General features: G+C 71.2%; 48 protein-coding genes. 8 read left to right on the top strand and 40 right to left on the bottom strand.

What is annotated here, in order from left to right; all coding sequences use genetic code 11:
• Positions 1 to 97 precede the first annotated feature (97 nt).
• On the bottom strand, positions 98 to 787 hold the full coding sequence (locus QM595_RS15010) for a demethylmenaquinone methyltransferase (RefSeq protein WP_415172380.1): 690 nt from the start codon (positions 785 to 787) through the stop codon (positions 98 to 100).
• Positions 788 to 800: 13 nt separating this feature from the next.
• Positions 801 to 1,415: a hypothetical protein gene (locus QM595_RS15005; protein WP_415172379.1), complete on the bottom strand. Its 615-nt coding sequence runs from the start codon at positions 1,413 to 1,415 to the stop codon at positions 801 to 803.
• 62 nt (positions 1,416 to 1,477) lie between these two features.
• Between QM595_RS15005 and QM595_RS15000 the strand changes: the two genes are divergently transcribed.
• The gene (locus QM595_RS15000; RefSeq protein ID WP_415172378.1) at positions 1,478 to 2,707 is read left to right on the top strand and encodes an isochorismate synthase; all 1,230 of its coding nucleotides are present in this window, start codon (positions 1,478 to 1,480) and stop codon (positions 2,705 to 2,707) included.
• An 8-nt stretch (positions 2,708 to 2,715) separates the two neighbouring features.
• On the opposite strand, the gene QM595_RS14995 is transcribed toward QM595_RS15000, so the two are convergent.
• Positions 2,716 to 2,994 carry a YciI family protein gene (locus QM595_RS14995; protein ID WP_415172377.1) on the bottom strand — a complete coding sequence of 93 codons (279 nt, stop codon included), beginning with the start codon at positions 2,992 to 2,994 and terminating at the stop codon, positions 2,716 to 2,718.
• Positions 2,991 to 3,626, bottom strand: coding sequence for an MBL fold metallo-hydrolase (locus QM595_RS14990; RefSeq protein WP_415172376.1), 636 nt, complete (start codon positions 3,624 to 3,626; stop codon positions 2,991 to 2,993). Before QM595_RS14990 ends, QM595_RS14995 begins: the two co-directional genes overlap by 4 nt.
• A 73-nt stretch (positions 3,627 to 3,699) precedes the next feature.
• On the opposite strand from QM595_RS14990, the gene QM595_RS14985 reads away from it, so the two are divergent.
• Positions 3,700 to 4,020 carry a hypothetical protein gene (locus QM595_RS14985; protein ID WP_415172375.1) on the top strand — a complete coding sequence of 107 codons (321 nt, stop codon included), beginning with the start codon at positions 3,700 to 3,702 and terminating at the stop codon, positions 4,018 to 4,020.
• 81 nt (positions 4,021 to 4,101) lie between these two features.
• Here the strand turns inward: QM595_RS14985 and QM595_RS14980 are convergent, their stop codons facing one another.
• The 12 genes from QM595_RS14980 to QM595_RS14925 all read right to left on the bottom strand — a co-directional run bounded on the left by QM595_RS14980 (position 4,102) and on the right by QM595_RS14925 (position 17,916).
• Positions 4,102 to 5,193, bottom strand: a complete 1,092-nt coding sequence (locus QM595_RS14980; RefSeq protein WP_415172374.1) for a hypothetical protein — start codon at positions 5,191 to 5,193, stop codon at positions 4,102 to 4,104.
• 121 nt (positions 5,194 to 5,314) lie between these two features.
• A complete protein-coding gene (locus QM595_RS14975) occupies positions 5,315 to 6,031 on the bottom strand; it encodes a GntR family transcriptional regulator (RefSeq protein WP_415172373.1) in 717 nt (238 codons plus the stop codon).
• A gap of 27 nt (positions 6,032 to 6,058) precedes the next feature.
• Entirely contained in the window at positions 6,059 to 7,996 is a 1,938-nt protein-coding gene (locus QM595_RS14970; RefSeq protein WP_415172372.1) for an acetoacetate--CoA ligase, read from the bottom strand.
• Entirely contained in the window at positions 7,993 to 9,453 is a 1,461-nt protein-coding gene (locus QM595_RS14965; RefSeq protein ID WP_415172371.1) for an NAD-dependent succinate-semialdehyde dehydrogenase, read from the bottom strand. Before QM595_RS14965 ends, QM595_RS14970 begins: the two co-directional genes overlap by 4 nt.
• A 25-nt stretch (positions 9,454 to 9,478) precedes the next feature.
• Entirely contained in the window at positions 9,479 to 10,498 is a 1,020-nt protein-coding gene (locus tag QM595_RS14960; protein WP_415172370.1) for a dihydrodipicolinate synthase family protein, read from the bottom strand.
• Between the two features lie 10 nt (positions 10,499 to 10,508).
• Positions 10,509 to 11,627 carry an FAD-dependent monooxygenase gene (locus QM595_RS14955; protein WP_415172369.1) on the bottom strand — a complete coding sequence of 373 codons (1,119 nt, stop codon included), beginning with the start codon at positions 11,625 to 11,627 and terminating at the stop codon, positions 10,509 to 10,511.
• Positions 11,628 to 11,668: 41 nt separating this feature from the next.
• Positions 11,669 to 12,469, bottom strand: coding sequence for an SDR family oxidoreductase (locus QM595_RS14950; RefSeq protein WP_415172368.1), 801 nt, complete (start codon positions 12,467 to 12,469; stop codon positions 11,669 to 11,671).
• Between the two features lie 53 nt (positions 12,470 to 12,522).
• A complete protein-coding gene (locus QM595_RS14945) occupies positions 12,523 to 13,146 on the bottom strand; it encodes an EthD family reductase (protein WP_415172367.1) in 624 nt (207 codons plus the stop codon).
• Between the two features lie 16 nt (positions 13,147 to 13,162).
• Complete coding sequence (locus QM595_RS14940; protein WP_415172366.1) at positions 13,163 to 14,176, bottom strand: ornithine cyclodeaminase family protein; 1,014 nt, start codon at positions 14,174 to 14,176, stop codon at positions 13,163 to 13,165.
• Position 14,177: 1 nt separating this feature from the next.
• Positions 14,178 to 15,194, bottom strand: coding sequence for an ABC transporter permease (locus tag QM595_RS14935; protein WP_415172365.1), 1,017 nt, complete (start codon positions 15,192 to 15,194; stop codon positions 14,178 to 14,180).
• Positions 15,191 to 16,741, bottom strand: a complete 1,551-nt coding sequence (locus QM595_RS14930; protein WP_415172364.1) for a sugar ABC transporter ATP-binding protein — start codon at positions 16,739 to 16,741, stop codon at positions 15,191 to 15,193. The genes QM595_RS14935 and QM595_RS14930 overlap by 4 nt, the downstream gene beginning before the upstream one ends.
• On the bottom strand, positions 16,738 to 17,916 hold the full coding sequence (locus QM595_RS14925) for a sugar ABC transporter substrate-binding protein (RefSeq protein WP_415172363.1): 1,179 nt from the start codon (positions 17,914 to 17,916) through the stop codon (positions 16,738 to 16,740). The genes QM595_RS14930 and QM595_RS14925 overlap by 4 nt, the downstream gene beginning before the upstream one ends.
• A gap of 184 nt (positions 17,917 to 18,100) precedes the next feature.
• Here QM595_RS14925 and QM595_RS14920 point away from each other — a divergent pair, with 184 nt between their 5' ends.
• Positions 18,101 to 19,069, top strand: a complete 969-nt coding sequence (locus QM595_RS14920) for a cyclase family protein (RefSeq protein ID WP_415172362.1) — start codon at positions 18,101 to 18,103, stop codon at positions 19,067 to 19,069.
• 11 nt (positions 19,070 to 19,080) lie between these two features.
• Complete coding sequence (locus tag QM595_RS14915) at positions 19,081 to 20,226, top strand: alpha/beta hydrolase family protein (protein WP_415172361.1); 1,146 nt, start codon at positions 19,081 to 19,083, stop codon at positions 20,224 to 20,226.
• Here the strand turns inward: QM595_RS14915 and QM595_RS14910 are convergent.
• A complete protein-coding gene (locus QM595_RS14910) occupies positions 20,223 to 21,161 on the bottom strand; it encodes a LysR family transcriptional regulator (protein ID WP_415172360.1) in 939 nt (312 codons plus the stop codon). The two genes, QM595_RS14915 and QM595_RS14910, sit on opposite strands and share 4 nt — an antisense overlap.
• 118 nt (positions 21,162 to 21,279) lie before the next feature.
• On the opposite strand from QM595_RS14910, the gene QM595_RS14905 reads away from it, so the two are divergent.
• Complete coding sequence (locus tag QM595_RS14905) at positions 21,280 to 22,218, top strand: VOC family protein (protein WP_415172359.1); 939 nt, start codon at positions 21,280 to 21,282, stop codon at positions 22,216 to 22,218.
• A gap of 22 nt (positions 22,219 to 22,240) precedes the next feature.
• On the opposite strand, the gene QM595_RS14900 is transcribed toward QM595_RS14905, so the two are convergent.
• From QM595_RS14900 to QM595_RS14825, 16 genes are all read right to left on the bottom strand, one after another.
• Positions 22,241 to 23,281 (bottom strand): VWA domain-containing protein, encoded by a 1,041-nt coding sequence (locus QM595_RS14900; RefSeq protein WP_415172358.1) that lies wholly within the window; start codon positions 23,279 to 23,281, stop codon positions 22,241 to 22,243.
• Entirely contained in the window at positions 23,278 to 24,231 is a 954-nt protein-coding gene (locus QM595_RS14895; RefSeq protein WP_415172357.1) for a VWA domain-containing protein, read from the bottom strand. The genes QM595_RS14900 and QM595_RS14895 overlap by 4 nt, the downstream gene beginning before the upstream one ends.
• Complete coding sequence (locus tag QM595_RS14890; protein WP_415172356.1) at positions 24,228 to 25,103, bottom strand: DUF58 domain-containing protein; 876 nt, start codon at positions 25,101 to 25,103, stop codon at positions 24,228 to 24,230. Before QM595_RS14890 ends, QM595_RS14895 begins: the two co-directional genes overlap by 4 nt.
• 1 nt (position 25,104) lies before the next feature.
• Positions 25,105 to 26,076 carry an AAA family ATPase gene (locus QM595_RS14885; protein WP_415172355.1) on the bottom strand — a complete coding sequence of 324 codons (972 nt, stop codon included), beginning with the start codon at positions 26,074 to 26,076 and terminating at the stop codon, positions 25,105 to 25,107.
• A 16-nt stretch (positions 26,077 to 26,092) separates the two neighbouring features.
• The gene (locus QM595_RS14880; RefSeq protein WP_415172354.1) at positions 26,093 to 26,917 is read right to left on the bottom strand and encodes a S1C family serine protease; all 825 of its coding nucleotides are present in this window, start codon (positions 26,915 to 26,917) and stop codon (positions 26,093 to 26,095) included.
• Positions 26,918 to 27,253: 336 nt separating this feature from the next.
• Complete coding sequence (locus tag QM595_RS14875) at positions 27,254 to 28,606, bottom strand: amidohydrolase family protein (RefSeq protein WP_415172353.1); 1,353 nt, start codon at positions 28,604 to 28,606, stop codon at positions 27,254 to 27,256.
• Positions 28,603 to 29,991 carry an amidohydrolase family protein gene (locus tag QM595_RS14870; RefSeq protein ID WP_415172352.1) on the bottom strand — a complete coding sequence of 463 codons (1,389 nt, stop codon included), beginning with the start codon at positions 29,989 to 29,991 and terminating at the stop codon, positions 28,603 to 28,605. Before QM595_RS14870 ends, QM595_RS14875 begins: the two co-directional genes overlap by 4 nt.
• On the bottom strand, positions 29,988 to 31,328 hold the full coding sequence (locus tag QM595_RS14865; RefSeq protein ID WP_415172351.1) for an amidase family protein: 1,341 nt from the start codon (positions 31,326 to 31,328) through the stop codon (positions 29,988 to 29,990). The genes QM595_RS14870 and QM595_RS14865 overlap by 4 nt, the downstream gene beginning before the upstream one ends.
• Entirely contained in the window at positions 31,325 to 32,416 is a 1,092-nt protein-coding gene (gene add / locus QM595_RS14860; RefSeq protein ID WP_415172350.1) for an adenosine deaminase, read from the bottom strand. Before add (QM595_RS14860) ends, QM595_RS14865 begins: the two co-directional genes overlap by 4 nt.
• Entirely contained in the window at positions 32,416 to 33,468 is a 1,053-nt protein-coding gene (locus tag QM595_RS14855; RefSeq protein WP_415172349.1) for an ABC transporter substrate-binding protein, read from the bottom strand. Before QM595_RS14855 ends, add (QM595_RS14860) begins: the two co-directional genes overlap by 1 nt.
• 81 nt (positions 33,469 to 33,549) lie before the next feature.
• Positions 33,550 to 35,154 (bottom strand): ABC transporter permease, encoded by a 1,605-nt coding sequence (locus QM595_RS14850; protein WP_415172348.1) that lies wholly within the window; start codon positions 35,152 to 35,154, stop codon positions 33,550 to 33,552.
• Between the two features lies 1 nt (position 35,155).
• On the bottom strand, positions 35,156 to 36,214 hold the full coding sequence (add, locus tag QM595_RS14845; protein ID WP_415172347.1) for an adenosine deaminase: 1,059 nt from the start codon (positions 36,212 to 36,214) through the stop codon (positions 35,156 to 35,158).
• Positions 36,211 to 37,029 (bottom strand): ABC transporter ATP-binding protein, encoded by an 819-nt coding sequence (locus QM595_RS14840; protein ID WP_415172346.1) that lies wholly within the window; start codon positions 37,027 to 37,029, stop codon positions 36,211 to 36,213. Before QM595_RS14840 ends, add (QM595_RS14845) begins: the two co-directional genes overlap by 4 nt.
• A gap of 81 nt (positions 37,030 to 37,110) precedes the next feature.
• A complete protein-coding gene (locus tag QM595_RS14835) occupies positions 37,111 to 37,785 on the bottom strand; it encodes a TetR/AcrR family transcriptional regulator (RefSeq protein WP_415172345.1) in 675 nt (224 codons plus the stop codon).
• Between the two features lie 236 nt (positions 37,786 to 38,021).
• Complete coding sequence (locus QM595_RS14830) at positions 38,022 to 39,311, bottom strand: aspartate aminotransferase family protein (RefSeq protein WP_415172344.1); 1,290 nt, start codon at positions 39,309 to 39,311, stop codon at positions 38,022 to 38,024.
• Between the two features lie 816 nt (positions 39,312 to 40,127).
• Complete coding sequence (locus QM595_RS14825) at positions 40,128 to 41,465, bottom strand: family 16 glycosylhydrolase (protein WP_415172343.1); 1,338 nt, start codon at positions 41,463 to 41,465, stop codon at positions 40,128 to 40,130.
• A gap of 231 nt (positions 41,466 to 41,696) precedes the next feature.
• Here QM595_RS14825 and QM595_RS14820 point away from each other — a divergent pair, with 231 nt between their 5' ends.
• From QM595_RS14820 to QM595_RS14810, 3 genes are read left to right on the top strand one after another with little or no spacing between them, the layout of a single operon-like run.
• Entirely contained in the window at positions 41,697 to 43,073 is a 1,377-nt protein-coding gene (locus tag QM595_RS14820) for a Wzz/FepE/Etk N-terminal domain-containing protein (RefSeq protein WP_415172342.1), read from the top strand.
• A 1-nt stretch (position 43,074) separates the two neighbouring features.
• Complete coding sequence (gene pssD, locus QM595_RS14815; RefSeq protein WP_415172341.1) at positions 43,075 to 43,524, top strand: PssD/Cps14F family polysaccharide biosynthesis glycosyltransferase; 450 nt, start codon at positions 43,075 to 43,077, stop codon at positions 43,522 to 43,524.
• Positions 43,521 to 44,108: a glycosyltransferase gene (locus QM595_RS14810; protein ID WP_415172340.1), complete on the top strand. Its 588-nt coding sequence runs from the start codon at positions 43,521 to 43,523 to the stop codon at positions 44,106 to 44,108. The genes pssD and QM595_RS14810 overlap by 4 nt, the downstream gene beginning before the upstream one ends.
• A 103-nt stretch (positions 44,109 to 44,211) precedes the next feature.
• On the opposite strand, the gene QM595_RS14805 is transcribed toward QM595_RS14810, so the two are convergent.
• The 7 genes from QM595_RS14805 to QM595_RS14775 form a co-directional block, all read right to left on the bottom strand.
• Positions 44,212 to 45,867 (bottom strand): sigma-70 family RNA polymerase sigma factor, encoded by a 1,656-nt coding sequence (locus QM595_RS14805; protein ID WP_415172339.1) that lies wholly within the window; start codon positions 45,865 to 45,867, stop codon positions 44,212 to 44,214.
• A 135-nt stretch (positions 45,868 to 46,002) separates the two neighbouring features.
• On the bottom strand, positions 46,003 to 47,583 hold the full coding sequence (locus QM595_RS14800) for a lipopolysaccharide biosynthesis protein (RefSeq protein ID WP_415172338.1): 1,581 nt from the start codon (positions 47,581 to 47,583) through the stop codon (positions 46,003 to 46,005).
• Positions 47,584 to 47,609: 26 nt separating this feature from the next.
• Positions 47,610 to 48,920 (bottom strand): O-antigen ligase family protein, encoded by a 1,311-nt coding sequence (locus QM595_RS14795; RefSeq protein ID WP_415172337.1) that lies wholly within the window; start codon positions 48,918 to 48,920, stop codon positions 47,610 to 47,612.
• Positions 48,904 to 49,863 (bottom strand): glycosyltransferase family 2 protein, encoded by a 960-nt coding sequence (locus QM595_RS14790; RefSeq protein WP_415172336.1) that lies wholly within the window; start codon positions 49,861 to 49,863, stop codon positions 48,904 to 48,906. Before QM595_RS14790 ends, QM595_RS14795 begins: the two co-directional genes overlap by 17 nt.
• Complete coding sequence (locus QM595_RS14785; RefSeq protein WP_415172335.1) at positions 49,860 to 50,549, bottom strand: CDP-alcohol phosphatidyltransferase family protein; 690 nt, start codon at positions 50,547 to 50,549, stop codon at positions 49,860 to 49,862. Before QM595_RS14785 ends, QM595_RS14790 begins: the two co-directional genes overlap by 4 nt.
• 184 nt (positions 50,550 to 50,733) lie before the next feature.
• Positions 50,734 to 53,574, bottom strand: a complete 2,841-nt coding sequence (locus QM595_RS14780) for a hypothetical protein (protein ID WP_415172334.1) — start codon at positions 53,572 to 53,574, stop codon at positions 50,734 to 50,736.
• 148 nt (positions 53,575 to 53,722) lie between these two features.
• Entirely contained in the window at positions 53,723 to 56,563 is a 2,841-nt protein-coding gene (locus QM595_RS14775) for a fibrinogen-like YCDxxxxGGGW domain-containing protein (protein WP_415172333.1), read from the bottom strand.
• Positions 56,564 to 57,055: the final 492 nt, after the last annotated feature.

Here is a 57,055-nt window from a genome sequence, read left to right as displayed (position 1 = left end):
CTCAGTCGCCGTGGCTCCGCCACGGCTCCCTCGTCGGCGGCACTCAGCCACGCCCTGGAACGACGCCTCACTCGACAGCCCCTACCTGCGGAATCTCTTAAGCGGTGGCGCGGTGGAGGGCGACGATGCCGCCGGAGAGGTTGCGCCATTGCGGGCGGGTCCAGCCGGCCTCGCGGATCAGCTCGGCCAGGCCGCGCTGGTCGGGCCAGACGCGGATCGACTCGGCCAGGTAGACATAGGCGTCCGGCGAGGAGGAGACGGCGCGGGCGACCCGTGGCAGCGCCCGCATGAGGTACTCGATGTAGACCTTGCGGAAGCCGGCATTGACCGGATGGCTGAACTCGCAGACCACCAGCCGACCGCCCGGCTTGGTGACCCGGCGCATCTCGGCGAGGCCGGCCGCCGGGTCGACGATATTGCGCAGCCCGAAGGAGATGGTGACGGCGTCGAAGGTGCCGTCGGCGAAGGGCAGCCGAGTGCCGTCACCGGCCGTGAAGGGCAGCGCCGGCCGGGCGCGCTTGCCGACCTTGAGCATGCCGAGCGAGAAGTCGCAGGGGACCACCGTGGCGCCGGCCTCGGCGAAGGGGACCGAGGAGGTGCCGGTGCCGGCCGCGAGGTCGAGCACCAGCTCGCCGGCGGTTGCGGCGACGGCGTCGAGGACCTCGCGCCGCCAGCGGCGGTCCTGGCCGAGCGAGAGGACGTCGTTGGTCAGGTCGTAGCGGCGTGCGACCGCGTCGAACATGCGACGTACGTCGCCCGGCTGCTTGTCGAGGTCGGCGCGCGTCACGGTGGCCCGGGCCTCAGGCGATCTCGGCCCAGACCGACTCGACGAGGTCGACCGCGTCCTCGATCGTCGTCGAGGCGGAGGTGACCTGGATGGTGAAGCCGTCGGCGGACTTCTGGCACTCGAAGTAGCTGGCCTGGACGCCGCCGGCGCCGTCGGCGGTGCCCGCTTGGATGCAGGTGACGCCGTGGCTGGTGACCAGGCTGTCGACGGAGTCGCCGGCCTCGGCGGTCGAGGCGTCGATGATCTGCAGCGGCGAGAAGGCGCCGCCGTCGGCACGGAAGGCCTGCACGATCACCGGGCTGCTGAGGTCCTCGGAGATGTAGCTCCGGGTCGCCGCGACGACTCCCGTCTCGGCGAGCACCTTGTCGGCGTAGGTCCGGGCGACGGCCTCGTTGCGCGCGTAGGCGCTGGCCTGCTCGGCCTGGTCGGCCGGCGCACTGGCCCACGCCTCCTCGAGGTCGGTCGCGGTGTAGCCACCGGGAAGCGTGTCGGGCAGGACGATCGGCTCGCTCGAGCCGTGCCCGTCCGAGTCGCCGACCGCCTTCGGCAGGCCGATGCCGATAGCGGCGAAGAGGGCGAGGACCACGACCCCCAGCACGACGCCGGGGAGGACAACACGGGAAGTCACGGGACGCGACGCTACCGCCCGTCCCTGAGCGGCCCCGAATCGGGACCGCCTAGGGTTGAGGCGTGGACTCCGTGGTGGCGCGAACCGTGGCGGTGCCGGTCTCGACGGCGGCCGATCTGGTCGCGCTGCTGCCCGCCGACTCCCCCGTCTCGTGGGTTCGGCGCGGCGAGGGGCTGGTCGGCTGGGGCGTCGCCGCCCGGGTCCGTACGACGGGCCCGACTCGGTTCGCCGACGCGGCCAAGTGGTGGTCGGAGCTGGTGGCCCGAGCCACGGTGACCGACGAGGTCGGCGAGCCCGGCACCGGGCTGGTGTCGTTCGGCTCCTTCGCCTTCGCCGACGAGCCCGGCGACTCGGTGCTCGTGCTGCCCTCGGTCGTCGTCGGCCGGCGGGGCGAGGCGGCCTGGGTGACGACCATCGGCGGCGCCTCCGCCGAGGGGGCCGTCGAGCCGGTCCAGCCGCTCGGCGAGGTGGCCTTCGCCGATGGCGCACTGGACAGCGCCCAATGGATGGGCGTGGTGGCGGAGGCGGTACGTCGGATCAACGCCGGCGACCTGGAGAAGGTGGTGCTCGCCCGCGACGTGATCGCCGTGGCCGACCGGACGGTGGACGTGCGCGGTCCGCTGGCCCGGCTGGCGAGCGCCTACCCGATGTGCTGGACGTTCCACGTCGACGGTCTCTTCGGCGCGACACCTGAGCTCTACGTGCGGCGTGAGCGTGGCCTGGTCACCTCACGGGTGCTGGCCGGCACGCTCCCCGCGGCCATGGGGGCCAGCACCGGCGACGACGAGCACGACCTGACGCTGGCCGCGACGCTGGCCCGGTCGAGCAAGGACCTCGAGGAGCACGAGTACGCCGTCCGGTCGGTGGCCGACGCGCTGGAGCCGCACTGCTCGTCGATGAACGTGCCCGAGGCGCCGTACGTGCTGCACCTGCCCAATGTCGTGCATCTGGCGACCGACGTGACCGGGGTGGTCCGCGACGGCATCACCAGCCTGGAGCTGGCCGCCGCGCTGCACCCCTCGGCCGCCGTCGGGGGCACTCCGCGAGAGGCCGCAGTGGCGCTGATCGCCGAGCTGGAGGGCATGTCTCGCGATCGCTACGCCGCCCCGGTGGGCTGGATGGACGCCACCGGCGACGGCGAGTGGGGCATCGCGCTGCGCTCGGCACTGGCCGAGGGAGACACGGTCAGGCTGTTCGCCGGCTGCGGCGTGGTCGGCTCCTCCGACCCCGAGGCCGAGCTGGCCGAGTCGAACGCCAAGCTCATCCCGGTCCGCGACGCCCTGGGCGGATGATCGAGACCTCAGATGCCCAGCGACTCCCGCCAGGGGCCGAGGACGGGGCTCCAGGCGACCACATTGCGCTCGGCGATGAGGCCCTCGGTCCAGAACGGGTCCTCGTCGAGCGCCTCCTCGACCTCGGCGGAGGTCTTGGCCTCCCAGATCAGCAGCGCGCCGTTGTCCTCGGTCGGGCCGGAGAGCAGTAGCCCGTCCTGGTCGGCGAGGAAGGCGCGGTGCTCGGGGCGGACTCGGTCGAGCGCCTCGGTGTCGTTCTCGTAGAGGTAGGTGACGGCGAAGATCACAGGTCGGCTCCATCGGCGAGTCGGGTGTAGGTCTGCTGCTCGGGGAGGAGCAGGTTGATCTGGGAGTCGAAGATGGCCGAGCCTGCCTGGGAGTAGACCCGGTCGTGGATCGCGACATTGCGCGGCGCACCGACCTCGCGGGCGAAGTCGATCAGGTCGGCACTGCGGGCCCACGGCGCCGAGACCGGCACGAAGAGCACGTCGACGGCCCGGTCCGGGCCGGTGAGCGCGTCGCCGGGGTGGAACACCTGCTGGCCGTCGACCTCGATCCGGTAGCCGGAGTTGTGGACCCGCGGGATCTCCGGATGGATGACCGCGTGCAGCTCGCCGACGGCGGTGACCGGCAGCCCGGCGGCGGTGAACGTCTCCCCCGGCGCGACCACGGTGATCCGCTCGGCGGCCTCGGGCACATCCGCGCGGATCTTGGCGGCCACCTCGGCGATGGTGAAGATCGGTGCGTCGCTGCCGGCCAGGTGCGCCGGCAGGCAGTGGTCGGCGTGCTCGTGGGTGATCAGCACCGCGTCGGCCCCGTCGAGCGCCTCGGCGTCGGTGAACATGCCGGGGTCGAGCACCAGCGTGCCGCCGGCGTGCTCGATCCGGACGCAGGCATGGCCGAACTTGGTGATCCGCATGGGCCAAGACTAGGGGAGACTCCCTTTCATGAGTCTCGTCGCCGCGTTGACGCGGCTGGAGTGACGCGCGAGCATGGGCGACGTGAGCACAGATTCTCGCGAGCTCCGCGCGAAGAGGGCACAGCTCGCGATCGCCTGGTTGACCCTGGCCGTTGGTGCGGTCGCGCAGGTGTTCTTACTCAGACAGCTCATCCTCCTCTCGATGTCGGTGGGCTGGGTCGGCCGCGTCGAGGACAAGCCGGCACTGACCGCAGTCACGATCGCATTAGCCGTGACCGGAATCGCGCTGGTGGCCGATGCCGTATGGGCGGGGATGCAGCGTCGCTGGGTGCTGATGTCGCTGAGCGTGCTCGTGGGCAGCTTCTCGATGCTGGTGCTGATCGGAGCGGGATAGCGCTGCGCCGTTGCGATCTTCCGCGCGGGGGTGGATGACGCAACCCGGCCGAGCGGACGGCCGATCTTCGGGGGTCTGGCGCTACCGTAGGGACAGTGGAGCGCCTTCGATGACCTCTCCCCTGCCATCGAAGAACTCCGCGAGATCGCCGATCGGGACGTGCCGTGTCACCGCGCCGCTGGTTAGGTCGTACCAGGTGAGCGCCAGGTCGTCGGACGCTCCCGCGAGCACGAGCAGGGTCTGCGGGCCCGCGAGGGAGTACCCGGCAGTGCCTCCATATGCCAGATCGAATAGCTTGACGAAAGCGCCCGTATCGACATCGATCCGCCACACCTGGCTTTTCTCCCAGTCGACCATCACGTAGCCGTCCCCGGTCCCGATCGTTTGATACCGATCGATCTCAGGACCATTGGAGCCAACGACATCGATCCAGGTCGGGTCGCCCGCACCGACCTCAAACTGCCCGACCGACCAGGATCTCCCAATGGCCCGCAGAAGCGACAATCGCGGGCCTTGGCTGCCGTCTACGCAGTCGAGGCCGCGGTATCGCGTTCCACCCCGACCGCTCCGTATTACGCCGATCTTGGTCACGACGATCCGGTGTTCCGCCACCGTGAGCCGTAGGAGTCGCGCGGCACCCACCTTGCTGCGGCGATGCCATGGACCCATGAGGAAGTAGGCATCGGAACCGCAGGCCACCGAGTCCCACATCTCACGGAAAAGCGTGGTGGACAGGAGCGCCTTCGTGTCCCACACGCTCACGTCCCAGCCGTATCTAGCACTGTTGCGCGTTCCCGAGTTGAAGACCGTCAGATGCCGTCCGCTGACCCCTCCGCCCCACTGATCGATCTGATTCGGTGGGCCCGAGCGCTCTCGCTTCTCGATACCCTCGCTGTCCATCCGGTAGTCGGCTGCTTGGTCGGAGAAGTAGACGGCGTCGCCGTCCACCCGCGGCGTACCCGCATACATTCCCGTGGTCTCGATCGTTGAGAATGAGCCATCCGGTTGCACAATGGCGACTTCACCTCGCAAGTTCGCCTCGAGCCACGGGGTGTTGCCATAAACGACAGCGACTGCGGACCTCAGCGATTCCGGCGTGACCGCTTCACCGGAGTCCTGTCTTGAATGAGAGCGACCATCGCAGCTCGCGAAGAGCAAAGCCAGCAAGGCCACCCTGGCCAGCGGCCACCTAGAGCGGGTCACAGCTTCTGGTACCAGCCGATGTTGTCGTCTCCATTGGCTGCAATCTCAATCGGCAGCACGTATATTCCGCCGTCCATGTCAATATCGAAGCTCACTCGCCGTAGAACTCCACGAGCGCCCGCAGCCGGACCGGCTCGTAGGCCGGATCGAGCTCGGCGAAGATGTGCGAGGTCGAGTGGCCGTAGTGCGCGGCCAGCGCCCTCGCGCAGCCCACGGCGTCACCGGCGGTGGCGCGGTCGAGGATCTCCCGGTGCTCGGCGTGCCGGGCGGCGTACTCGGCCGCCGCGTTGGGAACGTTGGCGAACAGCCGACGATAGCGTCGGTCGTAGTCGCGCAGCTCCCCGAGTCGCTTCACGGTCGCCGGTCCCATCGCGGTGACCAGCGCGAGGTGGAACTGGCGGTGCGGCACGTCGAAGCGGTCAAAGTCCGCGATCCGCTGGTAATGGCCCATCTCGGCGAACAGACCCTCCAACCGGGCGATGTCGTCGACGCGCAGCCGCGGCACGGTCAGCCGGATCGCCGCGCACTCGATCGAGATCCTGAGCAGCTCCAGCTCCTCGAGGTCTGCGGGTGTCAGCGGCGCGATCATGATCCGCTTGTTGGCCTCGGAGATGACGAGTCCCTCGCCGGCCAGCAGCCGCAGCGCCTCCCTGACCGGTGTCCGCCCTGTCTCCGCGACATCGGTGAGCCTCGCCTGCGTCACGATCGACCCGGCGGCCAGCTCGCCACTGAGGATCGCGGCCCGCAGTCGGGCATAGGTGACCTCCACGCTCTGGCCCGAGCGCTCCGGTTCGAGGGATGCGACCATGCGGTGAGTATGCAATGAGGCCCGTGCTCAGTCGCGCTCGCGGGTGGCTCCGAAGTCCCGATACCAGTCGAGCAGCTCCGGCGAGTCGACGCCGGCAGCGTCCGCGACGGTAGCCAGCGGCTGCCCCAGCAGCAGTCGCTTCACCGGCACCTCCAGCTTCTTGCCGGTACGGGTGTGCGGGATCCCCGGTGCGACCACGATCTCGTCGGGGACGTGCCGGGGCGAGGCCTGGGACCGGATCGCCGCGACGATCCGGTCCCGCAGCCCGTCGTCCGCGGCCACGCCGGCGGCCAGCGCGACGAACATCGGCATCCAGTAGGAGCCGTCCGGGCACTCGACGCCGACGACCAGCGCCTCGGTGACCTCGGGCAACGCCTCCACCGGACCGTAGATGTCGGCGGTGCCCATCCGCACTCCCTGGCGGTTGAGCGTCGCGTCCGAGCGACCGTGGATGACGACGCTGCCCCGCTCGGTGAGCGTGATCCAGTCGCCGTGCCGCCAGACGCCGGGGTAGGCGTTGAAGTAGGCGGCCCGATAGCGCGCGCCGTCCGGGTCGTCCCAGAAGGCGATCGGCATCGACGGCATCGGCTGCCGTACGACGAGCTCGCCGACCTCTCCGACCACGGCCCGGCCGTCGGCGTCGTACGCCGTCAGGTCCACGCCCAGGCAAGGTGCCGACAGCTCGCCCTCCCACACCGGCAGATTCGGTGCCGAGGCCGCGAATGCGGACACCACGTCGGTGCCGCCGCTGGAGGACACGATCTGAGGACGCTCGCCGAGGACCGAGCGCAGCCAGTGGTGGGTGCTCGGTACGAAGGTCGAGCCCGTGACCCCGACGGTTCGGAGTTCCGCGTGGCCCACCGCAGTCACGCCCGCCTTGCGGCACGACTCGAGATAGGCGGGGCTGGTGCCCACGACGCTCGCACCGGTCGCCGCGGCAATCAGCCAGAACGCGTCAGGGGTCGGATGGCCCGGGCTGCCGTCGTAGCAAACGACGGCCGCTCCGGAGAGCAGCGAGCTGACCGAGAAGTTCCACATCATCCAGCTCGGCGTGGTGTACCAGAACAACCGCTCGCCAGGCCCGAGATCCCAGTGCAGCATGGCCTGCTTGAGATATTCGAGGACGACGCCGCCGTGGCCGTGGACGATGCCCTTGGGCCGGCCGGTGGTGCCGGAGGAGAACAGCACCCACAGCGGATGGTCGAAGCCGACCGGCACCGCGTCGAGCTCGGCGTCCCGGTCCGCCACGGCCTGCGCCCACGGCATCGCATCCGGCAGGTCGCCCTCTCCCACCTGGATCACCGTCCGAAGCGTGGGCAGACCCGCGAGGACCGCCGCGGCCTGCTCGGTCCGGTCCTGCGCGCGGCCGCCGTAGGCGAGTCGTGAGGCGGTCACGAGCACGACCGGCCGCAGCTGCTCGAATCTCGACAGTGCCGCAGCGGCGGAGTAGTCCAGACCGCACACGGCCCAGGTCGCGCCGATCGCCGCGGTGGCCAACAGGGCGACCACCGCTTCGCGACCGTTGGGCAGGTAGCCCACGACCACGTCGCCACGACCCACGCCGGTCGATCTGAGCTCGGCGGCGAGAGCGGCGACCTCCTCGCGCAGCACCCCCCAGGTCACATCGCGTCGGTCGCCGCTCTCGCTGATGGTGACCAGCGCCGTCGCGGCCGGGTCGCGTCCCTCGAGGATCGCCGCGGCGTAGTTGAGCTCCACCCCCGGGAACCAGGTCGCGCCGGGCATCCGCGGATCGGGCAGCACCGGGCCCTCGGGCCGCGTCGGCAGGCCGCCGTACTCCCAGACGAGGGCCCAGAAGCCGGCCGGGTCCTCGACGGACCAGGACCACAGGTCGTGGTAGTCACCGGTCAGATCGCGGCCGACCCGCTCGGAGGCGAGCCGGGCGAACCGCTCGATCCGGCTGGCACCGGTCCTGGCCGGCGCCCAGTCGAGGAGCGGGTCGGTCACCACGAGGCAGCCACGTACTTCGTCTCGAGGAACTCCAGCAGGCCGTCGTGGGCGCCCTCGCGGCCGAGGCCGCTCTGTTTGACGCCGCCGAACGGCGCGGCCGGGTCGGAGACGACGCCGCGGTTGATCCCGACCATGCCGGCCTCCAGACGGTCAGCGACGCGCAGTGCCCGGGTGAGCTCCCGGGACTGCACGAACGCGACCAGGCCGAACTCGGTGTCGTTGGCCAGCGCGATGGCCTCGTCGTCGTCGTCGAAGACGACGACCGGGGCGACCGGGCCGAAGATCTCCTCCTGCAAGCAGGGGGCGTCGGCCGGCACCTCGGCGAGCACCGTGGGCGCGTAGTAGGCGCCAGGGCCGTCCAGCACTCCTCCCCCGGTCACCAGCTGCGCGCCGGCAGCGACCGAGGAGTCGACGATCCGGGCGACGTCGGCGGCGGCGGCGTGGCTGATCATCGCGCCCATGTCGACGCCCTCGTCGAGGCCGTAGCCGACCTTGGTCCCGGCCATGGCCGCCGCGAACCGCTCGGTGAACTCCTCGGCCCGCGACCGGTGCACATAGAACCGGTTGGCAGCGGTGCAGGACTGGCCGCCGTTGCGCAGCTTGGCCACCATCGCGCTCGCCACCGACCGCTCGATGTCGGCGTCCTCGAGCACCAAGAAGGGCGCATTGCCGCCGAGCTCCATCGAGCAGCGGAGCACCCGGTCGGCGGCCTGGCGGAGCAGTACCCGGCCGACCTCGGTGGAGCCGGTGAAGGAGATCTTGCGGACCCGAGGGTCGGCCATCATCGCGCCGACCACCTTCGAGGAGGCCGTGGTGGTGACGACGTTGACGACGCCGGGAGGCGCGCCGGCCTCCGCGAAGATCTCGGCCATCGCGTACGCCGTCAGCGGGGTCTCGGCGGCTGGCTTGAGTACGACGGTGCAGCCGGCGGCCAGCGCCGGCCCGATCTTGCGCGTCGCCATCGCCGCCGGGAAGTTCCAAGGCGTGACGAAGAGGCTGGTGCCGACCGGCCGCAGCTCGGTCAGCATCCGCCGGCTGCCGTCCGGCGAGATGCCGAGCGTGCCGAGGCCACGACAGGCCTCCTCGGAGAACCAGCGGAGGAACTCGGCGGCATAGTCCACCTCACCACGGCCCTCGGCGAGCGCCTTGCCGTTCTCCCGGGTGATGAGCCGGGCGAGCTCCTCACGTCGGCTGCGCATCAGGTCGAAGGCGCGGCGCAGCACCTCCCCGCGCTCCCTCGGGGCGGTCGCAGCCCAGCCCGCCGCCGCCTCGTCTGCGGCAGCGACGGCTGCCAGCCCGTCGGCCGGGCTCGCATCGGCGACCAGGGCGAGGGTCTCGTCGTTGCCCGGATCGCCGACCGTGAACGTCGCGCCATCGGCGGCAGGGAGCCACTCGCCGGCGATGTAGAGCGCGCGGTCCTGGGTGAGCACGGCGCTCTCAGATGTCGTAGTCACTTCTTCGCTTCTGCTTTCGTGGTTGTCACGCGGGGTGGCGGCCGACCATGAACTCGCTGTCAGGCAGATCGGTCACCGGGAGTCCGGCCGCGACCAGACCGGCGCGAAGGGTGCGCATGTGGCGGTCGGGGATCCTCATCGCCGGCGCCCGGAGCGGGCCGCCGTTGAAGCCGGCCAGCCAGTCCTGGTACTTCCAGATGGTGCGGTTGATGGCGCCGGTCGAGCTCAGATAGCTCGACGCGACGGAGTCGTTGGCGCCGCGGGCGGGGTTGATCTGCCAGTAGAGCTCCATCGCCTCGGTCCAGCGACCCTCGCGGGCGAGCCGGAACGCCTTGGGGAAGTAGTCGCTCATCCACTGGGTGTTGCTGGTCCCGGAGAACCGGATGTCCAGCACGTCCATCAGCGGGATGCAGTGGCTCTCGATCGGACAGCTGATCACCACGTCGTCCTTGAAGTGGTGGTAGGCCTCGATCGGCCCGACCGGGAGCGGGTAGCCCTGCTCGGCCTTGATCGCGGCGACGTTGGGGATGGTGTCGATCATGCGTCGCACCAGCTCGACGGACATGCCGGCCGGATGGATGCGCTCGAACCCCCAGGTCGGGATCGGGAACAGCATGACCGCCAGGTCGGTGGCCTCGCAGAACGACCGCGTGTAGTCGTAGACCTGGCTCTCCTGGGTGGGCCAGAACTGCGGCGGATAGGAGAGCAGCACGGCGTCCGCGCCGGCCTGCTCGGCCAGCTTGACCGCCTGGATGTTCTCGGCCAGGGTCCCCCAGGCAGCATGGAAGAAGAGCCCGAGTCGGTCGCCCGCGGTCTCGCGCGCGATGGCGGTGAACTCGGCGTTCTCCTCCGGGGTGATGGCCAGCTCGGACATCACCAGGGTGTAGTCGAAGCCGAGACCGATCAGGTGCTCGATGTCGTGGGCGATGCCCTTCGTGTTGAGGCCGGCCAGGTCTGCGGTGAAGGAGGGGATGGTGACCCCCGATACCCCCGTCAGGTGCTCGCGGGCCCAGGCGCGGGCCTCGCCCTTCTCGTAGTTAGTCATCTGGCTCTCCTCAGAACGGCTGGGCCAGGACGTTGAACGCGTTCTCGCGCACGACCTCCGGCTCTGCGCCGGGGGTGTCGGGGCGCAGCTGCCAGGCGGCGATCTGGACCGAGGTGTCGACGACGAACTTGCAGCGCTCGTAGCGGCGCTCGGTGAAGGCGGCCAGCGCCTCGGGGATCGAGCCGGCCCGGTCCAGCTCCTCGCCCAGGACGACGACGTCCTCCAGGCACATCGCGCCGCCCGCGGCGAGCTGTGGCGTGGTGGAGTGCGCGGCGTCGCCGATGAGCGCCACCCGGCCCTGGTGCCAGGGCTTGGGGGTCACGATGGTCTCGTAGAGGGCGTAGTTGACCTTCTCCGGGTCGGTGATGGACTCGCGGACCTCGTTCATGACCCCGCCGTACGGCGCGAGGAAGTCGCGCATGATCCGAGGCAGGTCGGCCTGGGCCGGCCGGGAGGTGTCGGCGGCGGGGACATTGCAGTAGACGTACATGCTGTCCGGGCCCGTGATCGTGAAGCCCGGGTGCGCGATCGGGTCGCCGGAGAAGTCGTGCTCGCGGTCGCCGAGCCCGGCCGGCTTGGCCACCACGGCGCGCAGGCAGCCCTGCTCGCGGAAGACCGGCTTCTCCTGGGTGAACAGCATCGCGCGAACCGTCGAGTTCAGCCCGTCGGCGCCGAGGACCAGGTCGTAGCTGCCCTCGGTCCCGTCGGTGAAGGTCACCTGGACGCCGTCCTCGGTGTTGGTGATCGAGGTCGGGCCGATGCCGGTGCGGACCTTCGCCCCGGCGGCCAACGCGTGGTCGAGCAGGATCTGGTGCAACGTCGGGCGCAGCATCCCGACGATGCCAGGCATGTTGTCGCCCAGCGTCGGCAGCGGGAAGGTGAAGAGCTCCTGCCCGTCGATGTCGAGGCAGGTGAACTCGGAGACACCGTAGCCGTGCTCCATGCACTCGTCGAGGACGCCGAGCCGGTCGAGGGCGCGCAGCGCCGGGGAAATGAGGGTGATGCCGCTGCCGAGGACGCGGAGCTCCTCGCCGATCTCGGCGATCTCCACGTCGTGTCCCTTGCCCGCGAGCAGGTGGGCGGTGGCGGCGCCGGTGATGCCGGCGCCGATAATGAGTGTCCTGGTCATGAGGGTCCTTCTTCCATGCGCGGGTGGGCTAGAGGGGTGGGTCAGAGCAGCACGGCGCCGCCGTCGACCGACAGCTGGGCGCCGGTGACATAGCGGGACTCCTCGGAGGCCAGCCACATCACCGCGGCGGTGACGTCCTCGGGGTCGATCCACGGGATCGGCATTTGGTGGAGGCCGAACATGGCTTGGCGGAAGTTCTCCGCGGTGGGCTCCTGACCCGGCGGCACGAAGGCGTCGTACATGGACTGGACCTGGATCAGCGGGGTGTCCACGGTGGTGGGGTTGATCATGTTGACCCGCACCCCCTTCGGCGCGAGCTCGGCCGAGAGCACCTTGAGCAGGCCGGTCAGCCCGTGCTTGGCGGCGGTGTAGTGGCCGGAGGTGGCATACCCCTTCACGGCGCAGGTCGAGCCGATGATGATGACCGAGGGGCTCTTCGTGGAGGCCAGCAGCGACGGCGCCGCCGCCTTGATGGTGCGCCAGACGCCGTTGAGGTTGATGTCGAGGACGCGCAGCCACTCCTCCTCCTCGAACTCCACGGCGGGGCCGCGGCTGCCGTTGATGCCGGCGTTGGCCACGACGATGTCGATGCCGCCGAAGGCCTCGGTCGCGGCACTGACGGCGCGCTCGAGGTCGGCCAGCGCGCGTACGTCGGCCCGGCACTCCAGCAGCTGGCCGGCGCCGACGTCGGTCACGCTCGGCGCCTCGGGCATCCCGGCGACATCGAGGGCGACGACGTTCGCGCCCTCCTCGAGGAACCGCTTGACGTGCACGGCACCCTGGCCGCCGTTCGCACCGGTGACCAGTACGACCTTGCCTTGGAAGCGCCCCTGCGGGGTCATGCTCATCGTCCTCATTCCCTTCTGTCTGCTGTCCTGATCGGGTCGGTGGCGGCCTAGAGCCAGCGCTCGCCGGTCGTCGAGTAGAGCGAGCAGAACGGCCGCGACGACGACACGAAGAGCTCCATGTCCTCGCCGACCTTGCCCATCACCGGCGAGGCCAGGTAGGCGTCCAGGTCGGCCTGAGAGCGCCACCACAGCTCAGCGAAGCCGTCGTAGGCCGGCTCGCCCCGGAGGTACTCGTCCACGACGGGGAGCGCGATCTCGTAGCGCGAGGTCCCCGGGGCCTCCAGGGTGAGCTCGGAGTGGGTGGTCAGCCAGTGCTGCTGGAAGGTCTCCACCGACATGCCCTCGCGTCGGCACATGCCGACCACCATCTTGATGCCGAAGGCGGCGTCGACCTCGGTCAGCGGCGCGCCGCCGAGCACTACGTGCCGACGGGTGGTCACCCAGACGCTGCCGTCGTCGGGCACGGCGGTCCGGACGGCGTCCGCCTCCTCGACGCTGTCGACCAGCCAGGTCTCGACCGCCGCGGACTGGGGTCCACGATGGCTCGACTCGATCGGCGAGGGGTCGGCGAACCGCAGGTAGGTGTGCCTGCCCGAGGCGGCGGCACTCGCCGGCCGATGCCCATCGGCGGTGTTCTCCGGCAGCAGCCGGAAGAGCTGGAGCGTGGTCATCTGATCTCCTCGGTGGTCACTTCGGAACCGGCACGATCAGCGAAGGCGTGTCGTAGCCGACGTCGCTCGCCAGCGCGCGGCGCAGGGCCAGCGCGCCGACGGTGATGTCCTGCAGCGCGGAGCCCACGGACTTGTAGACGACGATCTGGTCGGGCGCCTCACGGGCGGTGATGCGACCGGAGACGACGTCGGTCAGTGCCACACACTTCACCGTCAGGTCGACGCCGCGGGCCCGGGCCTCGATGCCGTCACCGGTGTCGTGGAGGACCTCGTCGACCACGTCGGCAACGACCCGCGCCGCTCGGTCCAGGGTGCTCCAGTCGATCTCGCGCTGCTCGGGCACCGTCGAGCCGATCGAGACCACCGTCGAGCCGTCGGCGAGCCAGTCGCCGTGCAGGATCGGGGACTCGTCACGTGATCGGGCGGCGCACACGACGAGCTCCGCGCTGGCGACGGCAGACTCGGCGTCGCGAGCCGACTCGACCTCGATGCCGAGCTCGGCTGCGGCCTTGGCGATGAAGCGCTGTCTGCTCTCGGCCCGAGGGCTGAACACCCGGACCCGTGAGAAGCCACGGACCTGCGCGAGCGCGGCCAAGTGCTTGAACGCCTCGAAACCGCTGCCGAGGATCGCCAGGTCCAGCGGCTGCTGCGGGGCGATGGCGTCCACCGCGACCGCGGAGGTCGCCGCCGTACGCATTCCGGTGACGAAGTTGGCGTCCATCAGGCCCGCCAGCTCCATCGTGGTGGCGTCGAAGAGCGCCAACAAATAGCTGGCCATGCCACCGGTCGCGGAGGCGGAGATGAGCTTGGCCCCCGCGTAATCGCCGGCCGGCGAGACCGCGGGCAGGCTCCGCAGCCAGTGTCCCGGTCCGCGGGCGGTCGACCTGCCCGGCACCGAGGCGGGGTCGACGGGCTCGGCGTAGGCCGCCTTGAGCGCCGCGACCGCCTCGGGCCAGGAGACCAGCCGCTCGACGTCGCGATCTGTCAGATGGCGGGTCAGCGGGCCGGTGGGGCTGAGCGTCTCGGCCACGTCAGGTCCTCCGAGCGAACCGGCGCGTCGCCGCCGCCGAGACGACGATCGCGGCCAGCAGTGCGACACCGTTGAACAGGTCCTGGACGTAGGGCTCCACGCCCAGCTGCTGCAGGCCCGAGATCCCGGTGCCCACCAGGTAGATGGCGATCAGCGTGCCGAGCACGTTGTAACGGCCGGGCCGGATGCCGGTGGCACCGAGGAAGGCGCCGGCGAAGGCCGGGAGCAGGGCGCCGAGGCCGACGACCGGGGACGAGCCGCCGAGGTTGGTCATCGAGATGGCGCCGGCGAGGGTGCAGAGCACGCTGCCCAGCAGGAACGACTGCAGGGTGAGTCGATCGACCGGGATGCCGGTCAGCCGAGCGGCCTCCGGGTTGGCGCCGGTCGCGTAGGCACGACGGCCCCACAGGGTGCGCTCGGTGAGGAGCAGCAGTACGACGGCCACGACGATCACGATGACGAAGGGCAGCGGGATCCCGACGACCTGGCCACGACCGATATTGGCGAACCAGCCGGGCAGCTCCCCGAAGATGACCTGGTTCCCCGTCAGCCACTCGGTGATGCCGAGGACCACGATGCCGGTGCCGATCGTGGTCGTGAAGGAGGGGAGCTTGAGCCGGGTCACCATCAGCCCGTTGGCCAGGCCGATGCAGCACACACAGACGAGCGTGATCAGCAGCGCGAGGGCGGACTCGATGCCCTGGGAGATGGCCAGCCAGGCCAGCAGTGACTGCGCGAACCCGAACTGGTAGCCCACCGAGAGGTCGAACTGACCGGCCGCCAGCGGCACCATGACGGCGAAGGCGAGCAGCGCGTTCGCCGCCTGTCCCAGCGCGATGGTGCTGGCGTTGCCGGTGGTCGGGAACCGGTCGGGGTTGATGATCGAGAAGAAGACGATCAGCAGCACGAAGATGCCGAGCAGACCGAACCGAGCGATCGGGGACGCCGGGCCCGGCAGTGCGCTCGAGCCCGCCTTGCGGTCGCCGCCCGGGCCGGACTTGGACAGTAGCGTCGTCATTCCTGGTTCTCCTTGACGTGGTCACTGGCGGGGCCGCGATCGGCGCCGTGGCTGGCCCGCACCAGGGCCTCCAAGGTGAGCTCCTCGCCCGACAGGACGGCGGCGACGCGGCCGTCGCGCATGACGAGCACGCGGTCGGCCTGGCTGGCGACCTCCTCGAAGTCGGTGCTCACCAGCAGCACGCCGGTGCCGGCGGCCGCGACCTCGCGCACCGCCCGGTGGATGCCGGCGCGGGAGCCGACGTCGACGCCGGCGGTCGGGTCCTCGAGGATCAGCACCTCGGGACGGTGGGCAAGGGTGCGGGCCATCACGACCTTCTGCTGGTTGCCGCCGCTGAGCTCATCGATGGCTTGGTCCAGGCCGCCCTTGACGGCGTACTGCGTGCTGAGGCGCTGCGCGCTCTCCCGCTCGGCGCGCGGCCGGGCCCAGCCCAGGCCGGTCCAGGCGGAGAGCCTGCTGCGGGTGGGGAAGGTGTTCTCGCACACGCTCATCAGCGGGAAGACCGCCTCGGCCTGGCGACGGCCCGGCACGTAGGCGCAACCGGCTCGAGCGAGCTCGGTCGGCCGGCCCAGTGGCAGCGGCCGGCCGCCGAGGGTGGCGCTGCCGGCGGTGGGCCGCTCGGCGCCGCCGAGCACCCGGGCGACGGTGCGGGTGCCGCTGCCGACCAGGCCGCAGACCGCCACGATCTCGTCGCGGCGCACCTCCAGGTCGAGGTCGGCGCTGAGTCCCTCGGCGCGCAGGCCGCTCACCGAGAACACGGCGTCGCCGTAGGTGCGCGAGGTCTTGGCGGTCTCCTCGGCCAGCGCCTCGCCGAGGATCGCCTCCACCGCGCCGTCCGGGGTCACCGCCGAGACCGGCGCGTCGAGCGAGACGGTGCCGTCGCGGAGTACTGTGAGCCGGTCGGCGAAGGAGAAGACCTCGGAGAGCCGGTGGGTGACGAAGAGGTAGGTCATGCCGGCCGCCTTGGACTCCAGCAGGCTCTCGGCGAGCTTGTCCATCTCGGGAGCGGGCAGGCTGGCGCTCACCTCGTCGAGGACCACGACCCGGGCGTCGAGCGCGAAGGCGCGGGCGAGCGCGCAGAGCACCTTCTCGTCCTGAGTGAGCGAGCCGACCAGTCGGTGGGCGGAGAATCTCGCGCCCACCTGCTCGATCAACTCGCCGACCCGGGCGGCGGTCGACCGCGCGTCGATCAAACGGTTGCGGGTGGCGTAGCCGACCTGCAGGGCGACATTGTCGGCCACCGACAGCCCATCGATGAGGCCGAGGTTCTGGTGGACGAACGCGAGCCCGGCCGCGCGGGCGTCGTCTGCGGTGTGCGTCGGCGGCAGCACCGTCGGGCCGACCCGGATTTCGCCGCCGTCGGCGTCGTACACGCCAGCGAGGATCTTGATCAGGGTCGACTTGCCGGCGCCGTTCTCGCCGAGCAGCGCGTGGATCTGCCCCTGGCCGACCTCGAGGTCGACACCGCGCAGGACGGGGTTGCCGCCGAAGCTCTTGGTGAGCCCCCGCACCGACAGTGCGGAGGCCACCTCAGCGGCTTGGCTCACTTGCCCCACAGCTTCTTGAATGCGGCGGCGTAGTCGACGCCGTCCAGGCTCCAGGTGTCGCCCGATGGGACGTCCGAGATGTTGTCGGCGGTCAGCAGTCGCTGCGGCACGGTGGCCTGCGCGTCGTGCTCGACGCCGGCGAAGGTGCGCGCCAGCAGGTCGATGGAGACCCAACCCATGTAGTCGTCCGCGGTCACCAGGTCCGCGGCCTGGGTGCCGCCCCGGACCGCGTCCGCAGCGGTCGGGTCGCCCTCGGCGCTGACGAACTTGACCGCCTTGGTCTTGCCCGCCTGCTGGATGCCCTGCTGGACGAACGGGCCGGCGGCGTCGTACGGCGCCCATACATAGTCGAGCTCGTCGTCCTGGCCCAGCGAGGCGGAGACCTGGGAGGCCAACTGCTGCGCCATCGAGGCCGCGGAGAACTCCTGGCGCTTCACCGTGCAGCCAGGGCAATTCGCCTCGAACTCGTCCACCATCGCGTCGTTGCGCTCGGTGGTCTCGGGGTAGGCAGGGTCGTCGAGCACGAGCACGTTCGCAGCGCCTTGGGAGTCGGCGATCATCCAGTCGGCCGCGATCTTGCCGCCCTCGGTGTGGTCGCTGGTGACGTAGCCGTCGACCTCCGGGGCGCCGTCGTAGTGGGGGATGTAGACGGAGACCACCGGGATGCCGGCCTCCTTCGCGTCGGCGAGGCCACCGGCCACGAGCGCCGGGTTCATGGAGGTCAGCACGACGCCGTCGTAACCGTCGGTGACGGCCTGCTTGATGAGCGAGTTCTGGACGGTCGGGTCGAGCTTGCCGTCGGTGATGGTGGCCTCCCAGCCGAGCGCCTCCGCAGCGTCCTTGGCACCGTCGGCGCCGAGCACGCAGCCGATGCCGATCGAGCCGCAGACGATGATCATGACGCGTTTGCCCTCTGGTGCCGCGACGGCCTCCGTAGGCCCTGGGAACTCGGTGACCTTCGCGGTGGCCTGCTCGACAACCTCGGTCACACCCGCCGGTACGGCGCCCCCGGTCGCGTCGGCGCTGGTCGCCGCCGCGCCGGTGTCCGACGTGGCGCCCGTCGTGGTGTCGCTGGCGCTGCTTCCCGAGCAGGCAGTGAGGGCGAGCGCTCCCGCGGCGAGCAGGGCGAGAGGGGCGAGGCGGCTGGTCCTGCGATGCGCTGACTTCACTGTCATGGACTGTCCTTTCGAGGCTACGTGCCCAATCCGCAATGTGACTGGTGCCACATGACCGAGGAAGGTATCCGGAGTTCAAAGATGTGTCAACTCATTGCTTTTGGATACATTTTAGCCCACTCTATCCGTGATCCCGTGGCGGGGGTCACAGCCCGATGACCGACGACGAGCAGGAGAGATAGGCATGACAACCAGCGAAGCGCTCAGCGAGGCGACCTTGAGGGACTACATCGCTCGGTTCTCGAACTGGGGGCGCTGGGGCGAGGACGACGAGATCGGCGCGCTGAACCTGATCACGCCGGCGTGCATCGCCCGCGCCGCCCGGCTGGTCACCCAGGGAAGGTCGATCTCCCTCACCCTGCCCTACGACGCCTTCGGACCGCAGAACGGCGGCTTTCGGCCCAATCCCCAGCTCCTCACCACCGCCACCGGCACCGACCATCTCGGCGGCGCACAAGATCCGCTGCCCGGCGGCTGGGGTCCGGCCAAGGGCTTCGGCTACGCCGACGACACGGTGATCCTGCCGACCCAGGCAGGCACCCAGTGGGACGCGCTCTCCCACATCTTCTACGAGGGCCGGATGTGGAACGGCCGGTCCGCCGCCGAGGTCACCAGCAAGGGCGCGGCCCACAACGGGATCGAGAAGCTGACCGGCCGGATCGTGACGCGTGGCGTCTTCCTCGACCTGGCTACCTGGAAGGGCGTGGAGACCCTGGAGCCCGGCTACGCGATCACCCCCGACGAGGTGGACACCTACTGCGCCGACAAGGGCATCGCGGTCGAGTCTGGCGACGCGCTGATCGTCCGCACCGGATTCATGTCGGCACGGCGCGCGGCCTGGGGCGACTACTCCGGCGGAGCGGCACCAGGCCTCTCGCTGACGATGGCGCCGTGGCTGTACGACCACGAGATCGCCGCGGTCGCCACCGACACCTGGGGCGTCGAGGTGCGGCCCAACGAGATCCCCGTGTTCCAGCCGCTGCACCTGGTCTCACTCGTCCACGGCGGCATCCCCTTCGGCGAGATCTTCGACCTGGACGCGCTGGCCGTCGACTGTCGCGAGGACGGGGTGTACGTGTTCATGTTCGTCGCCTCGCCGCTGCCCATCACGGGCGCGGCCGGGTCGCCGGTGAGCGCGCTCGCCCTCAAATGAGCACCGCAGCGATGAGCGCCTTCTGGCCGTTCCCCGACAACTACGTCTGGAACCTCTCGGCCAATATCGCGCTGAACACCGGCGGCAGCCTCACCGAGGTGGCGCGGATCTGCGAGCGGCTGCGGGCCACGTCCACGCGCGGCGACGACGCCGGCACGGAGGAGTTCTTCGCCACCTGGTGCGACCAGGCGGACGCGCTCGTCGCCCGGGCCGAGGACGCTGCGGCCGCCGGTCATGCGCTGACGGCAGGCGAGCTGTTGCTGCGCGCCTCGGTCTACTACCTGACCGCGGAGCGGATGCAGAGCCGCCACTTCCCGCCGCGGGCCGAGGCCTATCGCAAGGGTCTCGACGCGTTCCGCTCCGGTGTGCGGCTGGCCGAGCGGCCCTGCGAGTCGGTCGAGGTGCCCTACGGCGACAGCGCGATGCCGGCGTACCTCGTGCCGGCGGTGGGCGGCGGACCGGCGCCCGTCATGGTCGCCTACAACGGCCTGGACAGCATGAAGGAGATGATCTTCGGCTCGGGCATCGCCCAGCAGCTCGCCCGCCGCGGCATCGCCACGCTGATCGTCGACCACCCCGGCAGCGGAGAGGCGCTGCGACTGCGCCGCCTGACCGGCCGGCACGACAGCGAGCACTGGTCGGCCTCCGTCATCGACCATCTGGAGAGCCGCAGCGACGTCGACGCCTCCCGTGTCGGCGTACTGGCCTGGTCGCTCGGTGGCTACTACGCGCCGCGGGCGGCCGCCTTCGAGAAGCGCTTCAAGCTGTGCGTCGCCTGGGGCGCCAACTACAACTGGGGCGAGCTGCAACAGCGGCGGCTCGCACGCGAGGGCGACCGGCCGGTGCCGCACTACTGGGACCACGTGCAGTGGGTCTTCGGCAAGGACAGCCTCGAGGAGTTCATGGCCTTCGCCCCCTGCATGAGCCTGGAAGGCGTGGTCGAGCAGATCACCGTCCCGTTCCTGGTCACCCACGGAGAGCAGGACTCGCAGATTCCGCTCTCCTATGCGGAGGCGCAGTACGAGCATGCCGTGAGCAGTCCGGACCGCGAGTTGCGCATCTTCACGAAGGAGGAGGGCGGCTCGATGCACTGCAGCGCCGACGACATGACGGTCGCGACGTCGTTCATCAGCGACTGGGTCGCCGACCGGCTCTAACGCACGCCTGTCGGCTCGTCGGTCGGGCTCAACCCGCGACCGGCGGCCGAGATGATCCGCCGCAGCCAGGAGTGGGCAGGATCGCCGGTGCGCGAGGGATGCCACCACAGCGCCTCGTTCAGGCCGGTGATCCGGACCGGACACTCCAGCACGCGTACGTCGCCCGCCCGGGCCGCCTGCCGCGCCAGCCGAGAGGGGACGAGCGCGACCATGTCCGAGCCGGCCACCAGGAACGGCAGGCTGAGGAAGCTGTCGGAGATCAAGCCGGTGCGGAGCTCAACGCCCTGCATTCGCAGCTGGCGCTCCGCGACGGTGCCCAGCCAGGCGTCGCGGTAGGTCCGGATCCAGGTGAGCCCCTTCATGACCTCCAGGCTCAACTCCTCCCCCACGGCGCTGTTGTCATGCGCGACCAGGCACACCCAGCGATCGCCGAACACCTCGGCGTAGGGGTACTCGGTGATGTAACCGTGCGGCAGGATCAGCCCGTCCACCTGGTCGATGATGCGCGGGTCTGTCAGCAGAGTCGGCGCGTCGAAGTGACTGAAGGCCAGCCGCGAGCGCGGGGCCGCCCGCCGGAGCAGTTCGACGATCCGCGGACCCAGCATCGCGATGGCGTAGTCGGAGGCCAGCACGGCGAACTCGCGCTCGGTGCTGCGCGGGTCGAACGCGCCGGCCCCCGAGAGCAGCGTCGCGTGCGCGTCGGCCAGGGCCCGCTCGACCTGGGGACGCAGCGCCTCGGCGAACGGCGTCAGCCGGTAGCGGTTGCCGACCCGAACCAGCATCGCGTCGTCGAAGTGGCGGCGCAGCTTGGCCAGCGAGGCGCTCATCGCCGGCTGGGTGACCCCCGTCCGGCGGGCCGCCGCGGTCACGCTCCGCTCCCGCAGCAGCGCGTCGAGCGGCTCGAGCAGGTTCAGGTCGACGGTGCGCGCTCCCATCGTGCCTCCATCACTGCGATTGATGTCTGGGCATTAGCAACTTCGGGGTTCTCAGCCCGGGAAGTGGCATCCACCATATAGCTGTCCATATATCGCGGCGCCAAGGAGGACGTCCGGCATGATCGATTGGCCACTCACCCACCTACGGCACGTAGACCTCGCGGTGCCGGACTTCAAGCGCCAGGTGCGCTTCTACACCGAGCAGTGGGGACTGACCCAGGTCGCCGAGGACGGCGGCGTCGTCTACCTCGCGGCGGCGGGCTCCCCAGAGCAGTACTCCGTGCGGTTGCGCAAGGACGAGGACAAGCGCCTCGACCTGATCTCCTTCGGCGCCCGGGACGAGGCGACCGTCGTACGGCTGGCCCAGGCGCTCGCCGAGGACGGGGTGAAGCTCGTCAGCGAGCCGGACAAGCTGCAGACGCCGGGCGGCGGCTTCGGATTCCGCTTCTTCGACTGCGACGGCCGCACCGTCGAGATCTCCTCGGACGTCGAGACCCGGGTCCACCGCAAGGTCGAGCAGGGCGAGGACATCCCCGTCCGGCTCTCCCACGCGGTCTTCAACTCCCTCGACATCAACCGCACCCGGGCGTTCTATGAGAGGCACTTCGACTTCAAGCTGACCGACACCCTCGCCCACCCGAGCCACGGCGAGCTGCTCTACTTCATGCGTACCTCGCCCACCCACCACAGCATCGGCATCGCCAAGGGCCCCTACACCTCGCTCAACCACATCTCGTTCGAGATGCGCGGCATCGACGAGTACATGCGCGGGTCCGGCCGGCTGATGCGCGCCGGCGTGCAGAAGCTGTGGGGTCCGGGGCGGCACCGGATCGGGCAGAACACCTTCTCCTACTTCCTGGACCCGCACGGCAACGTGGTGGAGTACACCACTGAGCTCGAGCTGGTCGACGAGGACAGCTGGCACCCGTCCGTCTTCGACGCCACCGACCCGAAGGTCTACGACCAGTGGGGCACCGCGGGCCCGGCGTACGAGGTCATCTACGAGCAGATGATGAACGAGCAGGACGACGGCCTCTTCGTCGCTCCGCCTGTCTGACCCTCCGCCCCCGGAGTCGAGATCACCGCACCCGCCCGAACCACAGCGAGAGGCCCGTCGCGACGGCGATCAGGAGACCCCCGGCGGCCGCGAGCCAGGCCGCCACGTCCCGGTCCTCGCGAACCACGCTGAGGGTGCTCGGCAGGTCAGCGAGGGCGTCGCTCAGCTCGTCGGCGCTCTCGGCCTGGTAGTAGGTGGCGCCGGTCGTCTCCGCGATCTGCGTCAACGCCTCCTCGTCGACCACCAGGGGGTTGCCACCCCGACCGCCGTCACCGCCACCGAAGCCACCGCCGAAGCCCGGGTCGTCCCCGTCCAGCTGCGAGGAGTCACAGACCCCGACCGAGGGGTTCGTGGTGCCGAAGCCGATGGTGAAGACGCGCACGCCTCGCGCCGCCGCGGCCTGCGCCGCCAGGGCAGGGTCGACTCCCTGCGTGGTCGCGCCGTCGGTGAGGACGACGACGACGTGGGGAACGTAGGACGGCGCCGTCCCGTCGACCTCCACCCCGCTCGGTGCGACCGAGGGATCCACCTCGGAGATCGCGTCGAGTGAGGTGAGGATGGCCGAGCCGACGGCGGTGCCCCGGGAGACCTGGAAGCCCTCGATCGCGTCGCGGACCTCGTCGAGGTCGTCGGTCGGTGGGACCAGCAGGCCGGCGGTGCCGGCAAAGGTGACCAGGCCGATGCGCACTCCCGCGGGCTGGTCGTCGAGGAAGTCCAGCGCCGCGTCCTGGGCGACGGTGAGCCGGTTGGGGTCGACGTCGGTGGAGCACATCGACTGGGAGACGTCCATCGCCAGCACGATCGTGGTGCCGTTGACCGGCACCGGCACGGAGACCTGTGGCCGGGCCGCGCCGACGGCGAGGACGAGCAGGCCGAGCGCGAGCAGCGCCGGCGGCAGCCGGCGCCGCCAGGAGGAGTGTCGCGGCAGGGCGCTGCGCACCAGCGCCACCGAGGTCACCCTGATCGCCGCCCGCCGCCGGCGACGGCGCGACCACCAGGCGACCGCGAACAGCAGTGGGACCAACAGCAGGGCCAGCAGCGCCAGCGGCCAGGCGAATGTCATACCAGCCTCCCGTTGCGGAGCACGGTGAGCACAGCACCGAGACCGAGCAGCACCAGCGCGGCAGCGATGAAGCCGCCGGCGAGCGGGACGTCCTGGTCCTCGACGGTGAGCCGCAGGTCGACGGCGTCAGAGACGTCGGCGAGCTGGCCGGCGTCGCTCGCCGACAGGTAGCTGCCGCCGGTGGTCTCGGCGACGGCGGTGAGCGTCTCCTCATCGAGTGCGGTGTGGAGCCGGTAGCCGTCCACCTCGACGGTCGTGCCGCCGGGAGTGCCCACGCCGACGGTGTCGATGTGGACGCCGGCATTCTGCGCGAGCGTGGCGGCCTGGACGGCGGCGCCGTCGGGCTCGTTCTCGTGGCCGCCGTCCGAGAGCAGCACGATCGTCGCCGATCCCCAGTAGCCGATGTCGGGGAGGCTGCCGTCCTCCCCGATCCCGACCGGGTCGCCGGTGATCGCGGAGAGTGCGGTCAGGATCGCCTGGCCGAGCGAGGTGCCGCCGCTGACCTGGAGCCGATCGATCGCGGCCTCGGCGGTGGTGTGGTCGGCGCTCGGCAGCGAGGTCGTCAGGGCACCCTGCTCGAAGGCGACGACGCCGATATCGACCGAGGACGGCTGCGCGGCGATGATGTCGAGGGCGGCCTGCTGGGCGGCGGCGAGCCGGGACGGGGCGACATCGTCGGCGGCCATGCTGCCCGAGACGTCCACGGCCAGGATGAGCGTGCCCGACTGCTGCGGCACGGAGATCGAGGCGGTGGGACCGGCGCCCGCGACGGCGAGTACGACGATGCCGGCCAGGGTGAGCCAGCCGCCGGGCTGGCGGCCGCGGCCCGCCGCGATCCCGGCCGCGGCCAGGGCAGCGCGCCGGCGTCGGGCGACGTTCACGGTGCCCGCCACCAGGGCTGCCGTGACCGCCAGACCGACGACGAGCAACAACGGCTGGCCGAATGTCATGGGACCCGCCGCTGGGTGGCGGTGACGACGTCGACCAGAGCCGCGACGAGGTCGGCGCGGGTGTCGATGCGGTGGACCGGCACCCGGGCACGTCGCATACCGGCGTCGATCTCGCCGTCGCGGGCGCCGACGGCGGAGACGAGTCCGGCCCGTACCAGCGGGTCGCTGGTGTCGACGAGGAGCTGCTCACCGGTCTCGGCGTCCTCCACGACGACGAGGCCGACGTCGGGCAGCGCGTCGTCGGCTTCGTCGACGATCCGCAGGGCGACCACCTCGTGCCGGTGCGCGAGTCGCAGCAGGGCGCGCTGCCAGTCGCCCTCGCCGATGAAGTCGGAGACCACCACGACCAGCGCCCGCCGACGGGCCACGCTGGCTGCCGCATCCACCATGGCGGCAAGGTCGGTGGTCTCCCGACGCGACGACGCCTGGCGGGCGAGCGCGGCGGCGACGCGCAGGGCTTGGGAGCGTCCCGTCCGAGGGGGTACGACGTGCGCCCGGTCCCCGCCGTACACCACCGCACCGACACGGTTGCCGGAGCGCCCCAACAGCCGGGTCAGGGCGAGTGCGAGCTCGACCAGCACGTCGTGCTTGCCGCGGCCGGGCGCGCCGACCTGCATCGAGGCCGACCGGTCGAGCACCAGCCACGAGGTCAGGTCGCGCTCGGCGACGAACTGCCGCACCTGTGGCTCATCGAGCCGGGCGGTGGCGTTCCAGTCGATGGCCCGGGCGTCGTCCCCAGCGGCGTACGGCCTGATCCCGGCCAGATCCAGGCCAGTGCCCCGCTGCGCAGTGCGGAAGGCGCCCTGCAGCCGTCCATCGAGGCGACGGACGACGCGCCACTCCAGGCGCTGCAGCAGCCGGTCGGGGGTCATGTCATCGGCCCTGAAGCACCACCGTAGGCGCCGCCACGGCAGTCAGCACGCTGGTCACCACGGTGTCGGGGTCGATGTCATCGGCAAGCGCCTCGTAGGAGAGCACGACGCGGTGGCGCAGCACGTCGAGCGCGATCTCGGCGAGATCGGGCGGCAGCACGTAGTCGCGGCCGCGCAGGAAGGCCAGCGCCCGGGCCGCCAGCACCAGCGCGATGCTGGCTCGAGGACTGGCGCCGTAGGTGACGTAGCGGTCGAGCTCGCCCAGCCCGACGGTCCCCGGCGAGCGGGTGGCGGCGACCAGCCGGACGGCGTAGTCGACGATGCCCGGGTCGACGTACACCTCTCGGACCCGGGCCCGCATGGTGAGCAGGTCCGCCGGCCCAATCATCGGCTGGATCTCAGCGGCCGGTCCGAGGGCACGCTCCACGATGGCGTGCTCCTCCGCGACGCTGGGGTAGCCGATGACGACCTTCATCATGAAGCGGTCGACCTGCGCCTCGGGCAGCGGATAGGTGCCCTCGGACTCGATGGGGTTCTGGGTCGCCATCACCAGGAACGGCTCGGGCACCGGGTGGGTCTGCTTGCCGATGGTGACCTGGTGCTCCTGCATCACCTCCAGCAGCGCGCTCTGCACCTTGGCCGGGGCGCGGTTGATCTCGTCGGCGAGCAACAGGTTGGCGAAGACGGGGCCGAGCGAGGTCTGGAACTCTCCCGCATGCGGCACGTAGACGGTGGTGCCGACGAGGTCGGCCGGCACCAGGTCGGGAGTGAACTGGATGCGCTGGAACCGCCCGCCGACCGCCTTGGCGAGCGAGTTGACGGCGAGGGTCTTGGCGAGCCCGGGCACGCCCTCGACGAGGAGATGCCCGTCGGCGAGCAGCGCGATCGCCATCCGCTCGAGCAGTACGTCCTGCCCGACGATGGTGCGCTTGACCTCGAACAGGACCTGCTCGAGTGGTGATGCGGCGGCCATGGGCACTCCTTCTTGTCTAGATCTGGGGTCCTCCCCCGCCGGCGCCGTCCCCATCGCCGCCGGCGAGTGCGGTGGCGATGGGCACGGCGAAGCCGATGCCGGCGAAGGCGTCGTCCTTGCCTGGGTCGGCGATGGCGACGACCACGCCGACGACCAGGCCGTCGCCGTCGAGCAGCGGCCCGCCGGAGCTGCCAGGGTTGACGGAGGCGTCGAACTGGATCAGGCCGGTCAGGTTCCCTGCCGACTCGTCGGTGGTTCGGTCGAGGCCGGAGACGATCCCGCTGGAGACGCTGTAGGTCAGGCCGAGCGGGTTGCCGATGACGATGACGTCGGCACCAGGCTGGGCGCCACCGCCGAGGGTGGCGGGGACGAGTACGTCGGGGAGGCCGGCCGGTGTCAGGGTGGCGATGTCCTGGCCGGGGTCGGCGGAAGCGACCGCTGCCTGGCTCTCCGTGCCGTCGGAGAAGACGACCGTGACAGGGCTGCCGTCGGCGACGACGTGATTGGCGGTCAGGATGGTGCCGTCGTCGGCGACCACGGTGCCGGTGCCGAGCGCACCATTCTCGGTGCGGACGACGACCACCGACGGGGCGACGGCGGCGAAGACGTCGCTGACGGTAGGCGGCGTCTCGCTGGGGCTGGCGGTGGCCACGGGCCTCGCCGTCGGCTCGTCGTCGTCTCCGAGCAACCGGAGCACAAGCGCCGCCACGGCCAGCACCGCGGCCAGCACGGCGACTGTCGCCAAGCCGGCCACCAACGCCGGCCGAGTCCGCTGTGGGGGCGTCGCGGGCTCGGCCGGCACCGGGCCGGCCTGCGCGGGAGTTGGCACCCCTGCGGCCATAGGACAACGGTACGAGCCCTATCTGGCAGCACGCTGTGCGTGCGCCAAGGGCCACGCCCGACAACGACCGGCCCGCCGAGTCGGCAGAAGTGCAGGCCCCCAGACCGCCGAGTCGGCACAAGTGCAGGCCCCCAGACCGCCGAGTCGGCACAAGTGCAGGCCCCCAGACCGCCGAGTCGGCACAAGTGCAGGTCCGCCGCCCGCACTTCTGCCGACTCGGCGTCTTCTGAGCCAGCACTTCTGCCGACTCGGCACTTCTCACACCCGCACTTCTGCCGACTCGGCACTTCTCACACCAGCACTTCTGCCGACTCGCGCCTGGGGGCGGGGCCGGTATTACAGCGAGCGGCGGGCCAGCGCGAGCGCGGACTCCCGGAACCTCGCCGTGATCTCGGCCTGGTCGAGACCCACCACCTCGCCGTTGTCGACCAGCACCCGGCCACCGACGATGGTGTGGGTGACGTCGTCGGCGCGGCTGGAGTAGACCAGTGCCGCCTCGACGTCGTACATCGGCTGCACGTGGGCCCCGGCCAGGGACACCACGGCCAGGTCCGCCGGGGCGCCCACCTCGATCCGCCCCAGCTCCGGCCGGTGCATCGCCACCGCCGCGTCGCGGGTGGCCAGGTCGAGCACCTGCCGGGTCGTCAGGAAGGTCGGATCGTCGGTCGCCTGCTTGTGGGTGATCGCCGCGAACTTCATCTCCTGGAACATGTCCAGGGTGTTGTGGCCGGCCGGGCCGTCGGTGGCCAGCCCGACGTGCACGCCCGCCTCCCACATGCCGCGCAGGTCCATCCGTCCCGACGCGCCTCGGGCGTTGGAGATCGGACAGTGCGCCACCTTGACGCCGTGCCGCGCCAGCGCCTGCCGATCGGTGGCGTCGGTGACCGAGCAATGCGCCGCGGTCACGTCCGGACCGAGGAACCCCATCTCCTCCAGCCAGGCCACCGTCGACGGGCGACCGTGATAGGTCCGCAGGTAGTCCACCTCCCGCAGCCCCTCGGCCACATGGGTGTGGATCGTCAGCCCGCGCTCGCTCGCCAGCTCCCGGGTGCCTCGCCACAGGGCCGGCGAGGTGGAGTACGGCGCGTGCGGCGACAGCGCCAGCCGCACCCGGTCGCCGTCGTGCTCCACGCCCTCGATGGCCGCATCCCAGTCCTCCAGCGCCTTGAACGACCAGTCCGCCAGGTCGGCGTACAGGCCGGTCTCCGCACCGTCGGCGAACCCGAACCCGAGCGTGGCTCGCAGCGGCAGCCGCTGGAGCGCCCGCGCCTGCGGCCGTACGGCGTAACCGTCGAAGTGCTCGTTGAAGCAGGTGATCCCGGCCTTGGCCATCTCGACCAGTCCGGCCAGCGAGGCCCAGTACAGCGTCTCGTGGTCGACATTGAGCTTGATCGACCACATCCGCTCCAGCCAGGTGAACTGCTCGGTCCCGGCCAGGTCGTCCAGCAGCCCCCGGAGCAGCATGTTCGAGGCGATGTGGGTGTGCGGGTCCACGAACCCCGGCATCAGCACCGCATTGCCGGCGTCGATCAGCCGCTTCGCCGCCGCCGGCGCCGGGGTGGGACCGGAGGTCACCGAGCTGACCAGCCCGTGCTCGACGGTGACCGTGACGTCCGGCAGCGGCGCCCGGCCGCCGCCGAGGATCATCCAGTCGGCCCGGATCAGCAGGTCGGGCAGCGTCGCGCTCATCGGCTGCTCCCGGCGCCGGCCCGATCACTGGCCCGATCGCTGACCCGGTCCCGGAGCGCGTAGGCCCTCTCCCGCAACAGCGCCAGGGTGCGCTCCTCGTCCACGCCGACCACCTCTCCGTCGAAGACCACCGTCCCGGCCACCACGGTGTGGGTCACGTCGTCGGCGCGACTGCAGTAGACCAGCGCATTGGCCACGTCGTAGGCCGGCGCCGTGTGCGCCCGGTCCAGGTCCACCACGACCAGGTCCGCCGGGGCGCCGGGGGTCAGCGTCCCCAGCTCCGGGCGATGCATCGCCCGCGCCGACCCGGCGGTGGCCAGGTGCAGCAGCTCCGAGGCGGTCAGGAAGGTGGGATCCAGGTAGGCGCCCTTGTGGATGTTGGCGGCGAACTTCATCTCCTCGAACATGTCCAGGGTGTTGTGGCTGGCCGGTCCGTCGGTGGCCAGCCCGACCGTGACCCCGGCTCCGATCAGCGCCTTGAGGTCCATCCGGCCCGAGACCAGCTTCTCGTTGCACACCGGACAGTGCGCCACCTTGACGCCGCGCTCGGCCAGCACCGCGATGTCGCTCGCGCTCAGCTGGGTGCAGTGGGCGGCGGTCACGTCCGGGCCCAGCACGCCCAGGGAGTCCAGCCACGCCACGGTCGTCATCCCGTACGTCGACTCCATGAACTGCTGCTCCCGCATCCCCTCGGCGACATGGGTGTGGATGATCAGCCCGCGCTCGGTCGCCAGCTCCCTGGTGGCGCGCCACAGCTCGGGGGAGCACGAGTACACCGCATGTGGCGAGATGCCCAGCCGGACCCGGTCGCCGTCGGCCTCGACGCCGGCGGTGGCCTCGTCGAAGCTCTCCACCGCCCACCACGACCAGGTGCCGACATCGGCGTACACGCCGCCGTCGGCGAATCCGTAGCCGAGCGTGGCCCGCAGCCGGACCTGCTCCAGGGCCCGTGTCTGCGGGCGTACGGCGTAGCCGTCGAAGTGCTCGTTGAAGCAGGTGATGCCCGACCGGGCCATCTCGATCAGCCCGCACAGCGAGGCCAGCTCGAGGGTCTCGTGGTCGAAGAGGCGCTTCATCCGCCACATCGTGTCCAGCCAGGCGAACAGCTCGGTGTCCTCCAACAGGCCCCGCAGCATCACATTGGAGGCGATGTGGGTGTGGGAGTCCACGAACCCGGGGATCACCGCCGAGCGGTCCGCGCGGATCACTCGCCTCGCCCGTACCGGGGTCTCGCCGTCTTCTATCCCGGCGATGACGCCGTCGTCGACGAGCACGGTCATGCCGGCCCGGAAGCCGGCCGGAGTCAGCACGCTCCCGCCGACCACGGCGAGGTCGACGACGTGCTCCTGCCCGGCGGGGGCCGGCGGTCGAGTGGGGTCGGTCATGAGGCTTCTCCGGAGTCGATGGACGGGGTCGTGGGCAGGGTCGTCGGCCCGACGAGACCACGGGCCTCGAGTACGGCGATGGCCGCGATCAGGTCGAGGTCGTGGTGACGGCGGCCGATGAACTGCACCCCGACCGGCATCCCGGAGTCGGCTCCGCGGCCGATCGGCGTGGTCACGCTGGGCGCCTGCGGCAACGAGGTGACCTTGGCCCAGACCAGCATCTGCGAGGCCGGGTGCTCGACGCCGTCGATCAGGATCTGCCGCTCGGCCACCGGGACCTCGGAGAGCCGCGGCGCGACCACGGGAGCGACCGGGGCGAGCACCGCGTCGACGCCCTCGGTCAGTCGCTCCCACTCGGCCACCGCCCGCTGCTGCCGCTCCAGCAGGTCGAGCAAGGGGGGTGCCGCGGCGGTGTCGCCGGCGCCGTGGGCGATCTCGGCGGCGATCAGGCCCTCGTAGACCTCCGCACCCGACCGGTCGGCGAGCGCCGGGGCGATCTCGACGATCTCCAGGCCCGCCTCGCGGGCGGCGTCGAGCCAGGAGTCGATGACGGCGGCGACCTCGGCGCCCAGGAGCGGCCACCCGGAGCGCCAGACCCCGATCACCCGCGGCTCCCGAGAGCGGGGCGCGGCGGTGCCGGCCAGCACCGCCGCCGGGGCGACCAGGTCGGCGACCCGGGGAGCCAACAGGCCGGGGGTGGAGGCGGGCGGCACCACCGTCAACGACCCTGGCCAGGGCAGATGCCGCTCCTTGGAGACCAGGCCATGGGTCGGCCGCCAGGCGGCGATGCCGCAGTAGGCCGCGGGTATCCGCACCGACCCGGCCATGTCGCTGCCGAGGTCGAGGAGGCTCTGCCCCGCCGCGACCGCGGCACCGCCTCCCGACGAGCCGCCCGCGGTGCGGGTCGGGTCGGCCGGGTTGAGGGTCTGCCCGAACTCGCCGGAGCTCGCCTGGTAGTCCGCCAGCCGGGCAGGCACGTTGGTCTTGCCGAGGATCACCGCACCGGCCGCGCGCAGCGCGGCCACCGCGGGGGCGTCGCTCTCGGCCAGGTGGTCGGGCCGGTCGAGCCCCTGGCCGCTCTCCAGGCCGGCGACGTCGAAGGAGTCCTTTACGGTGATCGGCAGCCCGGCGAGCGCAGGCAGGTCCTGGCCGTCGGCCAGCTGCCGGTCGATCTCGGCGGCCCTGGCCAACGCCCGCTCGGCGTCGAGCCGGACCACCGAGTTGATCGCGGCGCCGGCCTCCACCGCCGCCAGGCAGCCGGTGAGCAGGCCGACCGCCGTGACCTGTCCGGACCGGAGCGCCGCGAGGGCTCCGGCCGCGCCGACGGGCGTCGTCATTCGGCGGCGCTCGGGTCGAGGGCGTGGTCGCGGGCGTAGCCGGCCAGCTCCTCCAGCAGCTCCTGGCGCCGGCGGGCGCTCACCCAGGCGATGTCGACCGCGTGGACCTGGGTCAGCCACAGCTCCTGGAGGGTGAAGCCGCCCACCTCGGCCATGAACTGGAGGTTGTCGCCGAGGTAGCCGCCGAAGTACGGCGGGTCGTCGGAGCCCACCGAGACCAGCAGGCCGGCGTCGAGCATCCCCCGGATCACCTCCAGCTCCGGAAGCCCCCGGGTGGGATGCGTGGAATAGGGCAGCGGGCAGACGGTGAACCCGATCCGCCGGGTCCTGGCGAGCTCGACCAGGGCGTCGGACTCCATCACGTTGAGGCCGTGGTCGATGCGCTGGGTGCCGAGGTCCTCGATGGCCTGCCGGATGTGCTCGGTGCTGTCGACCTGGTCCACGTCGCAGTGCATGGTGATCTGGAAGCCCTCGCGCCGGGCCCGCCCGAAGACGGCGGCGTACTCGGCCGGCGGGTGCCGGAGCTCGTCGGAGTCCAGGCCCACGCCGATGATCCAGTCCCGGTAGCGCAGCGCCGACATCAGCGTGGTCATCGCGTGGTCGGCGCCGTAGTCCCGCAGGAAGCACATGATCAGCTCGGCGGTGACCCCGAAGTCGCTGCGTGCTCGCACGATGGCGCGCCGGTAGCCGCGCACGATGTCGTCGAACGGCACGCCCCGGCTGGTGTGCAGCTGGGGGTCGAAGAACATCTCGGCGTGCCGGACACCCTGACTCGCCGCCGTACTGAGGTAGGCGTAGCAGAGCTCCTCGTAGTCCAGGCTCGTCCACAGGACGTCCATATTGGAGTAGTGCACCGCCAGGAAGGTGGGCAGGTCGTGGAAGACGAACGAGTCGCGGATCTCCTCCTCGCTCGACTGTGCAATGGTCACGCCGTTGCGCCGGGCCAGCGCCAGCTTCATCGCGGGCTCCAGGGTGCCGTCCAGGTGGATATGCATCTCCACCTTGGGCAGCGCCGCCAGCTCCGGCGTCATCGGCCACCGGCTGGTGTGCGCGGTCGCCTCGGCCGGGGCCGGCGAGACGGCCGTCATCAGAGGCTCTCCAGGATGGAGGTGTCGAAAAGGTCGTCGGCGGTGATGTCGGTGCCGATCTGCTTGAGCGTGTCGATGTTCTTGCCGATCATGGTGTCGGTAAGGGCGAGGATCTCCTCGGGGCCGACCTCGTCGGAGACGACCAGGTCCTTGGTGGCCTCCGAGGCCAGGGTCTGCTGGGCCAGGTCCAGGCCGGTGTCCTTGCCGTAGACCTCGACCGCCAGCCGGGCGCCCTCGGCCGGGTCCTGGTAGTTGCCCTGCCAGCCCTTGCGCTCACCGGTCAGGAATGCCTTGAGCAGGTCCGGCCGCTCGGAGATCGTCTTGGTGGTGGCGAACAGGGCGCTGGAGTAGATCGAGTAGCCGAAGTCGGAGAAGAGCATCGTGTGTACGTCGAGGCCCTGCGCCTTCAGCGTGGCCGGCTGGTCGATGGAGAAGCCCGCCTGAGCGTCGACCTCGCCGTTCGCGGTCGGTGCGGGGTCGAACTGCACCGGCACGATGGTCACGTCCTTGACGTCGACCCCGTTGATGGCCAGGAAGGTCTTGAAGGGCGCCTCGTTGGCGGCGGCCACGCCGATCTTCTTGCCCACCAGCTCCTGCGGCGTGGTCAGCGCCTTGTCGGCCAGGGAGTAGACGCAGAACGGGCTCTTCTGGAACCGGGCGGCGATCACCTTCACCGCGGCACCGTTCTGGATCATCTCGGCCACCGCGTCGGTGTTGGAGTTGCCGACGAAGGCGTCCCCGGAGATGACCACCGAGTCGACCGCGGTGTTGGGGCCACCGGCCAGGATCGTCAGGTCGAGGCCGGCAGCGGCGAAGTAGCCTTTGTCGTCCCCGACATAGGTGCCGGCCTGCTCGACGGTGGGCACCCAGCCGGTCTGGAAGGACCCGGCGAGCGAGCCCGAGCCGGACGAGCCGTCGGAGGAGGAGTCGTCGTCGGAGCCGCAGGCTGCCAGCAGCGGCGCGCCGACGGTGAGGGCGCCGACGCCGAGGACGCCTCGCAGGAGCGAGCGTCGTGAGGGTGTGAGGCGAGTGGGTGAGGCGAGGGTGTTCATGTGGTGCCTTCCTGAGGTCGTGTCGCGGTAGATGAGTCCGGTTTCGTGGTCGGCGTTGACCGGTGACTCCCCGAGGAGGGTTCAGGTGCGGGCGCGTTGCACGATCCGCTCGCACAGCGATGCCGCGCCGTACAGCAGCACGGCCAGCACGGTGACCAGGACGACGAGCGTCCACATCACGTTGTAGTTGCCGGTCGCTCCGGCTCGCAGCATCATGAATCCGGTGCCGTTGCCGGTGGCCAGCCACTCGGCGAGCAGGGCTCCGGTCACCGCGAGCGGCGCGCTGACCCGGGCGGCGGCGAACATCGACGGCAGCGCGGCGGGGATGCGCACCAGCCGCAGTGCCGCCCAGCGGCCGCCGCCGTAGACCTGCACGATCTCGACCGCCGCCGCCGGCACCGCCCGGAGGCCGCCGACGATGGTGACCAGCGCGGGGAAGAAGGTCACCACCCCGGAGACCACCAGCACCGACCAGAAGCCGCGGCCGAAGACCAGGGCGATCAGCGGGGTCATGGCGACCAGGGGGACGGTCCGCAGCGTCATCGCGATCGGCATCAGCGTCGCCTCCGCGGTGGGCGAGGCGACCACCAGCAGCGCCCCCAGCACCGCCAGGACCAGTCCCGCGACGAAGCCGCTCAGGGTGTGCGCGACCGTCTCTCCGAGCGCCGTCCACACCGGCGCCAGGACGTCCTGGTCGGCGGTGGTGACGAACCTCCACACGTCGGCCGGGCGCTTGCCGAAGTAGGGGTCGGTGGAGGCGACCAGCGCCTGCCAGCCGCCCAGCACGACGCCGAGGGTGGCCACCAGTTGGACCGGCGCGTGCCACCACCGGCGGGGCCTGGTCAGGCTGGCGGCGTCGGCGACCGACACGTCGGCGGCCCGCTCCTCGCCCTTCCAGAAGTAGACGTAGCGCTCCGCCAGTGCGGTGATCAGGTACGCCGCCGCGGCCAGCACGGTGGCATAGAAGGCCAGCGCCCAGGTGCGGTCCACGTTGAGGGACTGCTGGGCATAGACCATCGCCACGCCCAGACCTCGCTTGGCGCCCAGATACTCGCCGATCATCGCGCCGAGCACCGCCAGCGGCCCGGCGATCCGCAAGGCGGAGAAGAGCGCCGGCACCGCGGCACGGAACCGGACCCGCACCATCGCCTGCCAGGTGGTGCCGCCGGCCGCGTGGACGACGTCCAGCTGGGAGGCCGCCGCCGACCTCAGCCCGAGCAGCGCCCCGATCAGGGTGGTGAAGAAGACGCCCTGGGCCGAGACCACCACGACGGCCCAGTACTGGGAGAACAGCACCGCCAGGATCGGCCCGACCGCCACCACCGGCAGGCAGTAGAGCACCACGCTGGTGCGCACCAGCACCGCCGAGGTCCAGGACGCGAGCACGCACGCCATCGCCACCACGATCGCGACCGCATTGCCGAGCAGCCAGCCCCACCACGCCTCGGTGGCGGTGGTCCAGATGTTGGCGCGAGCGAACCCGAGGTCGGAGACCGCGGTGGTCAGGATGCCGATCGGATCGGCGATCGTGTAGAGGTCGGCGTACATGACTCCGGCCAGGATCTGCCAGACCGCCAGGAACAGCACGATCGCCACGATGGCCCGCCCTCGCGCGGTCAGCGAGGGCAGCGCGAATCGGCGCCTGCCGGAGGCGCCGGCGCGCAGGGCGGTGGTGGGCGCGGGCATGTCAGGCCTCGAAGCTGCCCAACTCGTCGAGGATCTCCTGCTTGATCGCGGCGGCGGCGAAGCTGGCGTTGACCGAGTTGGCCGCCAGCTCCTTGACCGTCTCGATGCTCCAGCCGAAGGCGTTGGCGCAGTCGACGTAGTCGTCCTCCAGCCGGACGCTCATCGGCGCCGGGTCGTCGGTGTTGATCGACACCATCACGCCGGCCTCACGCAGCGCCTCGATCGGATGCTCGGCCAGCGACGGATAGATGTGCAGGCCCTCGACGTTGGAGCGCGGACAGATGTCGAGGGGGATCTGCCGGTCGACCAGCTCCTTGACCAGGTCGGGGTCCTCGATCGAGCGTACGCCGTGGTCGATGCGCTCGGCATGAAGCAGGTCGATGGCGCCCCAGACGCTCTGCGGCCCACTGGACTCGCCGGTGTGGACGGTACGCCGGAAGCCGGCGTCCCTGGCCAGGGTGAAGGCCGGGGAGAATCGTTCGTTGGTGTCGCCGGCGTGGGTCTCGTCGCCGTCGATGGACAGCGCGACCACGCGGGGGATCTCGGCGTCGATCATCGTCTTGACGACCTCCAGGGCGGACTCGCCGCTCTGCTGGCGCAGCAGCGAGACGCAGAGGCTGGTCTCGCACAGCCCGTCCTTGGCGGCGGCCTCGAAGCCGTCGGTGATGGCGCGCAGGAACAGCTCCAGCCGGCCCTCCCAGGCACCCCAGTGGGTGGGGTTGACGATGATGTCGGCGTACCTCACGCCGGAGGCGCTCTCCCGGGCGGCGGCGCGATAGCCGGCCACGAAGAGCTGGTCGTAGGTGCGCACCAGCGAGCCCTCCCAGTCCAGGAACTGCAGGAAGGTGCCCACGCCCATGCCCTTGACCGCGGCGCCGTCGGGGTCGCGCTCGACGGTGTGGGTGGAGGTGTCGAAGAGGGTCGCCGCCGGGCCGGGCAGCGGCGCGCCGGCCTCGCGCGCCAGCAGCAGCAGGTCGGCCAGGTCGAAGCAGCCCTCCAGGTGCAGGTGCACCTCCGCCTTGGGGAGCGCTCGGGCCTGGTTCCAGGTGAGTGTGGTCATGATGCTTGTTCGTCTCCTTCGTGGGCGAAGAGCAGGTCGGCGGCCCGGTCGACGTAGTCGCGGAACTCGGGAGTGCGCATGAGCTCGGGGGTACGCGGCCGGGGCAGGTCGATCTCGATGACCTCGCGGATGCGGCCGGGGCGGGCGGACATCACCGCGACGATGTCGGAGAGGAACACCGCCTCGGAGATGCCGTGGGTGACCATCAGGGTGGTGGCGGGACGCTCGCCCCAGATCCGGAGCAGCTCGAGGTTCATCCGCTGCCGGGTCATGTCGTCCAGCGCGCCGAAGGGCTCGTCGAGCAGCAGCACCAGCGGCTCCAGGGCCAGGGCGCGAGCGATCGAGACCCGCTGCCGCATTCCGCCGGAGAGCTGGCCGGGGCGGGCGCTCTCGAAGCCCTCCAGCCCGACGAGCCTGACCAGGTCCTGGATCTCGGCCCGGTCGATCGGCTTGCCGGCCACCGTCAGCGGCAGGGCGATATTGTCGCGCACCGTGCGCCAGGGCAGCAGCGCCGCCTCCTGGAAGGCGACACCAAGACTGTGCTGGGTGCGCAGCTCGGCCGGCGTACGACCGTCGACGAGCAGCTGGCCCGACGTGGGCTGGTCCAGGTCGGCGAGCATCCGCAGGATGGTGGACTTGCCGCAGCCGGACGGCCCGAGCAAGGACAGGAAGCTGCCCCGGGGCGAGCCGAGGGTCACCTGATCGAGCGCCCGGAGCTGGCCGTGGGAGGTCTTGAAGACCTTGCCGACGTTGGCCAGGTCGATGCCGGACGGATGGAATCCGGGCGGGGTTCGGGGTGCATGGGTCGCGTTCATCGCGTGCCTTTCGTGGCCAACGACGGCGGTGGCGCGAGATGGGTGGTTCTCCGCGCGATGACGGCGCGCGGGCCGGGTGACCTAGACGGCGGCGATGCCGTCCAGGTCCTCGTCTGAGACTGCGGCCCCGACGTCGACTCCGGCGTCGGCTCCGGCGTCGGCAGGCCGCGGCGCCTCGCCGCGCCGTACTGCCTCGATGATCTGGCGCATCGCCCAGCCGACGGCGTTGCCGGCCTCCTCGCCGCTGAGCCCGAACTCGGAGGTCAGCACGAACCAGGCCAGGCCTTGGTCGAGGTAGCCGAGGATGGCCTCGACCAGCCGGCGTTCGTCGGAGGCCTCGGCGAACTCGGCGTCCAGCAACGCTCGTCGTTGGGCGACGACCTCGAGGAACAGGCCGTGGTGGACGTTGCGGCCGACCTCGCTGACCGCGAGCGCCCGGGTCAATGCCGGTCGGCTCTCATAGGCGGCGAACACCACCTTGGCCACTGCCTCGACGTCGTCCAGGGACGGTAGCGGCACCAGGTTGAGGTAGTTGGCGCGAGCCCACTCGCTGAACGCCGCGAGCAGGTCGCTCTTGGCCGGGAAGTGGCGGTAGACCGTGCGCTCGGCGATGCCGGCCCGGCGCGCGATCTCGGCGATCGCGACGTCCTGGTAGGCGGTGCCGTCCTCCAGCGCCTCCGCGAGCGCGGCCATGATCATCTCCTTGACCTGGTCCGTCTGTCGCTCGCGCAGCGTGCGCCGGTCGCCTGCACTCATGTCAGTAATACTGACATTTCGACAGTTTCACTGTCGTGAAACCTGAGTTCCGGTCGCGTTAAGAGGTTCCGCCGGTAGGTGTCGCCGTCGCGAGCGTCGCGATGTGCGTGCGATGGCGAGGCGCGGCCGCGAAGGCAGGCTGGAGGCCTGTCGAGCGGCCGCAACGAAGCCAGCGTGCGTGCAGCGCGGCGCGCAGCAGGCGAGACCTACCGGCGGAAGCTCTAGTGCTGAAGGCCTCAGACGGTCTCCGCGATCGCGCGGTCCAGGATCTCCACGCCCTGCTCGATCTCGGCCTCGGTGGCCGTCAGCGGCGGCGCGATGCGGAAGGTGCCACCCATGCCCGGGGTCTGCACCACGTTCATGTGGAGGCCGAGCTCGAGGCAGCGCCGGGTGATGGCTGCGTTCATCGACTCGTCGACCGCCTTGGTCTCCCGGTCGGTGACCAGCTCCAGGCCCTGCAGCAGACCGCGGCCCCGGACGTCGCCCACGACGTCGTACCTCTCCTGCAGCCCGAGCAGGCCCTTGCGGAGAACGCCACCCAGGTGCTGGGCCCGCTCCTCGAGCCGGTCCCGCTCGGCGACGTCGAGGACGGTGTTGCCGACCGCCGCGACGAGCGGGTCGGAGACGTGGGTGGTGAAGAAGAGGTAGCCGCGCTCGTGGGCGGTCTCCTCGATCTCCTTGCTGGTGATGACCGCAGCGAGCGGCAGCCCGGCGCCGAGGGTCTTGGAGAGGGTGAGGATGTCGGGTACGACGCCGTCGCGCTGGAAGGCGTACCACTGGCCGGTCCGGCACAGCCCCGTCTGCGCCTCGTCGAGGATGAGCAACATGCCGCGCTCGTGGGCCTTGGCCTGGAGCGCCCTCAGGTAGCCCGGCGGCAGCTCGATGATGCCGCCGCTGCTGAGGATCGGCTCGATGAGGACGGCCGCGAGGTTGCCGGTCGACTGGGCATCGACCAGGTCGAAGGCGAGGTCGAGCTGCCGCTGCCAGTCGTGGCTGCCGTCGGGATGGGTGAAGTCGGGGCGGTAGGCATTGGGCGTCGGGATCGCGATATTGCCGGGCTGGGCCGGGCCGTAGCCCTTCCGTCCCGAGCTGTAGGTGGCCGAGGCCGCACCGCCGGTCATGCCGTGCCAGCTCTTCGCGAAGCTGACCACCTCGTGCTTGCCGGTGACCAGCTTGGCGAGGCGCAGCGCCGCCTCGTTGGACTCCGCGCCGGTGGTGAGCAGCAGCGCCTTCTCCAGCGGATCGGGCAACGACTCGGCAAGCCTGCGGGCCAGGTCCACGACCGGCCGGCTGAGCATCCCGGAGAAGAGGTGGTCGAGCCGGCCGACCTGCTCCCGCACGGTCGCCACGATGTCAGGATGGGCGTGGCCGAGGATCGAGGACATCTGCCCCGAGGTGAAGTCGAGGATCCGCCGGCCGTCCTCGGTGATCACATAGGACCCCTCGGCGCCGGCGATGATCTCCGGCGTCCACGGGCCGCCGTACCTGATGAGGTGCTTGTCCACGTCCGCCCAGAACTCGCTCATGGTCGGAGCGTAGTGGTCGTTGATTGCGCACGGGTCACGACCGCCGCCGCCCAACCGCGAACGGCGGGCCGTTCCTACCCTTCACCCGATTGGTCTGGTAGTCGGCCGACCGCACTTGACCCTGGCGTCCATGACCGGGGCCGTCGTACCGAACATGGCAACCCCGCCACACGACCACAGCTCGTCACCCACCATGACTATTGAGGTTTTCTCACCAGGCGTCTCATCGCCTGGTGAGAAAACCTCAGTGCACGTCTTGTAGGGGAAAGGATACTTCTTGGGCGTCGACAGGTCGGTGCGAGGTATCCTTGTGAATGCTGGGCCCCGCGTCTAATGGGCCCCGCGTCTAAGGTAGTGAAGGTCTTGTCGAACGACCCGATGTGGGTAGCACTGAATTCTGATTCAGCACGTCCAGAGCCCGTGACCGAGCCGCGACTGAATCTCGACGAGGGAACCTTGATCAGGCTCATGTCCGAAGAAGGCGTTGACGCACCACTCTGGACTGACGAGATCGGCCTGCTCTTCAGCGATCGCTCCGAGTTCGTAGCCTTCGGTGCCCCGCGAGAGCTCGCCGACGAGATCGCCGAATGGGCGGCAGCAGCAGACGCAATTGACAGTGCGAACGAAGAGATCGACATCTGGGCCGCGAAGCTTGTTAGGCGGCTCAACGAAGCCTTCGATCGGCGTTTCGTTTTCGTATACAAGCCATCGAGCATGAGTCAGCGCCCCGTTCTGGGCGCGCGTCCGAATAAGATATCGACCTTTTCAACAAGGCGTTGCCGCGCTCGGTCCCCCACCGGAGGTTTACTCGCAAGCTCAGAGCGTCCAAAGGGGCCGGTAGACCCGGACGTAGTCGACCAGCAGGCTGGCCGGCAGGCTGGTCAGGTCAGGGCGGGCAGGGTCGGCGTAACCCCAGTAGGACTGCCCGATCTGCAGGTTGAGGCGGATGTTGAACGGGCCGGCGAGCGCGGTGGTGAGCCAGGGCGTGTCGGCGGTCTCGACCGTGCCGACCACCTTGCCGTCGAAGCTGTAGACCAGACAGGACGGCGACCAGTCGACCGCGTAGACGTGGAAGTCGCCTGCCACCGGGGCGGTGCCGGCACTGGTGCCCCAGCCGGAGCGGCGCTGCATCCCCGCACCGGAGCTGGTGTCCTGGTGAACGGTCCACTGGTAGGAGCCGGAGCGGTAGTCCGAGCGCGTGGTGGGCTCGCCCCAGGCCTCCATGATGTCGATCTCGCCGCTGGCCTGGTCGCCGCGCAGCCAGAACGCCGGCCAGATCCCGCGGGAGGAGCCGACGACGGTCGGCAGCTTGGCGCGCATCTCCCAACGGCCCCACTGACGGGAGTAGCGACCGATGGTGTCGAGATAGCCGCTGGTGTAGGACCGCCCGGCGACGTCCTGGCGGCGCCCGCTGATCGCCAGCAGGCCGTCGCGAACCGAGACATTGCTGGCGAGGATCCGGGCCTGGTCGTAGGACAACGACTCCTGGTCGCGAACCCGCCAGCGGATCGGGTCGACCGCATTGCCGGCGAACTCGTCGGACCAGTCGAGCGCGCCCTGCTCGGGATCGGCGTAGTCGAGCTTGTCGCAGGCGGCCCCGGCGACGTCGGCGGCCGGACCGTCGCCGACGGTGACGGTGGGCGTGACCCGAGCGGTGGCCTTGACCCAGTCGAGCATCAGGTAGCCCTTCCGCCCGGCGTCACGGCCGGCCACCCGGACCCGCAACGGCGGCGCCACGCCGACGGTGGCGGGGACCTGGTAGGAGACCGTGACCCGCGTCCAGCCGTCCTCGGCCGCGGTGGTCCGCTGCCGGGCGAGCACGATCGGCGCGGCGCCCGTGTCGGCGAGCACCTGCAGCCGCAACGGCAGCTCCTCGCCGCTGGTGGCCGCCCGGGCGGTCACCGTCACCAGCTCGCCGGGCGTCGGCAGGACCGGCTCGCTGACCAGTCGCACCCGGCCGGTGCCGGCCGAGCGGCGCAGCGCGAGCGCGCCGTCCTTGCCGTGGTCGGTCATCCGCAGCAGCGTGTGGCTGCCGGCCGACCAGTCGGCGCGGCCGGCGCTGAAGGCGCTGTCGAGCAGCACCCGATCCCCGGTCGCGGCGGAGCCGACGACCTGGGCGCTCGACAGCGTGACGGCAGTCACCGCGGCCAGCAAGACAGCTCCTACGGTGCGGCTTCGCGACAACATCGACCTCAAAAACCCGACTCTCGGTGACTTGGACCCGACGGAGCGTACGACGTCAACGGGCCGAACGGCTAACAGCGGCGCGTCGTCGCAATTTTCTCGAAGAGTTCTCGCGAAGTCGCGTCATGACCCGGGAACTGGCGGCTCTCCCACCTGCCAGGGCGCCAGTCGGCCCGGCTCATCGATCAGAAGGAGACTCAGGTGCAGACCCCGGAGGACACCGCAGCGTCGCTGCAGCTCGACGACATGCTGAGAGCGGTCCGGAGGCGATGGCCAACCGCGCTCGTCGTCATGCTGCTCGGCCTGATGGTCGGCATCGGCCTGGCCTCGGCGGCACCCAAGAACTACACCGCGAGCACGTCGGTCGTGATCGACACCGCCGCCGGCGCCACCGCCTCCACCAGTGCCTCCGAGATGGCCACCGAGGCGCAGACCGTCACCAGCACCTCCGTCGTCGAGCGGGCCGCCGAACTGTCCGGCTTCGACGCGAGCACGCTCCGGGACGGGTTGACGGTGAGCAACCCGGACAGCTCCCGGGTGTTGCGCATCACCTATGCGGCCGACACCGCCGACGCGGCCGCCGCCGGGGCCAACGCGGTCGGCCAGGCCTATCTCGACCAGCGCGGCGAGCGCGCCAAGGCTCAGGCCGAGGCGAGCGCGGCGCCGATCAAGGAGCGGGCCGAGGCGCTGCGCAACCAGCTCTCCCAGATGACGGCCAACCAGAGCGCGCTCGCCTCGGCGTACGGCCAGCAACTGGCCACCCTGGAGGCGAGGCTCGCCGATCTCGACCTGACCGGGGACGCCAGCGACGGCCGGATCGTCAGCCAGGCCTCGCCGCCCACCGCCGCGGCCGGGCCCTCGCTGGCCATCTACGCCGTCGGCGGCCTCTTCCTCGGCGTTGTCGCGGCGGTCGGTGCCGCGCTGCTGCGCGACCGCCTCTCTCGCCGGGCCCGCGACGCCCGGCTGCTCTCCCAGCGCCTCGACGCCCCGGTGGTCACCGCCGGCCGGCGCACCGACGCCGAGGACGCGATCAGGACGCTGGCGCTGCGCCTGGACCTGCACGAGCGTCCCGACCCGCTGGTCGTCGCGGTCGTCAGCCCCGGCCCGACCGGTGTCGCGGCGGGCCTGTCCAAGTTGCTGCGCAACCGCGAGGGCCGTACCCGGCTGCTCAACGCCGCCGGCGTCAGTGCCCGTCGTATCGACCGCGGCTGGCCGCGCGACCGCGGCCAGGCCAATGTCACCGTCGTCGAACTCAGCGAGCGGATCGACAACCCGCTCGCCGTCGCCGTGGCCAGCCGTGCCGATGTGGTCGTGCTGGCGCTGCCCGCCGGCGCCCGGCTGGGCGCGGTCAACCGGTTCTTGAGCCTGCTCCACGCGACCGGGCACGGCCTCGACGGCGCGCTGCTCCTGCACCGGCGCAGCCCGCTGGTGCTGACCGAGGCCCCTGCCAAGGAGGCAGCGAAGGAGGCGGCGAAGGAGCCGGCCGTCGAGGCCGACACCGCCCCGACCGCCCCGTCCCGCGCCACCGGCCGCATCGCCGCCGCGGCGCGGGCGACCCTGAACCTGAACGGAGCATGAGATGAAAGTCCTCCTGATCGCCTCCACCGGAGGACACCTGGCCCAGCTCGTCGCGCTGCGCCCCGCCTGGCAGGACCACGACCGGCACTGGATCACCTTCGACAAGCCCGACGCCCGTGGCGCGCTGGCCGACGAGCGGGTGACCTGGGCCTACCACCCGACCACCCGCAACCTCCCCAACGCGATCCGCAACCTCGGCCTGGCCTGGCGGGTGCTGCTGCGCGACCGCCCGGACGTGATCGTGTCCAGCGGCGCCGGGGTCGCCTTCCCGTTCTTCGTGGTCGCCCGGTTGCTGCGCATCCGCACCGTCTACCTGGAGGTCTTCGACCGCATCGAGCTGCCCACGCTGACCGGCAAGCTGTGCTACCCGCTGGCCGACGCGTTCGCGCTGCAGTGGCCCGAGCAGCAGGCGAGCTACCCGGACGGCGTCCTGGTGGGGAGGGCGATGTGAGCGAGCCGTTCACCCTGTTCGTGACCTATGGCACCGACCACCACCGGTTCGGGCGGCTCGGCAGCTGGCTCGAGGACTGGCTGGCGGACCATCCCGAGGTCACCTGCCTGGCCCAGGAGGGCTACTCCACGCCCCCCGCGGGGTCGATCCCGGTCGGCATCGTGTCGCGGGAGGAACTGCTCGACATGATGCGGACCTCCTGGGCGGTGGTCGGCCAGGGCGGCCCGGGCACGGTGCTCGACGCCGCCGTCGTCGGCAAGCTCCCGATCGTGGTGCCTCGGCTGGCCCGGTACGACGAGGTGGTCGACGACCACCAGGTCGCCTTCTGTCGCCGGATGGCGGCCGACGGCCGGGCGCTGCTCGCCGAGTCGCCGGAGGCCCTGCGCGGCTGCCTCGACGCGGCGCTGGCCGACCCCTCGACCGTGGTGTCGCGGACCCAGGTCGGCCCGATCGACGAGACGGTCGCCAATGTGGAGTCGCTGCTGCGCGACCTGACCACCCAGCGCCCCGGATTCGTCAGCCTGCCCCGGCTCGGCTCGCTGATCCGGCCGCTGCACCGACGGACCGCCGCGGCCTACCACTGATCCACCCCCTCCCCCGAACGGATAGTCCGGGACGGAATGGTCGTTCACCTGCCCCCGGAACGACCACAACGTCCCGGACTGTCTCCATTTCCGGCGAGAGCGGTCAGGAGATGGTGACGGTGACGACTCGGGAGGCACGGGTGCCGCGGTCGTCGGTGACGGTCAGCCGGACGACGTACTCCCCCGATGCCGCGTAGGTGTGGCTGACGGTGAGGCCGCTGCCGGTGGCGTCGTCGCCGAAGTCCCAGGAGTAGGACACGATCGAGCCGTCCGAGTCGCTGGAAGCGGTGGCATCGAAGCTCACCGTCGTGCCGACGACGTCGGCCGAGAACGCGGCCTGCGGCGGCTGGTTGGTCGAGTAGACCGCGACGGCGCGCGCGGTGCTCACCGAGCGAGTGCGATCGGTGACGGTCAGCTGCACGGTGTAGCTGCCCGAGGCGGCGTAGGTGTGGGAGACCGACCGACCTCGGGCAGTGGTGCCGTCGCCGAGGTCCCAGGTGTACTTCCGAGCACCCTTGCCGCCGGTCGCGCTGGCCTGCAGGCTGACCGACAGTCCGGCGGGGACGCTGCTGAAGCTGACCCGCAGCGGTGCCACCGTCGCAGCCTCGGTGGACGTGGCGCCGTCGGTCGGTGCCGTGGAGGTGGTCGAGCTGGCCGGCGCGCTGGAGGTCGGCTCCTCGGTGGCCGGAGCGGAGCTCTGGCCGGTGCTCGGAGCGGTGGACTCCGGCGGCGCCATGGTGACGGCGCCCGCGGAGGACGGCAACGGCGAGCCGGGGCCCGACGGACTCACCGAGCTGGTCGGTGCGCTGCCGCGACCGGCAGGTGAGTCGGCCGGGCTCGGCCAGGCGGCCCACATGCCGGTGGAGGCAGCACCGGCGACGGCGACGCCGACGCCGGCCACCACCACCCGGTGCACCACGGCGGTGGCCGGCGAGGCGAAGTGGATCCAGTGCTGCAGCTTCTCCCACGGGTGGGCGAACAGGGTGAAGGCCGGGGCGCCGACGCCCTGCAGGTAGGGCGTCGCGGCGGCGCCGAGGATCACCGGCGCCAGGAACGCCGAGAGGTGCGAGTTCATGTCGGTCAGCTCGGCCAGCGCGGTGGAGCAGGAGGCGCAGTCCGGCAGGTGCCGGCGCACCTTCTCCTTCTCGCGCCGGCCCAGCTTGCCGCGCACATAGGCCGGCAGCAGGTCGAGCACCGTGACACAGGTCTTGTTCTCGGCGTCGGCGATGTGCTGGAGGAGGTAGGCCTGGCGCAGCGCCTCCCGGGCGCGGTAGGCGAGCGCGGAGACCGCATTTGGCTTCATCCCGAGCAGCTCCGCGACCTCGGCAGGACGCTGGCCCTCGACCTCCAGGTGCCACAGGATCATCTGCCACCGCTCCGGGAGCGATCCGAACGCACGACCCGCCGCGGCGTTGTCGAAGCTCGAGATCACCGGATCATCATGGGTCACGGGCTGGTCCAGGACTTGGAGGTCGTCCGTCGGCGCGACACGCTTCTCGGCGTTGTGGCGCCGGAAGTGCACGTGCCGCAGGGTGGTGAGCAGGTAGGCCCGGAACGCGACATCGGGTCCCTTCCCCTCCCTCAGCTGACTCAAAACTCTCGTAAACGCCTCCGCCACCAGGTCGTCGGCGTCGCTCTCTCCCCGCGCCAATTGGCGGGCCAGCCGCGCCGCTGCCTCGCGGTGACGCTCGAAGAGCGTGGAGTATGCCTCGGTGTCACCCGCGCGGGTGCGCGCGATCAGATCCGGGTCGCTGGTCACCCCGCCGCCAGATCCTGTCACGTGGTCTCCCCATGCTCCCCCTGCCCTGTGTCCGGGTGCGGACTATCCGATCGGCCCGAAAGCACCTGGCGAGCGCGCTTGTTCGCGATCGTCCTCGGATTCGGCGGGGAGTTCTCAAGTGCGCTGGATCTTAACCCCGCTACCCGGAGCCACGGCCAATCGGCTACCCCGTCGCGCCGGCCGCCGCCATACGACCACCGCGGCGATAGCCACCGCCGCCCCGACGACGAGCAGGGCGAGCACCGGCGCGAGCACCGGGTCGCTGGTCCGGCCGGAGAGCAGAGCGGTCGATCCGGCGCTCGCCGCGACGGCCACCGCCGCCAGCAGCGCGCCGGCGCAGAGGCCCGGCCCGACCGGCAGCCGCAGCCGCATCGCGATCAGGATCTGCAGCCAGGCCAGCGCCGCGTCGAGGACCAGTACGAGGCCCCAGGCCACGGCCGCGCCGAGGATGCCGTAGGTCGGCACCAGAGCGAGGTTGAGGCCCACGTTGACGACCAGGCAGCCGACCTTGTTGCCGAGTTGGACAGTGCTCCGGCCGCCCATCAGCAGGATGCTCTGCACGCTGCCGGCGGCGTAGGAGAGCGCCATCGCCACGCAGAGGACCCGCAGCGCGGTGGCTCCCTCACGGAAGTCCGCGCCGAACAGGCCGAGCAGCTCCGGGGCGAAGTAGCCGGCGATCGCGAAGCAGGGCCATGACAGCGCGGCCATCGCGATCGAGACGTCACGGTGGGCTTGGCGGACCTTGCCGTGCTCGCCTCTCGCCAGCGCCGCACTCACGATCGGGCCGATGGCGACCCGGGCGGCCTGCTGCACCAGCTCACCGGAGCGGGCGCACCGCGTCACCACGGCGTAGATACCCGCCTCGGCAGGGGTGCACAGTGCGGCCACGATGAGCACGTCGGCCCATTCCAGGCAGATCTCGGCGGCCGCGCTGAGGCCACGTGGGCCGCTGAAGGCCCAGAACTCCCGGCGCTCGGCGGGAGTCGCGTCGAGGGCGGGACGGCTGCCGCGGTGGCGCCGCTCCCCTCGCCACAGCAGCAGCACGGCCGCCAGCAGGGCGAGCGGCAGCGGCACCAGCCAGGCCAGCGTCACCGGACGCCAGGAGGTCGCGCCAGCCACCACGACGAGACCGACCAGCGCCAGCCGCCCCACCGGCAAGCCGATGTTCTGGACCAGGGTGAACGGCACCGCGGAGAAGAGCGCCCGGACCGCGCCGAGCACCACGGCGAGCAGCGCGGCCAGGCCGGAGGCGGCCAGCAGCGTCAGCACCCAGCCGGGCCCGGAGCCACCGAACAGCCGGCTCACCCAGGGCGTGAGCAGCCAGCCCAGTCCGCATACCAGTATGGTCACCGCTACGACCGGCATCACTGCGGTCGCGACCAGGCCCCGGACCTTGTCGCCGCGCTCCAGCGCGAGCGCGGCCGAGACCTGCCGGACCAGCCCGGTGTCGGCGCCGAGTTCGAGCACGTTCGAGGCGATCGCCACGAAGGCGAGGATCTGGAAGAACGGTCCGGCACCGGCGGCACCCAGGGCGCGACCGACGATCAGCGCCAGCAGCAGGTTGGCGACCGCGCCCACGGCGCCGCCGCCCAGACTGACCGCGGCGGCACCGGCCACCCGCCGGCGCAGGCCGCCGCCGAGCGCTGCGCTCCGGGCCGGGCGTGGCGTCCTCGGCTCGTTGGCAAGCTCGCTCACGCTCGCGCCGCTCGCAAGCTCGCTTCTCACGCTGCCACCACCAGAGCGCGGCGGGACCGGGCCGGGACCCCGCTGGCCTGAGCCAGCCGGGCGGCGCGTGAGCGCAACAGCAGCGCGCCCAGCGTGCCGATGGTCAGCCATTGCATCACGTCCAGTCCGTAGAAGGGCACGATCACCATCGCCCCGACCAGCGAGGCGTGCAGCACCAGGGAGACGTCGTCGGCGACCCGCCAGGTCCGCAGCACCAGGCCGGCGAGGAAGATCGCGAACAGCGCCAGCCCGACCAGGCCGTAGGAGAACATCACGCTCCACACATAGCCCTGGGTGCCGACCGAGATCTCGTGATGCAGGGAGGGGCGTGGCGCGCCCCAGCCGAAGATCGGGGAGTCGAGGGTGCGCTGCCAGGTCTCGGCGTAGAGCGAGGCGCGGCCCTCGGTGGAGCTGCTGTACTCCTGCCGGTTGGAGATCGCGCCGAGGGCGCCCAGCTGAATCAGCGCGACGACCAGTGCCGCCAGCCCCACCAGCGCGACGACCAGCACCCGCACCCGCCCGCTGAGGGCGAGCCGGAACACGACGTACATCGCGGCGGCGCCGAGGCCGAGGAACATCCCTCGGTTGGAGGAGGCCACCGCCGGCACCACCGAGGCGGCCAGCAGGAGGCCGACCAGCCAGCGGGTACGACGCCGGTGCGCGGTCATCAGCGCGGTCACCGCGACCGGGGTCAGCAGCACGATGGCGGCACCCCAGCCGTTGGCGTAGGGGAACGGCGCCGCCGGGCGGTTGAACGGCTCGGGCGCGCCCCAGGGGGTCTGGATCTCGGCCATGGTCGGCACGAGCATGTCGTGGACCAGCTCGTTGCCGAGCAGGTCGCGGGGCACCAGGTGGCCGACCACCGTGGTGAAGGTCAGGTCGGGCGCCAGCACCGCCGCCCAGCCGCCGGCCACAACGGTGGCCCAGACCACGGTAAGGCCACCGATCAGCCGGTCGCGGGTGATCCGCTCGGGGGCGTTGAGCACGTAGACCACGACGATCGCGATCGTGGCCAGGGTGCTGACCCGCAGGCCCCAGCCGATCATCCGGCCGGCGGTGTCGATCATCAGCGCGCACGGCACCGTCCATGCCACGAAGAGCAGCAGCGGCACCACTCCGGGGGCGATCCGCCACCGGCGGGCGCGCACCATCAGCGCCACCATCGTCACCGCCAGCGCGGCGGGGACGAACATCGTCACGCCCAGCAGCCACCACAGCGGGAAGCCGACGAGCATCGCGCCCAACGGCCACCAGGGCAGCACCCTGGCGGGCGCCGCCCCGGTGGCCGGCTCACAGACCGCGGCCATGGCGCTGCACTCTCTCCACCAGCTTGTCGGCGCTGACCAGGCCGGTGGCGACCGCGAGCGCGCCGTAGCCGCGCAGCTGCCGGGGGTCGCGACGCAGCGTCGCCAGCGCCCAGCGGAGGGCCGCCCCACGGCGTGACCGGGCAGCGTGGGCGAACGCGATCTGCCCCGCCACCCGCGCCCAGCCGCGCCGGTCCTCCCCGAACTCCGGGAACTTCTCCAGGAGGTAGGTGAGGCCGTCGCTGATGGCGTCCCACTGGCCGTCGAAGTACGACGTCCGGGCCCAGTCGACCATCAGCAGCGGCTTGCGGACCGCCAGGATGTCGCCGCGCCGGGCCAGCCGCAGCAGCATGTCGTAGTCCTCGCCGAAGGAGCGCGGCAGCACCTCGTCGACGAGGCCCACCTCGCCGAGCAGGTCGGCACGGCGGATCAGGAAGGCGGAGGGGTGCAGCCCCAGCACCCGAGAGCGGAGCAGGTCGGCGAAGCGGGTGCGTGAGGGCGGCAGGTGCTCGTGGCTGCCGTCCTCGGTGCGGATCTCGATGCCGGTGGCGATGGCCGCTGCCTCGGGGTGCTCGCGCCACAGCTCCACCTGCTCGCACAGCTTGGTCTCGGCCCAGGCGTCGTCGTCGTCGCAGAACGCGACCAGCTCGCCGTGGCCGGCGAGGATGCCGGTGTTGCGGGCGCCGGCCAGGCCGGGGGTGCGGCGGTTGCTCACGATCCGGACCGAGCGGCCGGGGGCGAGCCCGGGCAGGTCGATCTGGCGCGGCTCGGTGCGGTCGTGGACGACGATCACCTCGACCTCGCCGTCGTAACGCTGCTCCAGCGCGGCGAGTACGGCGCGGCGCAGCAGCACCGGCCGGTCGACGGTGGCGATCACCACGCTCACCGTCGGCCAGGCGGTCGTGGTCTCGACGGCGCCGGCGGTCCCCGTGGTCAGCGTGGTCATGAGCGCACCGCCGCTCGGTCGAGCCGGCTCAGCTCGGTGAACCGGCGCGCCATCGTTGCCACCAGCAGGCCGGCGTTGGCCAGCGCCAGCAGGCCGTAGACGACCACGAAGACGGTCGGCGCAGGGAGCAGCAGCAGGCTGGCGTTGAGCACGCCGGTGTCGGCGGGGAGCTGGAGCAGCGCGCCACCGCGGCTGCCCGCCGGGCTGCTCGCCAAGCTCGCGGCAGGGCTGGCGGACGGCGTGGCGGAGGCGGGCCGCAGCTGCTCGGCGAGCACCTGGGCGACGAACCTGGTCGAGGAGACCGTGGCGAAGCCCAACGGGATCAGCAGCGTGGCGGCGGAGAGGTCGGTGAACCGGTACAGCGCCACCGCGACCGCGAGGTGGACGGCGACGTGCCGGCCGGCGTCGAGCACGTGGTCGAGCCACTCCCCGGCGCGGCCGCTACGCCCGGTCAGCCGGGCGAGCTGGCCGTCGGCGGCGTCGAGCCCGAACGACAGCACCAGCAGGGCGACCACCGCGACCGCCGACCAGAGCGTCGTGGGCACCAGGCAGAGCACCACCAGCGCTGCCGCCCACAGCACTGCGCTGCCGACCGAGACGGCGTTGGGGCTGAGCCGGCGCGTCGCCGCCGCGGCGGCGAAGACCCGGCCCAGCCGGCGGTTGACGACGCGGGTGTAGAACGGCACCCCCAGTCCCGGCTTCTGCCGACGGGCAAGGGTCCGGTAGGCCTCGCCGAAGCGGGGGGCCTGCGTAGGTCCCGCTTCAGTGAGGAGGTGGCGCGGTGCTGAGGTCGAGGCTGTCACGACGGTGAGAGCAGCCTGGCCACCCGACATGACGCCACTTCCGAAAACCTTCTCTCAGCAGGTGTTCTCAGCGCTGCTGGCGACGCCGGCGGAGCAGCGCCGCCAGCAGGAACAGCCCCGCCAGGCCGGCGCTCAGCGACCAGCGCAACGCCGGACTGGCGTCGAGGAGGCCGCCCCGATCGCTCCCCGCGGAGACAGCACGGGTCGTGACGGCCTCCGCGGCGGGCTCGGCCTGGCAGCCGACCCCGCACGAGTCGCCGTGCTCGAACTGCTCCGGCGCCTGCTCGACCTGCGGCGCCGCGCCATCCCCGGTGCTGCCGCCCGACGTCCCGGTGGCGGCGGAGGCCTGGTCTTGGCCGCCGAAGACGACGGTGTCGGCCTGCGCCTGGAGCTGACCCTCGGCGGCCGAGCTCGAGGAGCCGGCGGTCTCGATCGACCTGCCGGCACTGGTACCCGAGGTCGAGTGGCCGGCCGTGCACGAGCCGCCGGCGAGCGCTGAGCAGCCGCCGTCGCGGTTGCTGACCTGGTTGAGGAGCTCGCCGTTGCCGAGCTGCCGGGAACCGACCTTGACGGCGTACGTCACCGTGGCGCGCTGGCCGGGCGCCAGGGTGCCGCGGATCGACAGCACCCCGCTGGCGCCCGACTCGACCTTGAGGTCGGCGCCGCCGGTCAACGCCGGGACACCGAGCAAAGTGGCGTCGTCGAGGACGTCGGACAGGTCGTCGACCAGGTTCACCGCGCCGACCGCCTGACCGGTGTTGACCAGCCTCACCCGGTAGCGGACGACCTCGCCGGCGCGGACCTGGACGCCCGGGCCAGGCTTGGCGGTGACCCCGACCCGGACCTGCGGCAGCCCGGTCGTGCCGCAGTCGGCGCAGGCGGCCGTCGCGCCGGCATCGCCACCCACGCCGGTGCCGCTCAGCCCGTCTTGCAGGGTGCTGTCGCCACGCTGGTCGGCAGGCTTGAGGGTGACCTGGTAGGCCACCGTGGTGGTCTCGCCGGCGGCGAGCGTGCCGGTGATCGACCAGCGGCCCCCGGCGTCGGTGACGGTGATGCCCGGCCCGGAGACGACCGGCTGCTGAGTGAGGTCGGCGTCGTCGAGGATCCCCGACATGTCGTCGGTCAGCGCCACCGTGGCGGGGCCGCGGCCGGCGTTGGCGAGGATGAGGGTGTAGGTGACCACGGTGCCGTCGCGCATCGGCGTCTCCGAGGCGGCGGTGGTCTTGGCGACCGAGAGCCGCCCCACGGCGCGCAGCGTGCAACCGGGCTGGGAGCCGGTCTCGGAGCAGGTCGGCTCCGGCGGAGTGGCCGCCGGGCCGCCACCGGCACCGGCCGGGGCGAGGAAGTCGGCGATCAGGTCGTCGCCGGCCTGCTCGTCGGGCTTGACCCGGACCTGGTAGGTCACCTCGGCGGTCGCGCCGGCGGCCAGCTCACCGGTGACGTGGACGAACCGGCCAGCCAGGGCGGCCTGCAGCCCGGTGGCGTTCGGCGAGCCGATCAGCTCGGCGTCGTCGAGCAGGTGCGTCAGGTCGTCGTAGTAGTCCACGGCACCGGCGGACCCGCCGGTGTTCGCGACGTGGACGACGTAGGTGAGCACGTCGCCGGCACCGAGGGTCGCGTCCCCGCCGCTGACGCTGGTCCAGGCCGTCACGGCGGCGCCGCGGTGAAAGCCGACCTCGGCGCAGCCGGGCAGGTCGAGGCCCACCACCCCGCCGAGGTCGGTGCCGCAGACACGGTACGTCGCCTCGGCCTGGTCGGCGGAGGCGACCGGCACCGTGATGGTGCAGGACTCGGTGCCGGCCTCGATGCTGCCGTCGGCGACCGCGATCGTCGAGCCGCCCTCCGCGGCCGTGGTGGTGGCATCACAGCTGCCGCCGACCGCACCGGCGGCGACCACCAGGCCGGCGGGGAGGGTGTCGGTGAAGACCCAGCCCCGCTTGGCGCCGAGCTCGTCGGTGTTGGTCACCGTGAAGGTGAGGGTGGCGGTCTCCTCGACGCTCGGCGAGGCGGGCTCGAGCGCCACGTCGAGCTGCGGGGTCACGTCGAGGACGCGGACGTTGTCGAACGCGCCGTCGTTGCCGACGCCGCTGCCCTGCTCGTTGCGCATCTCGATGTCGAAGCTGCCGCCACGCAGCAGGTAGCTGTCGTCGGAGACGAACCGGCCGGCGTACACGGCGGCGTCGTGGCCGGCCCGGGCCGGCACCGTCACCTGCTCGCCGTCGGCGCAGGGGTTGATCGGCTGCTGGGTGACCGCGGTCCGGTTGTCCTGCTCGTCGCGCAGGTAGAACCGCAGCAGCGGCGCGCTGGCGAAGCAGTTGGTTGCGGCGGCGTCGACCCCGAAGGTGACGAAGCGGCCCTCGTTGCCCAGACTGATCGGCGAGGCGGTGGCGAACTCGATCTCGTCGGCGCCGGGGTCGCCGACCTGGGTGTAGGCGGCCACCGCGGCGTTGCGGGTCGGGTCGGCGGCCTCGCCGACGACGCCGAGGGCGTAGCTGAGCCGCTGCAGCGCGCCATAGGTCTGGGCCTGGCTGCTGGCCGGGTCGCAGTAGCCCTGCTGCGGCGTGGCGTCCCAGTCGACGACGATGCCGTTGCAGTGCGACGGCGATAGCCAGGCCGGGTCGGCGGAGTAGGTCATCTGGTCGGCGCCGGTGTAGTCGGAGAGCAGCTGGCTCGACGCCGCCGGCCCGTTCTCGAAGTCCTCGGCGAACAGCGCGGTCGGCTGGTGTGGCGTGCCCGGGTGGCCAGGATCGGCCAGCGCCCCGGGTGCCATCACCGTCGTGACGGCGAGCACCGCCACGGTCAGCACCGTCAACTGCGCCGTCGTCGCGACGCGCTTCGCCCGCGTGCCCGACCGGCGCGCGTCGAGCGCGCGCCGGTCGGCACGGGCATACCTGCCCTCATGTCTCACTGTGTCCCCTACGACAACCGGCGCATGGACCCGTCGCTGACCGCCGCACGTCCCCCCGGACGCGACGCTGCCAACGACCATGTGCGTGTCCTGGCGCTTCCCTCCGTCAATGCCCCATGCGTTTAGGAGGTGAGACGATGCGGGGGTGTCAGTCCCGCACGGCCTCGAGAAGCAGATCCATGCTGGTTGTCGGAGTGGAACGATAGTTGGAGTGCACCTCGACGGACAACACGTTGTTGCCAGGTTGTAGCAAAGACGTGTCAATGTCGATGGTGAGCGGATTCTGCACCGCTACCGAGGTCTTCGGAGCGGCGGTTGCGTAGGTCGTCGAGGTCAACGTGCCGCTCGCCAGGTTCTTGCGACCGACCTCGACACCGTTGAGGTAGACGGCCACGCCGTCGTCGGCCCGGGTGGTCAGCGTGACGTCTTCCAACTCGGTGGGATCGGTCACCGTGAAGGCGTGCCGGTAGTACGTCGTGAGCGGCCTTGTCGAGCCGCTGGCCACGTCCACGTTGGTGACGATCGAGGAGTCGCCCCAGCCCAGCGGCGCCGCGCCGGTGGGCCAGCCGCTGTCGTCGAAGCCGAGCGCTGCCCAGGTCGAGTCCGGAGCGGTCGTGTCGTTGCGGTAGGACCAGGTGCTGCCCGCCGCGACCAGGGTGACCTCCTCGGGCTCCACCTCCACCGGCGCCAGCGCGGTGGTGGCCGACCGGTTGCCGTAGCCGTCGGTGGCCCGGACGAAGAACCGGTCCGTCTCGGCGGAGTCGGCGACGGTGACGGTGGTCTCGGTGGTGGTGGCGACCACCCGTCCGTTGCGGATGACCTCGTAGTCGGCAGCATCGGAGGAGCCCGTCCACGACACCGTCGCGACGCCGGAGGCCAGGCTCACCGCCGGGCTGCTCGGTGCCGCCGGTGCGGTGTGCGGCCTGGCCGCGAACCGGACGAAGCCACCGGCCCACTGGTTCTTGCCGTCGCGGGCCACGATGCTGGTGTAGCTGCCGCCCGCCCACAGGGTGCCGTCGTCGGCGACGTGAAGTGCCCAGGCGCCGTACCCGTTGCGGGCCTTGGAGGTCGGCGCGAACGCCGGAAGGTACTCGCCGGTCTCGGCGTCCCAGGCACCGACGAAGCCGATCCGGTCGGCCGAGGACCAGGTCGGGCTGGTGGCACCGGGCGAGACGCTGTAGGCCTGCTGACCGGAGAAGTTCCAGTCGTCGCAGTGGCAGCCGCCGTAGACCACACGGTCGTCGTTGTCGGTGATGGCCTGGATGTCCCCGCCGGCCTTGGTGATGTTGAGGCTGGTCGGCGTCATGGTGGCGGCGTCGTAGCCGAACATGGAGTGCTCCGAGCCGCCGAACCACACCAGGTCGCCGACCTCGCGCACCGCCTGCTGGTACTTCGAGGTCGACTGGGAGAAGACCGGCGTGAACGGGATGACGGCCGCTCCGGACTCGGTCGAGATGATCGCCTCCCGCATGGCCGTGGTGCTGCCCGAGGTGGTGAAGTAGCCGGCCATGTAGACCTTGCTGCCGTCATCGCTCACGTCGAGGGAGTGGACCTTGCCGTCGAAGCTGGGGTTCCAGTTCTTGTCCGGGGTGGCGTCGGCGGCCTTGAGCCGAGCCGCCTTGCGGGCGTAGACGGTGTAGGCGTAGGAGCCACCGGTGAAGTGGGTGAAGTTGCCGCCCAGATAGAGCCAGCCGTCCTGTACGTCGAGCGTTTGCACGTTCAGCGTCTCACTGGAGATCCGGTTCTCGACCTTGATGTTCCAGCTGGTGTCGGTGGCACCGGTGTCGGGGTCGAGCGCGACCAGGCCAGGCTGCGAGAGCCCGTTGACGGTGGTGAACTCGCCACCGACGACCAGGTCACCGTTCGGCAGCGCGGCCAGCGCATTGACCTGGTTGTCCAGCACCGGGCGGAATCCGGAGATCCAGTCACCGGTGGTCGCGTCGAACGCGGCCAGGTAGCTCTGCGCGATGGTCTGGGTCGCGGTCCCGCTGGCCGAGCGATCGGAGTGCTCCTCGACGTTGGCGAAGTTGCCGCCGACGTACATCACGTTGCCGATCTGGGCGAACGCATGTGCCTCGGTGTTGAGCTCGGTGCTGCTGCCGTTGGCACGCCCGGTGACGCCCCAGGTGCCCGCGAGCGCGCCGGACTCGGCGAGCGGCAGCTGGGTCAGCTCCTCGGCGCCGTCGTCGGAGATGCTGGGGTAGCTCACCTCGTCGGTGGTCAGCTTCGGCCGGATCCAGACCTGTGCCATCGGCGTGGCGTAGGTGCCGGTGGTGGAGTAGAGGAAGCTGCTGGCCGCCGTCGTGCCGGCGACGGACTGATCGTAGTTGAAGCCCTTCACCCAGTCGTTGGCGTCCGCGCCGAAGGTCCAGGCCCGCCACAGGCCGCCACTGGAGCTGACGTCGCGGGTCGTGGTGTTGTTGACCGTGCGGGTCTCACCGGTCGGTCCGGTCAGGACGACATTGGCCGGCTGTCCGGCGCCCCAGGCCCAAGACCATTTGGTCATCTGCTTGAGTGCGTAGCTGACCACGGTCGTGGTGCTGCCGGTCACGTCGGCGGCACGGACGACCCGGACGCCGTCGGCGAGGTCCTTGGGCGCGCCGCCGTCGAGCAGGCCGTCGATCACCTCGTCCGAGAGCTGGCGGGGCTTGAAGCCCGCCTGGCTCCAGATGTTCTGGCGGACCTGAGCGGTGGTGCCCTGGCCGTCACCGCCCTCGAGCCAGCCGTCGCGGCCGCGGCCGACCAGTACCCAGCCGCCACCGTCCGTGGTCATGTCGCAGTAGAACTGCTGGGGCGCGACCAGGGTCGGCGTGACCAGCCAGTAGGTGCCGTCGGCGGCGTCCGGCAACTCCTGTTTGATCTCCCAGCAGGAGGCCGCCGCGCGCTCCTGCGAGGACCCGTCGGGTTGCCAATCGTCCGATACCGCCGAGGCGGTCGGTGCCGCCCATCCGGTCAGTGCGGTGGCGAGCACCGTGCTCAGTGCTGCCACCAGTGCCAGTTTCGTGGCCTGCTGCCCCATTGCTTACGTCTCCCATACTTGGTTCTCGGCCCGAGACTGTTCCCCGCGGCCGAGGCTCGGCACGCGTTCTGCACGTGTGAGTCCGTCGCGGACGGACTATGACGCGGTTGCGCGGAATTCATTTCCGCCATCACGCTGGCGCGGCAGCAGCGCAGCAGCGCCGCCGTCCACCGCTCCACCGTGGCCGGGTCCGCGTCCAGCGCCGCGGCAGCTGCCGCGACGCTCCACTCGGCCGTGACGACACGCACCACAGCCCGGATCCGACGACGGGTCTGGTCGGCGAATCCCGAGAACTCCTCCGTACCTCGCACGCCGACGAGAGTCACGAGCTCGTGGGTTATGACGCGGTTGCCGCAGGTTGTCCTAGTAGGCTGTCGCGGCTAAAGCGCGTGGTAGCGCGGCGTCCGGGTGCGTGCCTCGCAAGGCGCCGGCGCGAAGGCAGGCCGGTGGCCTGTCGAGCGT

Source organism: Nocardioides sp. (genome assembly GCF_047607185.1).
GTDB lineage: Bacteria > Actinomycetota > Actinomycetes > Propionibacteriales > Nocardioidaceae > Nocardioides.
The sequence above is the reverse complement of the archived record's forward strand: the minus strand, read 5'-3'. Positions and strand labels throughout refer to the sequence as shown.

Excerpts from the sequence above, each read along its gene's own strand:
- QM595_RS14840 (WP_415172346.1), bottom strand. The coding sequence starts at position 37,029 with ATGAACGCGACCCATGCACCCCGAACCCCGCCCGGATTCCATCCGTCC.
- QM595_RS14945 (WP_415172367.1), bottom strand. The coding sequence starts at position 13,146 with ATGACCACGCTCCAGCTCTTCCGGCTGCTGCCGGAGAACACCGCCGAT.
- QM595_RS14955 (WP_415172369.1), bottom strand. The coding sequence starts at position 11,627 with ATGACCAGGACACTCATTATCGGCGCCGGCATCACCGGCGCCGCCACC.
- QM595_RS14880 (WP_415172354.1), bottom strand. The coding sequence starts at position 26,917 with ATGGCCGCAGGGGTGCCAACTCCCGCGCAGGCCGGCCCGGTGCCGGCC.
- QM595_RS14975 (WP_415172373.1), bottom strand. The coding sequence starts at position 6,031 with ATGGTCGCATCCCTCGAACCGGAGCGCTCGGGCCAGAGCGTGGAGGTC.
- QM595_RS14855 (WP_415172349.1), bottom strand. The coding sequence starts at position 33,468 with ATGAACACCCTCGCCTCACCCACTCGCCTCACACCCTCACGACGCTCG.
- QM595_RS14950 (WP_415172368.1), bottom strand. The coding sequence starts at position 12,469 with ATGACCCCGCAGGGGCGCTTCCAAGGCAAGGTCGTACTGGTCACCGGT.
- QM595_RS14895 (WP_415172357.1), bottom strand. The coding sequence starts at position 24,231 with ATGACATTCGGCCAGCCGTTGTTGCTCGTCGTCGGTCTGGCGGTCACG.
- QM595_RS14835 (WP_415172345.1), bottom strand. The coding sequence starts at position 37,785 with ATGAGTGCAGGCGACCGGCGCACGCTGCGCGAGCGACAGACGGACCAG.
- add (WP_415172350.1), bottom strand. The coding sequence starts at position 32,416 with ATGACGGCCGTCTCGCCGGCCCCGGCCGAGGCGACCGCGCACACCAGC.
- QM595_RS14985 (WP_415172375.1), top strand. The coding sequence starts at position 3,700 with ATGGGCGACGTGAGCACAGATTCTCGCGAGCTCCGCGCGAAGAGGGCA.
- QM595_RS14960 (WP_415172370.1), bottom strand. The coding sequence starts at position 10,498 with ATGACTAACTACGAGAAGGGCGAGGCCCGCGCCTGGGCCCGCGAGCAC.
- pssD (WP_415172341.1), top strand. The coding sequence starts at position 43,075 with ATGAAAGTCCTCCTGATCGCCTCCACCGGAGGACACCTGGCCCAGCTC.
- QM595_RS14865 (WP_415172351.1), bottom strand. The coding sequence starts at position 31,328 with ATGACGACGCCCGTCGGCGCGGCCGGAGCCCTCGCGGCGCTCCGGTCC.
- QM595_RS14915 (WP_415172361.1), top strand. The coding sequence starts at position 19,081 with ATGAGCGCCTTCTGGCCGTTCCCCGACAACTACGTCTGGAACCTCTCG.
- QM595_RS14885 (WP_415172355.1), bottom strand. The coding sequence starts at position 26,076 with ATGGCCGCCGCATCACCACTCGAGCAGGTCCTGTTCGAGGTCAAGCGC.
- QM595_RS14790 (WP_415172336.1), bottom strand. The coding sequence starts at position 49,863 with ATGACCACGCTGACCACGGGGACCGCCGGCGCCGTCGAGACCACGACC.
- QM595_RS14830 (WP_415172344.1), bottom strand. The coding sequence starts at position 39,311 with ATGAGCGAGTTCTGGGCGGACGTGGACAAGCACCTCATCAGGTACGGC.
- QM595_RS14870 (WP_415172352.1), bottom strand. The coding sequence starts at position 29,991 with ATGACCGACCCCACTCGACCGCCGGCCCCCGCCGGGCAGGAGCACGTC.
- QM595_RS14795 (WP_415172337.1), bottom strand. The coding sequence starts at position 48,920 with ATGGCCGCGGTCTGTGAGCCGGCCACCGGGGCGGCGCCCGCCAGGGTG.
- add (WP_415172347.1), bottom strand. The coding sequence starts at position 36,214 with ATGACCACACTCACCTGGAACCAGGCCCGAGCGCTCCCCAAGGCGGAG.
- QM595_RS14910 (WP_415172360.1), bottom strand. The coding sequence starts at position 21,161 with ATGGGAGCGCGCACCGTCGACCTGAACCTGCTCGAGCCGCTCGACGCG.
- QM595_RS14990 (WP_415172376.1), bottom strand. The coding sequence starts at position 3,626 with ATGCGGATCACCAAGTTCGGCCATGCCTGCGTCCGGATCGAGCACGCC.
- QM595_RS14920 (WP_415172362.1), top strand. The coding sequence starts at position 18,101 with ATGACAACCAGCGAAGCGCTCAGCGAGGCGACCTTGAGGGACTACATC.
- QM595_RS14935 (WP_415172365.1), bottom strand. The coding sequence starts at position 15,194 with ATGACGACGCTACTGTCCAAGTCCGGCCCGGGCGGCGACCGCAAGGCG.
- QM595_RS14875 (WP_415172353.1), bottom strand. The coding sequence starts at position 28,606 with ATGAGCGCGACGCTGCCCGACCTGCTGATCCGGGCCGACTGGATGATC.
- QM595_RS14900 (WP_415172358.1), bottom strand. The coding sequence starts at position 23,281 with ATGACATTCGCCTGGCCGCTGGCGCTGCTGGCCCTGCTGTTGGTCCCA.
- QM595_RS14925 (WP_415172363.1), bottom strand. The coding sequence starts at position 17,916 with ATGACAGTGAAGTCAGCGCATCGCAGGACCAGCCGCCTCGCCCCTCTC.
- QM595_RS14890 (WP_415172356.1), bottom strand. The coding sequence starts at position 25,103 with ATGACCCCCGACCGGCTGCTGCAGCGCCTGGAGTGGCGCGTCGTCCGT.
- QM595_RS14850 (WP_415172348.1), bottom strand. The coding sequence starts at position 35,154 with ATGCCCGCGCCCACCACCGCCCTGCGCGCCGGCGCCTCCGGCAGGCGC.
- QM595_RS14905 (WP_415172359.1), top strand. The coding sequence starts at position 21,280 with ATGATCGATTGGCCACTCACCCACCTACGGCACGTAGACCTCGCGGTG.